The 57,671-nt window shown below is 42.7% G+C and carries 44 protein-coding genes and 1 riboswitch (1 of these 45 running past the window's edge); of the genes, 1 reads left to right on the forward strand and 43 read right to left on the reverse strand.

What is annotated here, in order from left to right; genetic code table 11:
- The 25 genes from T344_RS0111840 to pheA form a co-directional block, all read right to left on the reverse strand.
- On the reverse strand, window positions 1-233 hold a 233-nt coding region (locus T344_RS0111840; RefSeq protein WP_027628895.1), incomplete at its 3' end, for a helix-turn-helix domain-containing protein.
- 140 nt (window positions 234-373) lie between these two features.
- Window positions 374-784 carry a MerR family transcriptional regulator gene (locus T344_RS0111845; protein ID WP_027628896.1) on the reverse strand — a complete coding sequence of 137 codons (411 nt, stop codon included), beginning with the start codon at window positions 782-784 and terminating at the stop codon, window positions 374-376.
- A 42-nt stretch (window positions 785-826) separates the two neighbouring features.
- Window positions 827-1,369 carry a ComF family protein gene (locus tag T344_RS0111850; protein WP_242842069.1) on the reverse strand — a complete coding sequence of 181 codons (543 nt, stop codon included), beginning with the start codon at window positions 1,367-1,369 and terminating at the stop codon, window positions 827-829.
- 254 nt (window positions 1,370-1,623) lie between these two features.
- Complete coding sequence (recD2, locus tag T344_RS0111855; RefSeq protein WP_027628898.1) at window positions 1,624-4,038, reverse strand: SF1B family DNA helicase RecD2; 2,415 nt, start codon at window positions 4,036-4,038, stop codon at window positions 1,624-1,626.
- Window positions 4,039-4,250: 212 nt separating this feature from the next.
- Complete coding sequence (locus T344_RS0111860) at window positions 4,251-4,598, reverse strand: glycosyltransferase family protein (RefSeq protein WP_027628899.1); 348 nt, start codon at window positions 4,596-4,598, stop codon at window positions 4,251-4,253.
- Window positions 4,599-4,655: 57 nt separating this feature from the next.
- The gene (locus T344_RS0111865; protein WP_027628900.1) at window positions 4,656-5,954 is read right to left on the reverse strand and encodes a hemolysin family protein; all 1,299 of its coding nucleotides are present in this window, start codon (window positions 5,952-5,954) and stop codon (window positions 4,656-4,658) included.
- Window positions 5,955-6,500: 546 nt separating this feature from the next.
- Window positions 6,501-7,691, reverse strand: a complete 1,191-nt coding sequence (gene metK / locus T344_RS0111870) for a methionine adenosyltransferase (protein ID WP_027628901.1) — start codon at window positions 7,689-7,691, stop codon at window positions 6,501-6,503.
- A 115-nt stretch (window positions 7,692-7,806) separates the two neighbouring features.
- A riboswitch (SAM riboswitch) is annotated at window positions 7,807-7,911 on the reverse strand.
- A 57-nt stretch (window positions 7,912-7,968) separates the two neighbouring features.
- Window positions 7,969-8,358: a thioesterase family protein gene (locus T344_RS0111875; RefSeq protein WP_027628902.1), complete on the reverse strand. Its 390-nt coding sequence runs from the start codon at window positions 8,356-8,358 to the stop codon at window positions 7,969-7,971.
- Window positions 8,359-8,517: 159 nt separating this feature from the next.
- Window positions 8,518-9,906: a family 4 glycosyl hydrolase gene (locus T344_RS0111880; RefSeq protein ID WP_027628903.1), complete on the reverse strand. Its 1,389-nt coding sequence runs from the start codon at window positions 9,904-9,906 to the stop codon at window positions 8,518-8,520.
- A 53-nt stretch (window positions 9,907-9,959) separates the two neighbouring features.
- On the reverse strand, window positions 9,960-11,486 hold the full coding sequence (locus tag T344_RS0111885; protein ID WP_027628904.1) for an endo-1,4-beta-xylanase: 1,527 nt from the start codon (window positions 11,484-11,486) through the stop codon (window positions 9,960-9,962).
- 265 nt (window positions 11,487-11,751) lie between these two features.
- Window positions 11,752-13,836 carry a glycosyl hydrolase family 95 catalytic domain-containing protein gene (locus tag T344_RS0111890; protein WP_051571790.1) on the reverse strand — a complete coding sequence of 695 codons (2,085 nt, stop codon included), beginning with the start codon at window positions 13,834-13,836 and terminating at the stop codon, window positions 11,752-11,754.
- A 353-nt stretch (window positions 13,837-14,189) separates the two neighbouring features.
- Window positions 14,190-15,896 (reverse strand): extracellular solute-binding protein, encoded by a 1,707-nt coding sequence (locus T344_RS0111895; protein ID WP_027628906.1) that lies wholly within the window; start codon window positions 15,894-15,896, stop codon window positions 14,190-14,192.
- Between the two features lie 140 nt (window positions 15,897-16,036).
- Window positions 16,037-17,524, reverse strand: a complete 1,488-nt coding sequence (locus T344_RS0111900) for a glycoside hydrolase family 43 protein (protein ID WP_027628907.1) — start codon at window positions 17,522-17,524, stop codon at window positions 16,037-16,039.
- 21 nt (window positions 17,525-17,545) lie between these two features.
- Complete coding sequence (locus T344_RS0111905) at window positions 17,546-18,430, reverse strand: carbohydrate ABC transporter permease (protein ID WP_027628908.1); 885 nt, start codon at window positions 18,428-18,430, stop codon at window positions 17,546-17,548.
- A gap of 16 nt (window positions 18,431-18,446) precedes the next feature.
- Window positions 18,447-19,346, reverse strand: coding sequence for an ABC transporter permease (locus T344_RS0111910; RefSeq protein WP_004625205.1), 900 nt, complete (start codon window positions 19,344-19,346; stop codon window positions 18,447-18,449).
- Window positions 19,347-19,464: 118 nt separating this feature from the next.
- The gene (locus tag T344_RS0111915; protein WP_027628909.1) at window positions 19,465-21,135 is read right to left on the reverse strand and encodes a response regulator transcription factor; all 1,671 of its coding nucleotides are present in this window, start codon (window positions 21,133-21,135) and stop codon (window positions 19,465-19,467) included.
- Window positions 21,128-22,858: a sensor histidine kinase gene (locus T344_RS0111920; protein WP_027628910.1), complete on the reverse strand. Its 1,731-nt coding sequence runs from the start codon at window positions 22,856-22,858 to the stop codon at window positions 21,128-21,130. Before T344_RS0111920 ends, T344_RS0111915 begins: the two co-directional genes overlap by 8 nt.
- A 235-nt stretch (window positions 22,859-23,093) precedes the next feature.
- A complete protein-coding gene (gene ftsH / locus T344_RS0111925; RefSeq protein WP_027628911.1) occupies window positions 23,094-24,959 on the reverse strand; it encodes an ATP-dependent zinc metalloprotease FtsH in 1,866 nt (621 codons plus the stop codon).
- A gap of 219 nt (window positions 24,960-25,178) precedes the next feature.
- Window positions 25,179-25,718 carry a hypoxanthine phosphoribosyltransferase gene (gene hpt, locus T344_RS0111930; RefSeq protein ID WP_004625174.1) on the reverse strand — a complete coding sequence of 180 codons (540 nt, stop codon included), beginning with the start codon at window positions 25,716-25,718 and terminating at the stop codon, window positions 25,179-25,181.
- A 121-nt stretch (window positions 25,719-25,839) separates the two neighbouring features.
- Window positions 25,840-27,273 carry a tRNA lysidine(34) synthetase TilS gene (tilS, locus tag T344_RS0111935; protein WP_027628912.1) on the reverse strand — a complete coding sequence of 478 codons (1,434 nt, stop codon included), beginning with the start codon at window positions 27,271-27,273 and terminating at the stop codon, window positions 25,840-25,842.
- 78 nt (window positions 27,274-27,351) lie between these two features.
- Window positions 27,352-28,692, reverse strand: a complete 1,341-nt coding sequence (dnaB, locus tag T344_RS0111940; protein WP_027628913.1) for a replicative DNA helicase — start codon at window positions 28,690-28,692, stop codon at window positions 27,352-27,354.
- Window positions 28,693-28,720: 28 nt separating this feature from the next.
- Window positions 28,721-29,167 (reverse strand): 50S ribosomal protein L9, encoded by a 447-nt coding sequence (gene rplI, locus T344_RS0111945; protein WP_027628914.1) that lies wholly within the window; start codon window positions 29,165-29,167, stop codon window positions 28,721-28,723.
- A gap of 27 nt (window positions 29,168-29,194) precedes the next feature.
- On the reverse strand, window positions 29,195-31,198 hold the full coding sequence (locus T344_RS0111950) for a DHH family phosphoesterase (protein ID WP_027628915.1): 2,004 nt from the start codon (window positions 31,196-31,198) through the stop codon (window positions 29,195-29,197).
- Window positions 31,199-31,228: 30 nt separating this feature from the next.
- A complete protein-coding gene (locus T344_RS0111955; RefSeq protein ID WP_027628916.1) occupies window positions 31,229-31,573 on the reverse strand; it encodes a MazG-like family protein in 345 nt (114 codons plus the stop codon).
- A gap of 223 nt (window positions 31,574-31,796) precedes the next feature.
- On the reverse strand, window positions 31,797-32,684 hold the full coding sequence (gene pheA, locus T344_RS0111960) for a prephenate dehydratase (protein WP_479692230.1): 888 nt from the start codon (window positions 32,682-32,684) through the stop codon (window positions 31,797-31,799).
- A gap of 220 nt (window positions 32,685-32,904) precedes the next feature.
- On the opposite strand from pheA, the gene T344_RS0111965 reads away from it, so the two are divergent.
- Entirely contained in the window at window positions 32,905-33,579 is a 675-nt protein-coding gene (locus T344_RS0111965; RefSeq protein ID WP_004625216.1) for a DUF2461 domain-containing protein, read from the forward strand.
- A 340-nt stretch (window positions 33,580-33,919) separates the two neighbouring features.
- Here T344_RS0111965 and T344_RS0111970 read toward each other — a convergent pair whose 3' ends face one another.
- The 18 genes from T344_RS0111970 to T344_RS0112060 form a co-directional block, all read right to left on the reverse strand.
- Window positions 33,920-36,559, reverse strand: coding sequence for a GH36-type glycosyl hydrolase domain-containing protein (locus tag T344_RS0111970; RefSeq protein ID WP_027628918.1), 2,640 nt, complete (start codon window positions 36,557-36,559; stop codon window positions 33,920-33,922).
- Window positions 36,560-36,597: 38 nt separating this feature from the next.
- Window positions 36,598-38,010, reverse strand: a complete 1,413-nt coding sequence (locus T344_RS0111975; protein WP_027628919.1) for a phosphoglucomutase/phosphomannomutase family protein — start codon at window positions 38,008-38,010, stop codon at window positions 36,598-36,600.
- Window positions 38,011-38,194: 184 nt separating this feature from the next.
- A complete protein-coding gene (locus T344_RS0111980; RefSeq protein WP_027628920.1) occupies window positions 38,195-39,841 on the reverse strand; it encodes a type 2 periplasmic-binding domain-containing protein in 1,647 nt (548 codons plus the stop codon).
- Window positions 39,842-39,941: 100 nt separating this feature from the next.
- Window positions 39,942-40,883, reverse strand: coding sequence for a carbohydrate ABC transporter permease (locus T344_RS0111985; RefSeq protein WP_027628921.1), 942 nt, complete (start codon window positions 40,881-40,883; stop codon window positions 39,942-39,944).
- A gap of 39 nt (window positions 40,884-40,922) precedes the next feature.
- A complete protein-coding gene (locus tag T344_RS0111990) occupies window positions 40,923-41,864 on the reverse strand; it encodes an ABC transporter permease (RefSeq protein WP_004625170.1) in 942 nt (313 codons plus the stop codon).
- A gap of 210 nt (window positions 41,865-42,074) precedes the next feature.
- Window positions 42,075-42,932 carry a glycoside hydrolase family 16 protein gene (locus T344_RS28095; protein WP_051571792.1) on the reverse strand — a complete coding sequence of 286 codons (858 nt, stop codon included), beginning with the start codon at window positions 42,930-42,932 and terminating at the stop codon, window positions 42,075-42,077.
- Window positions 42,933-43,248: 316 nt separating this feature from the next.
- Complete coding sequence (locus T344_RS29730; RefSeq protein ID WP_051571793.1) at window positions 43,249-45,714, reverse strand: discoidin domain-containing protein; 2,466 nt, start codon at window positions 45,712-45,714, stop codon at window positions 43,249-43,251.
- Window positions 45,715-46,502: 788 nt separating this feature from the next.
- On the reverse strand, window positions 46,503-47,915 hold the full coding sequence (locus T344_RS0112010) for a response regulator (RefSeq protein ID WP_027628923.1): 1,413 nt from the start codon (window positions 47,913-47,915) through the stop codon (window positions 46,503-46,505).
- A 27-nt stretch (window positions 47,916-47,942) separates the two neighbouring features.
- Window positions 47,943-49,742 (reverse strand): sensor histidine kinase, encoded by a 1,800-nt coding sequence (locus T344_RS0112015; RefSeq protein ID WP_027628924.1) that lies wholly within the window; start codon window positions 49,740-49,742, stop codon window positions 47,943-47,945.
- Between the two features lie 242 nt (window positions 49,743-49,984).
- Complete coding sequence (locus T344_RS0112020; RefSeq protein ID WP_051571794.1) at window positions 49,985-50,938, reverse strand: phosphotriesterase family protein; 954 nt, start codon at window positions 50,936-50,938, stop codon at window positions 49,985-49,987.
- A 4-nt stretch (window positions 50,939-50,942) separates the two neighbouring features.
- Entirely contained in the window at window positions 50,943-51,587 is a 645-nt protein-coding gene (locus T344_RS0112025) for a bifunctional 2-keto-4-hydroxyglutarate aldolase/2-keto-3-deoxy-6-phosphogluconate aldolase (protein ID WP_027628926.1), read from the reverse strand.
- A gap of 73 nt (window positions 51,588-51,660) precedes the next feature.
- A complete protein-coding gene (locus T344_RS0112030) occupies window positions 51,661-52,635 on the reverse strand; it encodes a phosphoglycerate dehydrogenase (RefSeq protein ID WP_027628927.1) in 975 nt (324 codons plus the stop codon).
- A gap of 26 nt (window positions 52,636-52,661) precedes the next feature.
- Entirely contained in the window at window positions 52,662-53,246 is a 585-nt protein-coding gene (locus tag T344_RS0112035; RefSeq protein ID WP_027628928.1) for a glucose-6-phosphate isomerase, read from the reverse strand.
- A 10-nt stretch (window positions 53,247-53,256) separates the two neighbouring features.
- Complete coding sequence (locus T344_RS0112040; RefSeq protein WP_027628929.1) at window positions 53,257-54,195, reverse strand: shikimate dehydrogenase family protein; 939 nt, start codon at window positions 54,193-54,195, stop codon at window positions 53,257-53,259.
- A gap of 50 nt (window positions 54,196-54,245) precedes the next feature.
- Entirely contained in the window at window positions 54,246-55,208 is a 963-nt protein-coding gene (locus tag T344_RS0112045; RefSeq protein ID WP_027628930.1) for a glycoside hydrolase family 88 protein, read from the reverse strand.
- A 102-nt stretch (window positions 55,209-55,310) separates the two neighbouring features.
- Window positions 55,311-56,276 carry a sugar phosphate isomerase/epimerase family protein gene (locus T344_RS0112050; protein ID WP_027628931.1) on the reverse strand — a complete coding sequence of 322 codons (966 nt, stop codon included), beginning with the start codon at window positions 56,274-56,276 and terminating at the stop codon, window positions 55,311-55,313.
- A gap of 25 nt (window positions 56,277-56,301) precedes the next feature.
- The gene (locus tag T344_RS0112055; RefSeq protein WP_027628932.1) at window positions 56,302-57,123 is read right to left on the reverse strand and encodes a carbohydrate ABC transporter permease; all 822 of its coding nucleotides are present in this window, start codon (window positions 57,121-57,123) and stop codon (window positions 56,302-56,304) included.
- Window positions 57,123-57,671, reverse strand: the 3' portion of a protein-coding gene (locus T344_RS0112060; protein ID WP_200859459.1) for a carbohydrate ABC transporter permease. It continues 132 nt past the right edge of the window; only the last 549 of its 681 coding nucleotides appear in the window; its start codon lies beyond the right edge, outside the window; the stop codon is at window positions 57,123-57,125. The genes T344_RS0112055 and T344_RS0112060 overlap by 1 nt, the downstream gene beginning before the upstream one ends.

Consider the following 57,671-nt stretch of genomic DNA (forward strand, 5'->3'; position numbering starts at 1 on the left):
TTCAGATAATCATTGACAGCTGACTGTTTTAATACGGAAGAATATCTACTTGCTTGACTACTTGTTCTTAATCCTTCAAATCCAAAAGCATTGTATAGACGGATCCAACCCTTTAGTGCGCCTTGACTCATTTCGTATATACGACATAATTCTCGAAATCCATAAGTGTTGTTAAGATATTCAATAATAATTTTCTCTTTTTCAGCGTAGGAATATTTGTGTTTAAATGCCATAAAATATACTCCCTCCTAAGTGACAAGTTTTTATTATTTTAATTGTCTACCTAGAAGGGAGCATATCACTACTAATAATCAGTAGTTTTGCGACACTCCCGCATTATTCATAAATTTATAGCCCGGCTTTCGCCAATTAACTAAAAGTTTTTATTCAGGTATCTCATACCCACACCCGGCTTCTTTATTTCCTTTTCATCCTTATCAGATTTTACATATGATCCGGAAATATCATTGTGGAGCTGATTCTGGCATTCATTGCAGAATCTGCCGGTTTTGATGGATTTACCGCATCTCTCACACTCGAGAATAATATTTGCCCCATCGGTAATTTCCAAACGTCCCTCTCTCAGGAACATCTTTATTTTTTCCACACTTACATCGCAGTCCAGAGCAACCTGAGACAGTGTGGCTCCAGGAAATTCATACAGATAATCCTTTATCTTTTTAAAGACTTCTTCATCGGCATTTTTACAATCCAGGCAAATAGGTGGTCCTCCAATATAGTTGTACATTCGCCCGCAACGCCTGCAGTTTCTTAAATCCGGCATATGCTCTCCCCCTAACACTAAATGTTATATACAGGTAAAATGTCAGTAATCCATTCTTGTCGTAGCTATAACTCCTGCAATGACCCTGTTTGCACCCGCATCTTTTAAAGCCTTGCTGCACTGGTTGACAGTATTTCCAGTAGTGATAATATCGTCCACCAGCAAAATATCTTTGCCGGCGACCTTCCCTGGAAAAACCACCCTGAAAACTCCCTCCAGGTTTGCCAGCCGTTCTGCCTTGCTTAACAAGCTTTGGTTCCGGGTCTCCATGGTTTTAATAAGTACGTTGTTTTCAAACCTTATACCCAACTGACCGGCTGCATACCCGGCTATCAAAGCAGCCTGATTGTATCCTCTCTGTTTCTGCCTGCTTTTATGCATGGGTACAGGAATGACAATATCGATATTCCCCAACTGTTCGGTGTTCTGAACCTTTAATGCAATCAGCTTGCCAAATGCCCGGTAGTATGAAGGTTTACCGGCAAACTTGTATCTCCTCAGGGAATCTTTCAAAGAATCACAGTATTTACCTACACATATCATCCCATCACAATAGGTTTCATGGTCTTCAGGCAAGTTCAGCAAATTGACCCCGTTATTAAAATAGTCCATATCCAGGGCACAAGGCTCACATATACAGATAGGACTTCCCGGTGATAATATACTGTTGCAGATGCTGCACCTTGGAGGAAATAAAATCTCTAGCAGGCTTATAAGTACCCTCCTCCTATATACGGAACGCTGTTATTCTTAATTTCATTTTACATCAGTTTGTTATGTTATGCAATATTACATTATTCCCATATTTATACTATGATGTACCTGTTTTTGACATAAATCTATATTCTTAGCAGTTCACATAACATTGAATTTCTTTCGTTTATTTTTACATTGGATACCATTACTTTTACAGCTTTTTTCTGTCCTATTATGCAGGCCATCTTTTTTGCTCTGGTTACGGCAGTATAGCCCAGATTGCGGTTAAGCATTATATAATTTCTCATATGACAAAGAATAATGGCAGCTTCGCACTGGGAACCCTGCATCTTGTGAACTGTAAGACTATAGGCAAGGTCTATCTCCTCCAGTTCATTTATCTGATAAATTATAATAAAGTCATCATATTGAACTGCAACTCTTTTTTCAGACGCAATTGTACTGTTTATGTCGTCATCCCCGGAAGCATCGCCGGCCTCACTAATTTGAGATATCTCCATGATCCTTCCGATATCCCCGTTAAAGACGCCGCAATTTTCTTCAGCAACATACCTTCCGGTAAGCGGATCTTTGTGATAATGAGGGGACTCATAGTTATTGCTCAGGTGGATAACCTTATCACCTTCCCTGAAGGTGCTGTTGCCCCTCTTAATTTCGGCCTTGTCTGCGGCTGCCGGATTTATAAGCTCCTGAATGGCCTTGTTCATTTCGTAGGTTCCAATTTCCGAGGTCTTTTGGGGGCAAATCACCTGCACGTCGTCAATGGTATAGTTATACCCGGTCATCAGCCTGGTCAGCGCCTCGAGAGTCTTTTTTATAACCCTGTTTTTATCCTCTTCCTCTATAATGAAGAAATCTTTGTTCTCATTTATGATTTCAGGCATTTCGCCGTTAATTATCCTGTTTGCATTGGATATGATGCCCGAACCGTCAGCCTGGCGCTTTATGACATTCAGCTTTACAGTCCTGATGATTCCGCTCTTGATCATATCGTCCAGTACATTTCCCGCGCCAACCGACGGGAGCTGCTGTGTATCCCCAATCATAACCACAGCAGTGCCGGGCGAAATAGCCGTAAACAGTGCGTGTGCAAGGTCTATGCTCAACATCGAGCTTTCATCCACTACAATCAAATCATAGGGAAGTTCGTTCCCCTGCCTGTAAAAAAATCCCTTGTTCTCATATGAAAACTGCAGCAGGCGGTGAAGGGTCATAGCTTCAAAACCCGTAATCTCTGTGAGCCGTTTTGCGGCTTTTCCCGTGGGTGCCGCCAGCATGAAGCTCATTTCCGCCTGATTTTCAAAATATCTCTGCAGGACATATATCATACACTCAACCGTTGTAGTTTTACCGCTTCCCGCCGAACCGGTCAGTATGAGCAGATTTGTATCAAAAACCGCCTTGACTGCTTCCTTCTGCATACTTTCGAGTTCAAAACCACGGATGGCTTCAAATTCCTCAATCAGCTTGTCTACATGACACATCCGTACGTCGGGCTGGCAGCGCACTATCTCCTTGATGGCAACGGCAGTTTCGTACTCCATTTTATACATTTCCTTTGTATACACAGCTTCGAAGCTTTCCTGGTTTTCCGAATAGGTTAAATTTACGAAGTTGCCGGTCTTAACCATTCTGACATAAGCTTCTTCCAGCTCGGCTGCCGATATGGTATCTGTTTCGTCGCTTAATGCCTTTGCCGTCATTTCCAGCAGCCTGTCCTTGAAAAGATAGCAGTGTCCGTCGGCTTCCGCAGTTTCAAGTACACTTTTAAGCGCGGACTCAAGTCTGAATATGGAGTGCGGGTCAATACCCAGCTTTTTTGCAATTTCATCACAGCTCTTGAAGCCAAAACCCTTGATATTTGCGAACATATATGGATTCTGTTCGGCAATGGCAATGGATGTGCCCTTGAAGGTGTTATATATTTTCATGGCTTTTGCAGAAGATACTCCAAACTTCTGAAAGAAAATCATGACATTTTGATACTCCATGTTTTCCATATAGGAATCATGGATGACTCTGGCTTTATCGGGTGAGATTCCTCTTATCCTTGTCAGGGACAAAGGCTCGTTTTTTATTATCTCAAGGGTTTTGCTGCCAAAGCCCTCAACATAGCCCGAACCGGATTTATACCCCGATACTATATTCCTTGCTGTCTTTTCGCCCACACCCTTGATTATTCCGCAGGACAAAAAGGAAATTATCCCTTCATCGGTAGCAGGCTCAATAAATTCCACAGTGTCGGCCTTAAGCTGCTTTTCTCCTCTGTAGGCAGCCACCGTACCCGTTACTTTGCTGGGCAGTACGGCACAGTGTTCATTGACTTCGTAATAGCCCGTCACACTTATCTGGTCGGCAGCCTCGTGTTCAAAACCGTCTTCATCTATTATTCTCTCAATGTCAAAGGTATAGATTTTGTACCCGTTTTCCGAATTTTCATATATTTTATAATCAAATCTTCCGATGATGCTTAAGTTCGTACCTACAGCATAACTGTCAAAAGAAAATCTTTGCTGCTGAAACTGCCCAATTGCCATAACATCTCCATCTGTGTGCCAACAGCCAAACCATGTGCACACTGTAAAATTATAATATTTACCCAATGGTCTGTGACCGACCTTACTTTTCACTATAAATAATATCGTATTTTGTCCGCACCATCAAGAATTAGAGCATATAAGAAAAAAAATCCCTCCGGCTGCGGTTTATACACCCCGGAGGAATTCCACATTTTTATGTAGGCCCATATTTATGAAGTTTTGTTTTTATAGAATATGCAATCCCTGTCCTCAAAGGAGCATACCTCCAGAAGCGGGAACTGATTTTCAAGCTTTCTCAATAACTTCAAGGTTTCGTCCTTTGAGTTCATATCGACCACTATAAAATTGCCGTTTATGGCTATATTCCGTACAAACTTGCTTTCCATTGCATCTCTGACCATTCTTTCAATGTTCTGCTCCTGGTCGTTAACCAGGAGAACCAGATTCGCTTTTTCTACAAAGTATTTTTTCCTGCCCATCAATTTAAAGATGTCCAAAAACAGACTAATAAGTCCAAATATGGCCAGAAGTGAAAGTATTGCGTAGTCTATACCCATATTTATCACTCCCTAAAATTTGTCGTACCATATTTTATGAAGTGTAACGGGTATGTGTTACAGGGCCCGGCAGACTTTTACCTTTGATACCTTCTTTTCCTCCACCTCTTCCACTTTAAATACAAACTCATTGAACTCTATGGTGGGTTCGTCTCCTTTTTCAGGAATCCTGCCTATCTGCCCAATAATAAATCCGCTCAGAGTTTCATAGTCATCAACCGGCAGAGTTGCTCCAAGAATCTCCTGCGCTTCATCCAGGCTGATTGAACCTTTTATTATAAATGTGTTGTCGTCGATTTTTTCCAATTCTTTTTCTTCATCATCATCTTCATCAAAAATATTGCCTACTATCTCTTCAATTAAATCTTCAAGTGTAACAATTCCGGCGGTGCCGCCATACTCGTCAATAATTATTGCCATATGTGTCTTGTTTTGCTGAAGCTCCTTGAAAAGCTCATCAGTTCTTTTGGATTCGGGCACAAAATAAGGCTGCCTTATCAATTCTTTCAAGCTGAAGTTTGACATATCATCATTTGTAACAAATTTGAAAGCATATTTTGAATGCATTACTCCTACTATATTATCTATGTTATCCTCATACACCGGTATCCTGGAGTACTTTTCGTTATTTATAAAATCAATAACTTCACGCAGACTTGCATCTATGGGAAGTGCCGCTATATCCGTCCTGTGCGTCATTATATCCGAAACGGTCTTATTATTGAATTCGAAGATGTTGTTAATCATCTCTTTTTCGCTTACATGTATGGCTCCTTTTTCCTCTCCAACATCAACCATCATCCTGATTTCTTCTTCAGTAACCTGATCCTCTTCGGCATTGGGATCAACACCGAACAGCCTCACAAAAAAGTTGGTGGAGACAGTCAGCATTTTTACAAACGGTGCAGTTAAAACCGAAAGAATTTGCAGCGGACCGGCTACAAATCTGGCGATAGGCTCAGCTTTTTTCATGGCCAGCCTTTTTGGTACAAGCTCACCCAGAACCAGTGTAAAATATGACAATATCATGGTTATTACCAGCATTGATGCCGTTTTAAGCCAAACTTCAGGTACCGGTACCCCAACTGATACCAGGAACCTAACCAGCGGTTCGGCAAAAGTCTCTGAAGCAAATGCACTGGCTAAAAACCCTGCCAGGGTGATTCCTATCTGAATGGTAGCTAAAAATTTGCTTGGCTCGGACAAGAGATTCTGTAGAATTATTGCTTTTTTGTCCCCATCTTCAGCCTGCAAACGGATCTTATTATCATTTAATGATATCAATGCAATTTCTGAAGCTGCAAAAAAAGCATTCATAATTACAAGTATTACTAACACAAAAATTTCGGTAAACAATTATTCCATCCTCCATCTGAATAAACTTAATAAAAAATTATTTTCCAGGTAATAAAAAAAGACACACCAATCCAGGGCAAGGACTGTCAGAGTCTTCTAAAATAGCTCTTTTTATTAATAATTCCCTTATTAAGCAATATCCAGCGGAACGCCGTACTATGATTGCACGTACCCTCAGGATTATCGTCCATACTATTATTAACCCCCCTGTTACATTTTTATAAATAATTTACAATATTTTTATCAAAGTGTCAAATCATACAAAGTAAAATTCCGCTGAATCTGCTCAAAATGCTGAAATCTACATCGCTCATCCGCTCCCGTTCTTTATTTTAGTATTTATCTCACCTTCCGTTGTTTTTAAAAATCAGCCATTATATTATTTTTCATTAATATTATATGCCGCACCCGGTCATAATATTTTAGAATTAATGAACAGGAAAGAGAAAATATGCACATAAACAGAGAGTGTTTCTCTGCCTTATGGCTGATAATACACCCTCTAGGAAATTTTTTAAGTTTATACCGAACTTTTTCTGAATTATTTTATAGTCCGGCTTCTTTTTTCAGTATTTCGGCAATATCTGTTTTCTCCCAGGTAAAGTCTGCGTCATTTCTTCCGAAATGTCCGTATGCAGCAGTCTTTTTGAAGATGGGTCTTCTTAAGTCGAGAGTTTTTATTATTCCTGCCGGCCTGAGATCAAAGTGCCTGTTGATTAGCTCTGAAATCTTTTCCTCCGGAATGGCAGCCGTACCAAAGGTATCAACTAAAACTGATACAGGCTTTGCAACTCCGATGGCATATGCGAGCTGAACTTCACATTTTCTTGCAATGCCTGCGGCAACTATATTTTTGGCGACATACCTTGCCGCATATGCTGCAGAACGGTCAACCTTGGTGGGATCCTTTCCCGAGAATGCTCCGCCGCCGTGTCTTGCGTAACCGCCGTAGGTATCAACTATAATCTTCCTTCCGGTCAATCCAGAGTCGCCCTGGGGTCCACCCACCACAAACCTGCCTGTGGGATTGATAAAGTACCTGGTATTGGCATCAAGCAGATTGGCAGGAATAACAGGCTTTATTACAAACTCCATCATGTCTCTTTCTATGATTTCATGGCTTACATCCGGACCATGCTGGGTTGAAATAACTATTGTATCCACTCTTACAGGCCTGTCTCCGTCATATTCAACAGTTACCTGGGACTTTCCGTCAGGTCTGAGGTAATCCAGTGCCCCATCCTTCCGAACCTCACTGAGTTTTTTGGAAAGCTTGTGTGCCAGTATTATTGGCATTGGCATCAATTCAGGTGTTTCATCACACGCAAAGCCGAACATCATTCCCTGGTCACCCGCTCCAATTGCCTGGATCTGAGCTTCGCTCATCTCTCCTGTCTTGGCTTCCAGAGCCTTGTCAACTCCCATAGCTATATCTGCCGACTGTTCATCAATTGAAGTAAGCACTGCACAGGTTTCACTGTCAAAACCATATTTTGCTCTATCGTAGCCTATTTCTCTGATGGTATTTCTTACAACCTTTGGGATATCAACATAACACTGAGTTGAAATTTCACCCATAACCATTACCATGCCGGTTGTTACTGCTGTCTCACAAGCCACTCTGGCCTGAGGATCCAGTTCATAAATTGCATCCAATACCGCATCTGAAATCTGGTCGCAAATTTTATCCGGATGCCCTTCTGTTACTGATTCCGATGTAAATAGTCTCTTTGACATCTTTTGATACCTCCATTTTATAATATTTAACATGAGGTCAGTTTTTATCCATTTCAAGGCAATAAAAAAACCTCTTTCGAGGTTTGTCATTTATCTTATAATATATAATGATCACCCCTCATCTTTCAGGCAGCATGCCTGCAGGAATTGGCACCGTACATGTTTAAATGTGGTTGCCGGGTTTCATAGGGCCGATTCCCTCCACCTCTCTTGATAAGGATAAAAATATTGACTTTGAATCTATTAAATCATAAATTTGAAAAGCCGTCAACAGCTTTTACAAAATTTTCCCATTGGTTTTTGCCATAAAACGATCTATATTGATGATAAATCTCTCATGCCTGCCTTCTCCGATTTTTTCCTTTTCATCAAAGGCTTCAACTGTGAAAACCAGACGCTTTCCATCAACTTCTGTCAGCACAGCCTTTGCTGTTACCTTCGTCCCCATGGGTGTGGCTGCAGAGTGTTTAACATTTATCATTGTTCCCACCGAAGTGCTGCCCGCCGGCATGAGTTCCTTGAGAGCATTGGTGGCTGCTTTTTCCATAAGTGCTATCATGGAGGGTGTCGCAAAAACCTCCAGCTCCCCGCTGCCCATTGTCTTTGCAGTATTACTGCCGTCTACAGGAACCGATGCTTCACCTGTTAATCCCATTGTAAATTCCATAGTATTCTTCTCCTTCAATAATTCCATTTTAAAAATATAATAAGCACAGCCAACAGTAAAATAATTAACTGTTGAACTATGCTTTATTATACTCGCAGGTTCACCATATTAAAAGGAATAAATTCCTCTTTGGTGCTATTGACCAAACTTTTCTCAATACTATTTTTCAAATTCCCAGCCCGGCAGGTATGCCCGGGTATTTGCAAGCATTCTTTCAAACAATATCCCGGCATCCTTAATGCCGACATTCACCAGGGGATCATTTGCAAAGGCTTTAAAAGCCAGGGCTTTATCTTTGGAAAAGGCAGCTTTTATAACAGTTTCCTGATTTATAACATGCCTTATAACAAGGCTGTACACCTCATCGGGCAGCTGTCCCGCACTTACCGGCCTTATGCTGTTTTGTGAAAATACGGCGTTGGTTTCCACTACCGCCCCTGCAGGCAGGCCCTGTATTTGTCCCATATTGGGGAGGTTTACGTTTGTTATCAGATCGCCCAAACCTACCAGGGCTTTAATTTGTTTTATTCCTTCTTCACCGGAGTGCTGCAGTTCCATTTGCTCTTCACCGCTCAGCAGCCGGCGGCTTTTTTCCATTTTGTCCTTTAGATCCTTAACTCTCCAGCTTACGGGAGTCAAACCAAAACCCCATTCCCTGGCTGTGCCGGGATCCTTCAGATACCATGGAGGGCAGAATTCGGCCAGATGTCTGTCTCCTGCGGCGGCAACAAGTCCATATCTCCTGAAGAGATCAAATTTTACTTTGTTAACACTGTTGAAATACCCGTTGCGTACGGCATCCGCTTCCACATCGATGGCAAAACCTTCTTCGGCATATTTTTCTGTAAATTGCCTGTACAGCGGCAGCAGATCCTCACCCTGATACGCCGCACTATTGAGCCATGTAAAGTGGTTGATGCCTATGACATTTACCTTTATTTCCTCTCTGCCGATGCCCTCTATCCCTCTCATGTCCTTCAGCATTGCCGCCATAAGCTTTTGTGTTGAAAATACTTCATGACAGCAGCCAAAAGCTTTTATTGCCGGGAATACCTTATAGAGGGTTTTTGTACAGAGGGTCATGGGGTTGGTATAGTTAATGACCCAGGCCTCTGGAGAATGTGCTTTTATGGCTTCTGCAATCTCTACGAACATTGGAATTGTTCTCAAAGCTCTTACAAGCCCTCCCGGTCCCACAGTATCGCCAACCGACTGATATATTCCGTACTCTTCCGGCAAATGGACATCTGAAGCCATCTCTTCAAAAGAACCGGGAAGGATGGATATTATTACGAAATCCGCACCGGTGAGTGCCTCTTTCAGAGTTTCCATGGCTTTATACTGCCATTTTCCGGGTACATCTGCACGGGATGAAAGCATGTTTCCTATTTTTTCATTTGCTTTTGCTGCGTCCATATCAATATCGTACAGCCTTACCGTACCTGAAATCTCCTCATCCACGGCAAGATCCTTCATCAGGTTCCATGCCCAGCCTCTTGAACCTCCGCCGATATAGGCAATGTTTAGATTATTCTTATCGTACTTCATTTTTAACTCCTCCATACTCTTTAAGACTTTGATATTTAATTCAGGCAGTATCATCAGTGCCCGATTTTCAGATTTTCCGGCCTGCCTCTCAGCCTGTGCCTCAGCGACTTGAGTCTGAAATACATCTCTCTGGGCACCTGGTCTTCAAAAAGGAACGGGCTGGTTTTCATAAAGCCAGGGTCCATTGAATCCCACCAGGTCAGGGCCTTGATTTCGGGCCGGGCTGCTGCGATGGTATAAAACTGTTCCATCCAATCGGCCTGAACATGTTCATTCCAGGCCGAATGCCAGCCGCCTTTTGTCAGTCCGATCTGTGACTGGGGATCAACTGTGCTGATGTCGTCAGTCTGTCCTCTTGTGTTCCCGCCTGGAACACCCATTTCGGTTATGTGGATGGGCTTTCCGAAGCCTGCATATACGTCAAGCAGACGATTTACGGCAACCATGTCCCTTGCCGGGAAGTAAAGCTGTATTCCTACCACATCAAAATCAATGCCTTTTTCTATTGCGCGTCTGAAAAATTTCATGGGGGAAACGGACTGATCAAAAACAGGTCCGTAGCAGACAAATTTCCCTGCTACATATTCTGCAAAGGGCAGACAAACATTTATAATTGAAGTTGCACCGGGATCGGTTTCACGTACCGTCTCACAGCAGATACGTGTAAGCTCCATAAGCTGCTCCTGAGTAAAATTGAAGCAGTTTGCCCAGTCATGGGGTTCATTCATGGAATCCCAGACTTTTATGCGGCCTTTGTAACGGCCCGCTGTCTTTTTGATTGTATCCCTTGCAAACTCTGAGAGCTCTTCATAACTTTTTGTGAACATCCATGCAGGATTTGTTTCCTTGTGTCCAAACCACAGGGGATGTCCTTTTGGTGTTATCCCATTGGCTTCACACCAATCCACCAATTCATCCCTTCTTTCAAAATCCAGGCATCCCTCCTCGGGAGCCAGCTGGTAAGAGTAGAAAGGTATCGTTGCGAAATTGAAAAGCTCCTTGAAATATTCCCCATGCCGGTCGTTTCCTGCATGCTTGAATATGTTGCAGCCAAGCATCAGCTCAGGTTTCGGCTTCTCGGCCAGTTTTGCAAGGGCAGCTTCATAACACATTGCCTCTGCCGCCATAACCGCATGCGACAGGGCCTTTAAACGGCAGTAACCGGCATCTACACCTTTGCCGGCCAGTGAGTAATATTCCTTTGCCGCATCGAAATGTCCTCTTGCATATGGTGTGGGGATAATCCCCTTGGAAAAGTTTTCAGCCTCCCAGAGATAGGTTCCGATTGCTTCAGCAACAAAATTAAAAATTCTTTCGTCTGCAAAATCCGAGTTTTTATATCCTTCCCCGTGATTATGGGCCATTACCCAAATGTTGCCATAGAGGGGCAGGTTCACACGTCCATGGAGCATAAAGGTCGGGCTTTCTACCTGGAGTTCGACAGTGCCGTCGGACATAACAGTGCTTTTGCGGATATCAGGTTCAAAATACATATCGCTTGCGTAAAGAGTATTTAATATGTATTCCGGCATTGGTTGACCATTTGTATCCGTCATTTTTACTTTAACAAGCCTGCTCATAATTTTATCACACCTTTCCTTTTTAATTTATATGTTGCATAAACTAATGAATTCTGTATCAACTTGACCACATAGTGCACATTTATTTGGTGTGTCACCTATTTTGTAAGATTCATTTATCAGCCCAAAAAAATCATAACCTTCATTTATACACAATGAACCGGCACAACTGTTCAGCTCAAGTACACATACTAACGTTGACATCAAATGCTGAAAAGACGGAAAATAACCGCCCAAGACATCCGGGATTATTATTTTGTCATTCCTAAATATATTTCAGCAAGCCCTCTGCCTCAACACACCAGCTGCCATCGTCCGGGAAGCCCGGCAGAGGTTTTCCTCCGTCACCCTCCCAGCCTGCTGCCATTATGGCCACAGCCAGCAGCAGACTGCCGTTGCCTGGCAGATAGAGAGGCAGGTCCTCCCGGTCTGCCTGGGAGTTATGGCCGTTTAAAGCATAGGTGTTCTTAGGTTTATCCGCCAGCAGTAAATCCACCGCAAGTGATGTAAGGCCAAGTCTGGCACAGCACATGGCCATCATTGCAAAATCCCAGCCCCACATGGAATCAAAATCCCAGCATTCAAGAACCCGTCTTAAAGTGTTCTCCATTATCCCCCTGTCCACCGTCTCTCCAGGGAGGACTCCCAGTGCTGCAAGCATGGAGGGGTGGTCATGGTTAAAGGGTGCTTTGGTGAAGGTCTCGGGACAGTTTTCATGGGCCAGATACACGCCGTCCTTTGCAGGAAGCGCAGACAACTTTGCTGCTGCATCAAGATACCGGGAGTTTGGTTTCTCTCCCAGACGCAGCTGCCATTCCACAGCCGTCTTAAGCCCCCAGCGGAAATATTCCAGCTCGTAGGCCGGGTTCATGGTGTCTTCGGGTGCATGTGTCTCCTGTGCAGGTATGAGAGGAGGGCCCATAACATATCTGCCGGTTTCGTTATCATAATGCAGGAAGGAAACCATAAAATCGGCACTCTCCATTACAAGGCTGCGATACTTTTTCAATGTTTCCATCTCCGGCCGGGCCCTGTAGCACAGCTCCGAAAGCATTATCGGATGGGGCTGCTGCCACACCAGAAGTACTCCTATGCTGGATGGAGCATTAAGCCCGCTGGGGTCACTCATTTTTGTCCATCTGGCACCTTCATATCCCTGATTTTCAGCATCCTTCCCCGCCTGGGGCAGTATCTTCAGATACCAGTCAAGACTCCGTTCCAGCAGCTGGGGTCTTCCCCAAAGTGTAAACTGTGCCGCATGCCAGTAGTGCATTTCCAGATGAAATTTCCCGTACCAGCTGTTGCAGGTTAGTCCTGTCTCAGCTGGCGGAGTGGTTCCGCTGCATTGAACAGCCGTCAGATATTGCGAAAGAACTATTCTCCTTTCCAGTTCGGCAGCTCTGCTGTCGGAAGAGTTGACCAGTTGTACTGCTCCTCCGCTGCTCCAGAATTTTTCCCAGTGAGTTGAGGAGCGGCTTTTGGTTTCATGAAAATCCCCTGGCATATTTGCAGGCATTTGGGCAGAAAAGCTTGCTGTAAAGCAAATTTCGCCTGTATTCTCCGCCGGCGAAAGAGTGAATTGGTGGCAGCCTGTTTGCTCTATTCCTGCATGTGAACTAAATACAATGTCAACATAATACTCATCCCTGTCCAGAGTTCTCTTGATAATAACCCTGCCGGAACTGGAATGCACGATTTCGCTTTTATGTGCCTCTTCCCGCTCCCAATCCGATGCCTTTTTTTCAGGACTTCCATATGGGAAGGCAAATACAACCTCCAGCCTTCCCGACCGGGCCAGATTTGAACCCACACATGCGCTTACGGCATCAATTTCGGGGTCTGCACAGGTCTCCACCCTGACGCTTTCATTAAATACCATAAAGTCGGATTGCAGTATGCCCTGCCACAAGTCCAGTTTCTGCCTTGCATTCTTTATGTCTGACAGGACTGCCGTCCTGTTGTTTTCTTTTAGGTTCAGCTTAATATTACACAGGTTCAGACGGTGAGGATTTTCCCTCAGATTTTTAAACAGCTGCTCCTGACCTGTGTCATCTGCGGCATAGCCCACCAGCCTGCCATGGCTTTCATATTGTTTAAGCCGCAGTTTTGAATAATCCCTTTCAACCGGGAAGGAATGCCAGCCCCACTGTGCCATTGTACACAGGGGAAAATATTCGTATTGTTCATAAAAGGTTTGAAGTCCTGTAATATCGGCGGTAAAGGCAAATTCGCCATTCCCCACAGTTAATGGAGCTTTTGTATCCGGCGCTTCCAGTACCGGGCTGTTACGAGTAACCAATGCATATCTGTTTATCTTTTCTGAGTTATATTTGGAATCGGTCTTTTGCATAACGTCCCCTTTTACCCTTTCAAGAAATTTGCTTCGCAAATCCGCTTCGCGCCTACTCAAGTAATCTGCCTATGCTACGCAAATTATCTTGTTCGCTATGGGGGACTACTCCCCCCTTCGACGGAGCTTACGCTCCTGAGCACCCCCTCCAAACCGGGAAGGGGATTCCCCTTTCCAAACCCCGAGTATAGAAATTTAATGTTTGAATTCTCTGGTGTACACATTCAAACCCAGTATTATAAGTGCCTCATTACTGTTCCAAAAGTTATAAATTCCTATACTCTTAAAAAGAATGCGGCTGAATCAGCCGCATCCTCCATGTTATACATTTAATTAATCATAAGTACATCATATTATTTTGCCTGTGCATACCATTCGTTAACTTCTTTTGTAATTTGGTCTCCGCCGAGTTTCTTCCAATCTGAAACAAATTTATCAAAGGAATCAATGGAGGCACCCATTATAATCTTTGTAAATACTTCATCTTCCATAGCTTCAAGTGTTGCCTGCTTCTCAACCATCGTAGGTGTCGGAGAACCGTAGAACAGATTTGTCAGCAGGTTGTTGCTGTCAACATATTTGCCTATGACATCACTGCTGGAAGGTGTACCGAATATTCTTTCATCACCCCAGAATTGTCTGTCTCCAGCCTGGGATTTCTGAATTTTTTCATAGTAACCCATTTCCTCAGAATTTAATTTTGAAGTGTCCTTACTCTGGATAGCTTCTATTACGTTATTGTGAGCGTTAAGGTTTTTAAGAGCCGGTTCAACTGATATCAACTGATATTGCCATACGGCTATACCATCCGGAGTTACACCAAACTTGTCGTTTCTTTCCTTTAATTCCGGGGAATTACCTGGTTGGTATCCTACACAAGTATCTTCAAGGATTTTCATAATTGCTTCGGGATTTTTGCAGTTCTTACTGACCGCAAAGTATCTTGAAACAGGCATTGAGGTAACAGGTGTTGCAGGCTTGTCGTCTATCGACACCAGTTCTATTGCCTGCCAGTCGGCATTGGGATCATTGATTGCGTTATCCTTGAGGAAGGCGCCGGGTGAGGATAATCCGCCGTAGGTAATACCAACCTTACCGGCTGATACTGTTTCTGTGACCTTAGCCCTGTCCTTGACACCGAATTCCTTGTCCAGAAGACCGCTCTTGTACATGTTCTGCATCTCCTGCAATGCTGTCTTGACCTGTGGCTGGATTGAACCATATGCCGCATTTCCCGATTCATCCTTTATCCATCTTCTGGGATAAGCATGATAACCTGCAAACAGGCCGGCTGCAGATCCATGTTTATTATTTGTATCAAGGAAGTTCTTAACAAGTGCAAGACCAATGGTATCGTTCTTACCGTTTTTGTCAGGATCGTTCTTTGCAAACGCCTCTGCTACAGTGTACAATTCCTGTAAGGTCTTGGGCATTTCGAGACCAAGATTTTTCAGCCAATCAGCTCTTATATAGAGAATCTGCAGATTGTCCACTGATGATGCGGTGCTTGGTATCGCCATAAGTTTACCGTTTATTTTAGCAGAATCAAAGCTTGCCTTGTCCTGCTCCAATATACCTTTTACAAAATCTGATGTATTGCTCTTATATAAATCTGTCAAATCATAGAGCATGTCGTTTTCAGCCAGCTCAATCAACTGTTTGTTTCTAAGCCACATAATATCGGGTAGGTCTCCCGAAGCAACAGATATATTCAATTTCTGGTCAAACTGTTCTTCCGGAACAGTCCAAACATACTTAAGATTAATACCGTAGTCTTCTTTATAATGTTTCATCCAGACATTGTTGTCGATAGTATCACCAGGTGCAAATTCAATACCGTTGTTAAGGTATCTCCATGCTGTCAAATCAATTTCGGGTGTGTATTTAGCCAAAAGATCCGCAGGTTTTTGATCAACTGCTGCTGTTGAGGAAGCGGCTGAAGAACCGCTTGAGGTTGCTTCACTGGTCTTGCCGTCATTACTGCCGCAAGCTGCCATTGAAACTGTCATCATAGCTGCCAATGAAAGAGCTGCCAGTCGGGTTAAAGAAAATCTTTTCATAAGTTCCCTCCGATTTTATTTGTTTACTGAGGCCTCAACTTTATTATAGGACCCCTAAGTTCTTCAAACAATATTCATATTTTTACTTTCAATTCATCTCTTTACTTTGATTAGAATTTTAAAACAAAAATTGATAACTCTTACTTAAATACATCATAGTGGAAGTAGTCAAAATCGGCTCTGCCGGCCGCAGCTTCAGTGTTGTAGCTGAACAGGCCAACTCTTGCGCCCTTCCAGAAGCCCTCTTTCAACACACAATACCCGCCCAGCCGATAGAAATCATGTCCATTTAAACTGAAATAGAATTCCGTTTTACCATCCAGGTCCGCTATTGTTTTAAACCAGACTTCCCCGGCTTTAATCTCAGGTCCATAATAGACGGTACCCCCGGTTACAGCTTTTATCCGGCAGGAATTGGCACCAGCCGCAGCTCCGACCCAGTTTTCCTCTTTCCCCCCCAGATAGCATAAGCCTGCCGTTTGTCCGGCTTGCATATGCCTGGTGTCCATCTTTACAGTTATAGCCCCGTATTTCCCCATCAGCTTTTGTGTCAGTGTATTTCTGGCCTGATAAATATTGTCCGCTTTCATAGCAGTCAAAGACAGGCAGCCGGGTCTCAGAGCCAGGGACCACTTCTCCCGGACCGGATTGTGATTCCACTGCCACTGGAGCCCAAGTTCGGGAGCATCAAACTCATCAGAGGCCTGTGGCAATGTCACCGGATAGAATTTACCTACATTTGGTTTGTTATATATACTGACCGGCTCACCTTCATTCCCCATCAAAGGCCAGTCATCCACCCATGTCACCGGCTGCAGATGGCACACACGGCCTAACGGACCTGCGCTCTGGAAATGCATGAACCAGCTTTCCCCCGACTCCAATTCCACCAGACCGCCCTGATGAGGCCCGTTAACAGCTGTATTGCCGGTCTGCAAAACGACCTTCCTCTCATAGGGTCCATATATGTTCCCGGATCTCAGCACAGTCTGCCAGCCTTTTTCAACTCCGCCTTCGGGAATAACAAGGTAATAATAGTTATTACGTTTGTATATTTTAGTTCCTTCCGCTATTTTTCCAACGTAGACAATAACCCCTTCATCCAGAAGCTGTGTTCCGTCAGTACTCATCCTGTGGATTATGATGGGCCCCGCCCCTACCGTACTGTGTCCAAGATAGGCATTGCCGTCATCGTCCCAGAAAGGACACGGGTCTTCCCAGCCGGAAACTCTCTTTACCTCATGCAGGGGAGTCCACGGGCCCTGGGGTTGTTCCGCACTGCTCATATACAAACCTTCATCGGGTGTGCAAAAGTATACATAAAAACATCCGTCATTATATCTGAGAGCAGGCGCCCAGCTTCCCTTGCCATAACCATCCATCTCATCATATCTGCTGTGAATATTCAACCTGTCATATACCCGTCCGACGATTGTCCAGTTCACCAGATCCTTTGAATGCAGCACCGGTATTCCCATGTAGTGAAAATCCGAGCAGACCATGTAAAAATCGCTGCCCACCCGGATTATATCGGGGTCTGAATAGTCGGCATTGAGAACCGGATTTTTATATAAATTATTTCCAATATCTCCCCATACATTATTGTGAAACTCTCCCGAAAAAGTCATATTAGCCTCCTAAACATACTTTTAACCTTTAACGCTTCCCATTACAAGACCTTTCATAAAGTACTTCTGCAGGAACGGATATACCGCAAGTACCGGAACTGCCGCCAGGAACACCTGTGCTGCATTGAAGGTTCGGTTGGATACATTCCGCATTGTTGCAATTTCATCACTGGCACTCATCATAGTGTCGGCATTTATTATGATTGATCTCAAATAGCTCTGGAGCGGCCACTTGGATGTTGAGTTCATATAGATGAGACCGTCAAACCATCCGTTCCAGTGCCCAACCAATACAAACAGTGACAAAGTAGCTATGGAAGGCAGTGAAAGCGGCAATACAATCTTAAAAAGAGTCCTCCAGTAGTCACAGCCATCTATAAATGCTGCTTCTTCAATTTCCTTCGGCAATCCCCTGAAGAAATTCATCAGCAGGATAACATTAAATACCGGTACTGCATTAGGTATGATCAGAGCCCATATGGAGTCCATCAGGCCGGTATACCTTACAACCATATAAGTTGGTATGAGACCGCCGCTGAAAAGCATTGTTACAATAAAGAACCAGGCATATATGTTTCTTGCGGAAAACTCCGATTTTTCCTTGGCTAAGGGGTAGGCAATAAATATGGTCAAAACCATATTCACAATGTAACCCAGACCCACTCTCTTAAGAGAAACCAAAAAGGCTGCCAGGAATTCCTGCTTTTTAAGAGCAAAGGCGTAAGAATCCAGTGTGAAATCAACCGGCCAAAGCTTTACATAACCTGCCGCTGCCGCTGATTTGGAACTGAATGATATTGCCAGGACATTAATTAACGGCAATAGACATCCGAAAGCTACCAGACTAAGAAATACATAGTTAAATATACTAAATGCTCTAGAGCCCAAAGTTGAATAATTCTTCATTTTACCCCATCCTCCCCTAGAATATTCTATATCCGGCATACTTATTGGCCAGTTTATTAGAAATTAAAATAAGTACAAATGATATTACCGATTTAAAGAGACCTACAGCTGTCGCCACACTGTACTGTGCATCAACAAGACCTATTCTGTACACCAGGGTATCAAGAATATCTCCGGTGCTGTAAACCTGCGGGCTATAGAGGTTGAATACCTGGTCGAAACCTGCATTTAATATGTTTCCAAGTGCAAGCACAGTCATAAGTGTAACTATTGGAAGTATTCCCGGTATGGTAACATGCAGGGTTTGTTTCCAGCGTCCCGCACCATCCACATATGCGGCTTCATACAGGGCCATGTCAATACTTGTAAGAGCTGCAAGGTAAACAATGGTATCATATCCGAAACTCTTCCAGGTATTTGTTAAAACCAGTGTATACGGGAACCATTTTGCGTCCCCCAGGAAGAAGATGGGATCTATTCCAAACAGGCCGAGCAGTTGGTTTACAATACCGCTTGAAGGAGAAAGTACGTCAATAAGTATCCCTCCAAGTATTACCCATGATAGAAAATAGGGAAAATAGATAATTGTCTGCAGGGTTCGCTTGTACCGTTCCCTTCTCATTTCATTGAGAAGCAATGCAAACACTACAGGAACTATAAGACCGACAATGATTTTCATCAGTGATATGAATACAGTATTAAATATTACCGATCTGATATTCGGTAAATTCAGCATGTATTGGAAATTATCAAGTCCCACCCATTTTGATTTAAAAAATCCCCTGGCAGGGACAAACTTCTGGAAAGCCATGATAATTCCCAGCATGGGAATATAGTGATAAATTAATGTTATGATGACCCCTGGTATAACCATGATATGCAGAGGTAGTTGCCTCAGCTTTTTTGCGCTGATCATAATTGCCTCCTCCTTTTATGTAGAGCTTATGTTATTTAATAGAGCAGTATCTACATTAAATTATAAGGGCGGCAATATCACCGAACAATATTCATATCTTTACTTTCAAATCATCTCTTTACTTGATGAGTTTTGAGTCTCTGTACTCCTGAGGAGTCATTGAAGTAACTTTTTTAAAGAAGCGTGCAAAATTTGTAGCACTCAAGTAACCAACCGCTTCGGAAATTTCATGAATCTTGAAATCAGGGCTCTCCAGCAGTTTCTTTGCTTTTCTTATCCTGCAGTCGCTGATATAGTCCGACAGGTTTGTTCCTGTTACCTGCTTAAACAAGCGGGAGAGATAGGACGGATTGAAATATACTATTTCAGCAAGCCTTATAAGGGATACTTCATCCTGCAGGTGAAGATTGTCATTAATATGCTTCTGAACAATACCGATAACATCCTGTGCTCTTTTTTCCTCTTCACCTTCCTGTATCTCAAACAAAATGCCCCCGAGCTGTTTCAGATACTCAACGGCATATTTCCAGGATTCATGGTATTCCAGGTTCATCAGCTGGTATATACTTATTTTGAAGGCAATCTTTTCGGTGAGATTCCACTTGTTGATATAGGACAGAATAACCAATGCTATGGCAAAATATTGTTCAACGGCCACTATATCATGCATGCTCTGTGCTTTTAAGAGCTTCTCTGTCAGTTTGCCAAGACATGCAAGAAAATCCTCCTTTGTCCCGTTTTCAAGTATTTCAGCCAGGTCATCGGTTCTGTACCGGTTTGGCAGACCGCCTTTTCCCATTACAGAGGAATTCTGAAAATCCTTCTCAAGCAAAGTAGTATCAGAAAGAAGGCGGCCTTCACCCTTGCCTATCTTATAGTTTAGGAGCATCTTTAAAGTAAAATACCTGTCCCGCAGCTCCTTCCAGCCCACATGGGTATCATCGAGAACAAAGGATATGGATTTGCCTGTGGAGTTCCAAAAGGATTCCTGCATTAATTCCGCAACACCCTTTACAAAAGTGAGCATATCATTCCAGACTTCCTCTCCGGACTGTCCGTCTTCATCTGCCGCAGGCTGTATAAACCATATAAGAGTGGAATTGTCATGATTCAGATATGCAAAACGTGTTTTTGAAGACAGGTATTTTTCTGCAATATACTTTATGTTCAAAAACCATTCGGATTTTACCGAGTAGGGAGTCCCCTTCGGAATATCGTCAATCCTTCCGGCCAGCATTACCACCTGTTTCTTCACAGACAGGGGAATTTCCAGCTCGTCAAACTGCTGCTGTCTGATTTCCGACAGGCTCAATTCGTTATTGAGTATTCCCCTCAAATATATTGTCTGCAAAAGGCTCTTTGTGGTTACAATCTGTTCCTGGGCCTGCTTTACCAGGGCGGATTTCTTCAAGTCCTCCTCAATTTTCCCGGCTGTATTTATGACGGTTTCAATTATTTTATTATAACCTTCGGTTTTAAGTATATAGCTCACACCATCGTTTTGAATGGCAGTATAAACGTATTCAAACTCACTGTGGCCGGTCAGAAATATCACCTTGCATTCAGGCCATTTGCTGCGGATGGTTTCCAAAAGCTGCAGGCCTGTTATCTCCGGCATGCAGATATCGGTGAGCACTATGTCAATTCTTGTGCGGTTGAGTAAGTTCAGGGCTTCCTGGCCTGAATATGCCTTGTATACATCCAGCTCAACCTCCCTGATGTTGCCCAGAACCTCACAAAGACCATCTGCGATTATTGCTTCGTCATCTACTATCAGCAGTCTATACATTCTGATCCTCCTTTTCAATAAAGATTGTAATTGTAGCCCTTAGTCCTCCAAGTGCGCCTTTTTCCAGCTGCAAACCGCTGGAGGGACCAAACTTGAGCTTCAACCTCTGATGAATATTTTGCAGTGCGGTAACCTCCGCACTTTCGGAATTTTCCTCCAGGGAATTTCTCATGGAGATGAGTATTTGTTCATCCAGATTGTTTCCGTTATCTTCAACAATTATTTTGTATTGGTTTTCATTATTCTCAAAGCTGATTACCAGAAGCCCCTGCCCGTTGGACATTGTCAGGCCGTGCTCAAAAGCATTTTCAATGACAGGCTGCAAAATAAGTCTTGGTACAACCAGGTCCTTGAATTCATCGGGAAGCTGGTCAAACCTGACTTTTATCTGATTTGAAAAGCGCATGGCCTGAATTTCCGAGTAAACCCTCGCATGATTGATCTCCTTTTCAATAGGAACTTCATCGGCGGCATTTCTCGTAATAAATTGAAAATACTGACCCAGCTGCTCAGTAAATACCTCCAGATTGTCATAATCACCTACCCGGGCCATGGTGTTTAAAATAAAAAAGCTGTTATACAGGAAGTGGGGCCTGATTTGAGATTGAAGCTGCTTCATTTCAGCCCTCTGAACCAATATTTTTTGCTTGTAGACCTGGTCCACAAGAGCTTTAAGATTTTCAATCATCACATTGAAACGGTGATAAATATATCTGAATTCATCATCGTGCCTGTGCTCAATATTTATCTCAAAATCTCCCTTTTCAACCTTTTTAAAGGATGCGGCCAGCTTGCTGATAGGCTTATGGATGAAGTTATACATGTAGATTGAAAAAAGTACTATAATAACCACAGCCGACACCGTCAGCAGCAGAAACCAGCTGCTGTACTTTTTCAGGGCATAAAATACCGAATCCTCCGGAAGGTATTTGCACAGTGTGGAATCAAATACGCTGGAATTCAAGGATACCGCCAGATACCTGTTATTATTTACAACGATTTCCTCCGCGTTATTTTTTCTGGTTATTTTGTTAAACACCTGCTGGTTTAAATCATTATTATCAGCTGCAATTATTGACTTGTTTGAGTTTTTTACAAACATAACTCCTGCGGCAGGATTTTGTACCATTGACTGCAAAGCTTCAATCACTCTGCTCTTTGATATCTCTATGACAATAATAAAAAGCTTTTCCCGCTTATTGGTCATATAGGCGTAGGGATATGAAACCGTCATATATTTGATAACATTCTTATCAAGCTCGGCTTCAGGGTGGGAATCCATATATTTCATTTTCTCGAACAAATCACTGTCAAATTCCGATACCGATGTGGAGGACACAGTCCGCTGCAGTGCAGGGATCATAACATACATATCTCCTATATATTTACTGCTGCTCTTAACGGCATACAACCTTTGCTGAACCCGGAGTATTCTCTCCATCTGTTCGATCCCGTCCATTGATTCCGGGATGGCAGCCAGCCTGTTCAGGTCTTTGTCATTGACCAGTTCAACCTCCAGATTCCCCACTCTGTTTATATCATTCTCAAGACTGTCTTTGTAAAAGGAAAGCTGCGAAACCATGGAATTTGAAATCTCGTTTCTCAAGGTGCTGATACCCAGATCGTATATAATTATACTGAGAATATATATGGGCATAAGAATTAAAATAAATGATATGATCAGCCTCTTCAGAACGGATTTCCGCCACAATTCCTTTTTCATATTCAACCTCCACCCCAATATTAAGCTTTGTTTTCACATTTCCACATTATAACGAGGCAATAGATGTCCATTAGGACACCATTGCCTCGTTGAAACGCATAGATGTAAGAAAATTTTTCTGCAACCGAAAAATTTTCTGCTGAATTTACGCGTTATAATCTAAAAAAAGTTTCTTTAAACAAAAAGGCTTGCCCTTTTGTTGAGCAAACCCTTCTGCTGTTAAATAAAATATTAATTAACCTTCCAATTGAGGTGCAGGAGCTGCCCCTTCCAGAACCGAACCTTCGAATATTGACTCGAATTCCGCACCTTCAACCTTCTCCTTGTCAAGAAGAATCTCTGCAAGCCTGTTCAGCTTGTCGATATTATCCGTCAGGAGTTTAAGGGTCCTTTCGTACGCATTGTCGATGATACTCTTCACTTCATTATCAATGATTGCAGCTATTTCATCGCTGTAATCCCTGGAATGGGCCAGGTCTCTTCCTATAAACACTTCGTCATTTTCATTCCCGAAAATCATATTTCCCAGTTTTTCACTCATACCGTACTTGGTAACCATGTTCTTTGCAATCTGGTTTACCTTCTTCAAATCGCTGGAAGCTCCGGTACTGACTTCATTAAGTATGATCTGTTCGGCAGCTCTGCCTCCCAGGGCAATTATGATTTCCTCTATCAGCTGGGACTTGGTGTGGTAGCTCTTATCCTCCTGAGGTCTGCTTGCAGTATAACCGCCGGCCATACCCGCAGGAATAATGGATACTCTGTCAACCTTCTGGCTGGTAGATACAAGCTTTATGGCAATAGCATGGCCTGCCTCATGGAAAGCCGTAACCTTTTTGTCTCTTTCACTCATAACACGGCTCTTCTTTTCAGGGCCCATCATGACCTTGAAGGCGGCTTCCTTTATCTCTTCATTTCCAATTTTCTTCTTATTTGCTCTGGCAGAAAGCAGAGCTGCTTCATTCAGCAGATTTTCCAGATCGGCACCTGTAAAGCCGGGTGTTATTCTTGCCAGATCGTCAAGTTTTACATCCTCGGACAAAGGTTTTCCTCTTGAATGAACCTTTAATATCTGCTCTCTTCCCCTTATATCGGGAAGTCCTACTACAACCCTTCTGTCGAAACGTCCGGGTCTCAGCAGGGCCGGGTCCAGAATGTCAGGTCTGTTGGTGGCCGCCAGGATAATTACTCCTTCATTAATACCGAAACCATCCATTTCAACAAGCAGCTGGTTAAGAGTCTGTTCTCTTTCATCATGTCCGCCGCCCAGACCGGCTCCTCTGTGTCGGCCCACAGCGTCAATTTCATCAATGAACACTATGCAGGGTGCGTTTTTCTTTGCCTGCTCAAAAAGATCACGGACACGGGAAGCACCCACACCCACAAACATTTCGACGAAGTCTGAACCGCTTATGCTGAAGAAAGGCACTCCCGCTTCACCGGATACGGCCTTTGCAAGCAAGGTTTTACCTGTACCGGGAGGTCCCACCAAAAGTACACCCTTTGGTATTCTGGCACCCAACTCAACAAACTTTTTCGGAGCTTTAAGAAATTCAACTATTTCAGCCAGTTCTTCCTTTTCTTCATCGGCTCCTGCCACATTATCAAAAGTAATCTTCTTTTTATCATCAACAGTCATTTTTGCACGGCTTTTACCGAAGGACATCACCCTGTTTCCGCCTCCGCCGCCCTGGGACTGCTGTATGAAGAAGAACCAGATTAAAATAACTATAACGATAAATCCGATAGTCGGAAGAATGGATACCCACCACGGTGGCTGCGGCGGAGTTGTAACACTGTATTTTTCTATTTTCTTTTCAACGTATGCATCCGTGAACCTTTCAGATGCCGAAGTAACATCAGGCGGAACGGTTACCACATATTTGGTCACCTTGCTTTTTTCATCCAAAGGTTTCCTAAGTTCTACCGTAGCTGTGTCAGTTTGCAGCCCAATACTTTTTACATTTCCCGCATCCATCTGGGTCAATAACATAGAATAATCCATTTTTGGAGGATTATCAGATGCAGTATAGAATGTAATTATTACTAAAATTATTATAAAAATAATAATATAAAAACTGATACCCTTAAAATATTTCAAATATCTCCCTCCTTATGCTAACCAAGGTATCAAACCTAGTCCATAGGCTGATTCAACCAACCCCACCTACGTTTGTCATATATAATTTAATACCAATCTGCCACTTCGTTCAAACATTATAATCATTGTATATTAGCTTTTTTCCTGTTTTGTACAGTATTATTATATTAGCATATACACATATAAAACACAACAAAGTCAATTGCCTGTCAATATTTTTTATTTTTTTGAGTATACATCCTTTTTTAGGATACACACTTCCGGAAGATTTCTGTATTTTCCGGCGTAATCCAGACCGTAACCTATAACAAATTCATCAGGTATTTCAATTCCCTTATATTCAACATGCACTTCCGCCTTCCTCCTGGACGGCTTATCCAGCGCAGCGCAGATTTTAACACTGAGGGGACCCCTTGTTTTAAGCAATTCCACAAGATGATTCAATGTGAGTCCTGTATCAATAATATCCTCAACTATTAACACATGTTTTCCCGATATATTTGTATCAACATCCTTGATAATTTTTACAACTCCTGATGATTTTGACGAATCTCCATAGCTGGAAACCGATATGAAATCCAGATCTACAGGTATGGTTATTTTTCTTGCAAGATCTGCAAGGAATATAAAACCACCCTTTAATACTCCGATTATGACCAGTTCTTTCCCTTCATAATCCTTTGAAATACGGCTGCCCAACTCTTCTACCTGTCTATCGAGCTCCTCCTTCGAAATTAAAACTCGCTCAATTACATCCATTGCCACTTATCCCCCTTGTTAAGTTTTAGCATCAATAATATAATAATCTATTCTATAATTAAGTTATTAATCCACGGTCTGCTTTTCATTTACGTCGTTGACCTTTTCCATAAAAGCCTGATCAATCCAGTTGTTCATAAGAAATCATCAATACAGATTTAGTATTATCAGTTACTTTATAATTATCACTTGTTTTATTTCCTATAATCCAAATAATCTCCTTATTTATTGCAATTAATGGAAAACCGTCACGCCGGTTTTTAGGAATTTTTATATCAATAAAGTATTCTTTCAGTTTTTTTGTGCCATTTGCCTTAAGCGGCTTGAAAATATCACCATCTCGTCTGTTTCTTACCACCGGTTGAAAATCCTTGTTTATGTCAAGTTTATTTTTTATCTTTTCAAAATCGAAAAATTCTTTGTAAATTCCCTTTTGCCGGCCGATAAAAGCTTTGCACTGTTCTGTATTATTGAAATTCAGTATTTCGCTGTTAATCCTGCTATTTAATATGTTAATTTCAGTATGGCCGGGCAGTTTTAAGCAGTACTCAAATTTTTCGGTCTTTTCATCCTCCTGCTTTTGTATGGTTATGGAGTTATAGGATTTCACAGCCCTGCAGCCCAGCGGCAAATCCAAACCGGCGCCTGTACGTCCGTCCGACACAAGCTGCAGCAGCTTTTCCACATGTACATACTCAAGCCCTGTTGCAACACCGCTGGCATCAATAAATGCCTGCCTTAAAACCCGGCTGCCCACAGCCCGGTGTAATGGGGCCAGTACTCTCAAATCCAGCTCTATGAAAGACTCCCTTTTAACCAGCACCGCTTTTTCATAGTATAATTCAGAATTATATCGTAAAAAATCCTCGTCTGCCACTATAATTTTTGATAAACGCAATAAATTCTCGGTAATGTCGGTTCCCACGGCCCTATTTATCTCCGGCAGGACATTTAAGCGTATGCGGTTTCTGAAATAATCGGTGTGGAGATTTGAGCTGTCGGTGATTGCTTTAAGGCCGTTACTCCCGACATATTCCTCGATCTGCGCCCTGTCGGCGTCCAGCAGAGGCCTGATTATGTTATCCCTTTTGTACTCAATCCCTTTAAGGCCCTCAGGACCTGTTCCCCGGAATATTCTCATAAGCAGAGTTTCGGCCTGATCATTCCTGGAATGGGCTACAGCTATTTTATTCGCCGATTTTTCAGCGGCTATCCGTTTAAAGGTTTCGTACCTGGCATTTCTGCCTGCCTCCTCCAGGGATATTTTCTCATTCCGGGCCTTTTGGGCAACGTCGGTTCTGACTGCGGTCGCATCAAGGCCCAGCCGGGCGCAAAAAGCCAGAACAAAGTCCTCGTCACGCATAGCCTCCTTGCCCCGCAGCATGTGATTAATATGAACAGGATAAAGTTTCAGAGAGAACTCCTCTGCTATGGAATACAGAATATGGAGAAGGCATACTGAGTCATACCCTCCGGATATGCCCACCACGATACCATCTCCATATTTAATAAGATCATTCTTTTTAATTGTATCTAAAACCTGTTGTTTCAGCATATAAATCCTCTTGTTAAGGAATGTGCAATAGATTTTTTTCAATCCGGCTAAAAACCGGCCTTTATTGCCAAGCACTGACTACTGCCTGAATTTCTCCAGATTGGCAAACTTGGTATACTGTCCAAGCCATACCAGCTCCACAGTACCGGTCGAACCGCTTCTGTGTTTTGCAAGAATAATCTCTGCAATGTTTTTCTTTTCGGTGTCGGGATTATAATAGTCATCCCTGTATAAAAACATAACGATATCGGCATCCTGCTCTATTGCTCCCGATTCTCTCAAATCACTGAGAATGGGTCTGTGATCCGTTCTGGTTTCAGCAGCACGGCTCAGCTGTGACAGACATATGACCGGGACATTTATTTCCTTTGCAAGGATCTTCAGAGAACGGGATATTTCGGATATTTCCTGCTGCCTGTTCTCACTCCTCGATCTGCTCCCCTGCATAAGCTGCAGATAGTCTATGACTACCAGCCCCAAATTATGCTCAAGCTTCATTCTCCTGCATTTTGCCCTGATTTCTGTTATTGAAATACCCGGCGTATCATCAATGAATATCGGTGCTTCGGACAGAGGTCCCAAAGCTCTGGCAACCTTCTGCCAGTCATTGTCCTCAAGCTGCCCCGTCTTCATCTTATTACTGTCCACCATGGCTTCACTGCAGAGCATTCTGTTTACCAGCTGCTCCTTGGACATTTCCAGGCTGAATAATGCAACGGGAATCCCGCTGTGAACTGCTGCATTTTGAGCCAGATTCAAGGCAAAGGCGGTCTTTCCCATGGCAGGTCTTGCCGCTATCAGAACCAGGTCCGAATTATGTAAACCCGAGGTCTTAAAATCCAGATCCACAAAGCCTGTGGGAATCCCGGTTATGTGCCCCTTGTTATTATATAATTCCTCAAGCTTGTTAAAAGTATCAACAAGCACATCCTTAATGGGAACAAACCCCTGAGAGCTTCTTTTCTGAAGAATATCAAATATGTTCTGTTCGGCCTTGTCCAGTATGAAGGAGACTTCTTCAGATGCATTGAACCCAAGTTCCACTATATCTGAGGATGCCTTTATAAGCTTTCTCAAAAGAGACTTCTCTTCAACAATCTTCGCATAATGTTTGACATTTGCCGTTGTGGGCACTTCTGTTGCAATGTTTGTCAGGTATTCCAGCCCGCCTACCAGGTCCAGCTTGCCATGAAGCCTCAGACGTTCGGAAACGGTTATGAGATCTATGGGCTGAGCCTTGTCAAACAGTTCTATAATTACATCGTATATTTCCTTGTGGTCTGGTCTGTAGAAATCCTCCGGCTTAAGAACTTCCATTACGACAGGAATTACTTCCTTGTCTATCAGCATTGATCCTATAACTGATTGTTCAGCCTCTACGCTTTGAGGAGGAATTCTGCCAAGAGCTCCTAAATCCATGTCATTTCCCCATTCTTCCTTTGCGTTTTTACAGGCTTTCTATCTTTACAGTAAATTTTGAGCTTATTTCAGGATAAAGCTTGACTTCAACCTCAAAAGTGCCAACGGATTTTATTGCATCAGGCATGACCAGCTTCTTCTTATCGATATCAAGTTTATGCTGGGTCTTCAGGGTTTCGGCAACATCCTTGCTGGTGATTGATCCGAATAATTTTCCGTTTTCACCGGCCTTGACCTTTATGGTTGCTGTAATGTTCTTTATCTTATTAGCCAGCTCTTTAGCCTGGGCTATTTCCTTTTCTTTTTTATGGGCTTCGGCTTCCTTTCTGGTCTTCATGATATTCATATTTGCAGCAGTTGCTTCCACTGCAAGTCCCTTGGGAAACAGGAAGTTTCTCGCATATCCGTCACTGGCTTCCACCATCTGTTCCTTCTTGCCCAATCCCTTAACATCTTCTTTTAAAATTACTTTCATATTTAACCTCCAAAAATCGGTTGACAGCTATTCTTTGTTCAAACTGTCAATGTATTCATAAATTGCGGTTTTCAGACTTTCCTTGGCCTCCTGGATCGACACATTTTCGATCTGGGCTCCTGCAACGGTCATGTGCCCGCCTCCGCCCAGCTTTTCAAGGATCATCTGAACATTGATCTCACCAAGTGATCTTCCGCTGATGACTACCTCTCCCTCATGATAACTGAGAACAAAGGCGGCAACAAGTCCCGAAAGGCTCAAAAGCTGATCTGCCGCCTGTGCTGCAATCAACTGTGCGTTTTTTATATTTGTCGGACAAGTTGAGATCGCAATATTATCATACACTACTTCGGCATCTTTTACTATATTTGATATTGTAATATACGTTTTCAAATCGTTTTGGAACAGCTGCTTGACCGAGACGGTATCCACTCCCTGCCTTCTCAGGTAAGATGCTGCTTCAAAAGTTCTGACCCCGGTTTTGAATATAAAGTTTTTGGTGTCTACCACTATTCCCGCATACAGAGCTTCTGTTTCAATATTGGTAAGCCTGATTTTCTCTTCGAGATACTGCAGCAGCTCGGTAACCAGCTCGCAGGTTGAGGATGCGTAGGTCTCCTGGTAGGAAAGCACTGCGTCCTGTATAAAGTCGGCCCCCCGTCTGTGGTGGTCTATTATGACTATCTGATCGGTCATCCTGAGAAGCTCGGGTGTTTCGGTAAAGCTCGGCCTGTGGGTATCAACCACTATCAGCAGGGTTTTCTTTGTTATAATATCCAGGGCTTCGTTTCTGCCCACAAAAACATTGCTGTATTCAGGCTCCTTTGCAAGCTTGTTTAATATTGAATCAATATTTGCATTTGAATGATTCAGCACAATATTTACGCGTTTGTCGCGGCTTTTTACTATTCTGTATATGCCCAATGCAGCACCAAGGCTGTCAATATCCGCATTTTCATGTCCCATTATCAGTACTGACGGCGCCTGATCAATCAAACCTCTCAACGCATAAGCGATGACTCTCGCCTTGACCCTTGTCCGCTTCTCAAGCTCCCTGTTGCGGCCGCCGAAGAATCTGAAATTGTCTCCGTCCTTTATTACGACGTGGTCACCGCCCCTGCCCAGCGCAATATCTATTCCGGCATAAGCATTCTGAAGATTTTCAACAATTGTGGGAGCATTTATGCCCATACCTATACTCAAAGTCACAGGTATTTTGTTCCCCAGATTGATCTCTTTTACAGTCTCAAGGATTTCAAATTTCTTCTCTTCCAATTCTTTTAAATACTTGAAGGCATGGATGCACAGATATTTATCTCTTTCAAACTTCTTCAGTATACCTCCGGTATGACTTATCCAGCTGGTAATCTTCTTTTCTATCTCAGCCAGCATCTGAGGCCTCTTTGAGTCCTCAAGACTCTGCATCAGATCATCGTAATTGTCAATAACAATAACGCCCACCGTATTTTTGTTGTCCTCGAACTTTTGCTTTTCATTTACAAGCTCGGTATTATCTACAAAGTAGAGCATCACAATAACGCTCTCCTTGTCGTTGTTGTCATCAACCTTCACAAGATTGCCCAATACGGAATAGTAGCGGTTGTTTATGGTGACATCCCTGGAAATATTTATACTGTCTCCCTCTGTAAGCTGGGGTCTTATTTCATTAATAAGGTTTGAAACCGTCTTCTGGAGAAGGTTATCATCTTCAAAAATGCCCCTGAAGGAGGAATTGTACCAGACAGTTGTCCCGTCAAGTTCAGCCAGCACCAGAGGCATGGGAAAGTTGAGCAGGGTATCCTTTGTGGCACAGTCGATGTTAAATGTGAGTGTTTCTATGTATTTAGTTATTTCTCTGTTCCTGATATGGTTTGATTTATAATTGTAAATAACGAGAAAAATAAATAAAACAAATCCAGGAATAGCTACCAATGGATTTAATATTGTAATTATCACAATCAAAAATAAAATTACCCAAAGATAGAAACCTGCCTTTGGAATAAAAATACGTGATAGTTTTTTGTTATCCATTTAAAAATCTCCTCTTGCCCAGCACACGACTCAGGCCCCCTGTTTTCTTCCTCTTGAGCTGTTCAAATGCCTTGAAAGCTCCGAGAGATCCCCATAATATTTTTCTACATCATGGTTTTCAACAAGGCCAAGTCTTATCTTATTTTCTATCTTAGTTTCAATTGCTCTATAATTAATTCCAAATCTTTTTCCAAGAAGATAACAAATTAAAATTATATTGGCAAGTGTATCTGAAATGGTGTCCGAAACCTCTTCCCTGACTCCGTTTACCAGCGCCTTGAACAAGTTGGCCACATCCGTCAGAAGCTCACTTTTCAGCCAGTCAATAATTTTAATATTTCTCGTAATATCCAGTTGATTATCAAATGAAGCCATATTAACCTCCCAAGCCATATTTATGGCTTTGAGCCGCATAGCGGCCACAAAATGTTATGTAAGTAATTATCCTTTAAGTTTTGCATTAATAACAGGTACTACTTTCGCATTTTATTATTTAACCGTTCCTAAATTATACCACTTATAAGGTTATTTGACTTCATTTCCCGGCTATAACGCACAGGTTCAACAGAAATTTTTTCCTCTGTATAAAAAATTCATGTTATATTTTACCCGCAAATGCTGGATAAGAACCAAGAAATTTATAAAAGGAGGTTTTCCTCTTCACCATAGTCAGAGCATCATGTACATCCGGATCTTCAATATGCCCGTCTATATCAATAAAAAATATGTATTGCCCCAGCGCACTCTTTGAGGGTCTGGATTCAATCCTTGTCATGTTTATATCCCACAGGCTGAATATGTCCAACACCCTGTAAAGGCTTCCCGGCTTGTTATCGGTTGAAAACACAATAGAGGTTTTATCTGCACCTGTCTTTGCTTTTAAGGACCTGGCTATTATAACAAACCTGGTGTGGTTGTTTTCATTGTCCTGGATATTTGTTTTCAGAACCTCAAGTCCATAGATTTTTGCTGCAATTTTCGAAGTAATGGCCGCACAGGTGCCATCCCCGTCAACCACCTTCTGAGCCGCTTTTGAAGTACTGTTTTCCTCCAGTTGGACAACTCCCGGAAAATTTGTGTTCAGATAGTTTCTGCACTGACCCAGGGGCTGCGGGTGTGACATTAAAACCTTTATGTCTTCCGCCTTTGTACCTTGCTTTGCCACAAGATTAAGGTTTACAGGTATGATAAATTCGTCAACGATGAACATGTCCTCTTCTTTTGCAAGCACATCCAGAGTGACATTTACAGCACCTTCGAGGGAATTTTCTATAGGGACTATTGCCTCGTCAACCTCTCCGTCCTTAAGTGCACAAAGGACATCTTTTATGGAATGGTATTCCTTTAATTCATATGCTTTATTTTGTCCCGACCTGTATCCTTCAACAGCTTCGTGGGAGAAAGTCCCCCTTGGCCCTAAAAAACCTATGCTTTTATTCATGTATTGAAAATATCCATCCTTTACTTCAATTCCTTCAATCCCCACTGTAATATATCACCTTATACACAAACAGGCAAGGAAAAGAGGTAAAAATATCATATCACTCTTTGCCGGTTTTTCCAACAGGGATGGGGTAAATTCCAATAAGTTTGAAAAGCAGGTTCCTTTACTTGCTATTGATTTATGATAAAATTTCTGTCAAAATATATAGATAAAGAACAGACGTTTGCTTTATTACCATATTACATATAACAGGAGGATAGTTATGAGTTTTAACGGTATTACCGGAGATGCCCTCAGGTTTTTATTTGAAAATAGAATGAACAACAGCAAGGAATGGTATGATGCCCATAAGGCCGATTATAAAGAGTATGTTCACAATCCTTTTACCGAACTGATAAACGAGCTTGCCCCCACCATGCTGGAGATAGACAGTCAGCTTATAACCGTCCCCTCCAAGCTTATATCCAGAGTCCGCAGGGACACCCGCTTTACCAAGGATAAAACCCTTTACAGGGATAATGTCTGGCTGGTTTTTCTAAGGGATAAGTCTCTGATGTCCACTGCCCCCTGTTTCTGGTTTGGAATAGATCAGAAGGGTTCCAGCTACGGAATAGGCTATTACGGCGCAGAACCTGCTTCAATGGCCAATATGCGCGATATGATAGTCAACAGACATCCGGCTTTTATCATGGCACAAAAATACTATGAAGCACAGGATAAATTCATAATAGGCGGGGAAATGTACAAACGGACCAAATTTCCCGATCAGCCAGAAAATATCAGAACCTGGCTGGACAGAAAAAATATATATTTTGAAAGTGTGCAAAACAACTTTGAGCTGGCCTTTTCAAAGGAGCTTCCCGAGGTATTGAAAAAAGGCTTCAAGGAGCTGAAGCCCATCTATGATTTTTTATGTGTTGTTGAATCGAGAATATAAATCCGAACCGGAGACTTTTTATATTGCGGCAAAATGTAATACATGAATATCTTTTTTAGTGCGCGGAGTACAACTTCAATAAGTGCGAAGCTCAATTAAAAGTACAGCCTGAAATTGTAGGCGAAACACAAGTGTTTTAGCTGGCAAATCGGCAGGAAGCCGATTTGAGCAGCACCCCGAGGCAGGATGTCGAGTGTGCTGCGACAGCAAAAACATTTGTGGTGAGCTGTATAAATTTCAGGTATGTACTTTGTGAGCAAGTCATTTATTGATGCTTGTACGGGAGCACTATTACAATACTTTTAATATGTATTGCATTTGTTTGTAACAGCTCTTTAACCTAGTCTTCCACCAGTATATCCAGTACTGAAGTTTTCAGGTCCCCGTCGGATATCCACAACCTGTCAAGCTTCATGGCTTCACTGTATATACCTTCTCTTTTTGTGTCATTCACAAAATAGGTTCTGGACCCCTTGCCGGAGTTTTTATATTGTACCTTCAACCTGCAGCCTTTTATTCTAATATCAAAGGTAAACCCTTTAAAAGGAAACCCTTCTGCCGGCTGCAGCCATATTCCGTCAAAATCCGGCTCAATCCCCATTACAAAACGTATGAGTGTCTTAAGTATGACATTGGAACTCCCCGTCTGCCAGTCCAGCATTGACTCTCCGTCTATCCCTTTTTCTTCATTAAATCCGTATGAGTTTGGCATTACGTACGGTGAACAGGATATGGTCCGGTGTGTGAAAGGAAATAACTTGATCAGCTGCTCCCAGGCTTCTTTTGGCCGGCCCAGCTGAAACAGCGCCATTACCGCAAATGCCGACGCATGCACATAAACCGCCCCGTTCTCCGCAGTTCCGGCCGGCAGTCTGGGTATTCTTCCAACCCCTGGCGTATTGGGGCTGAAGGCATGATCAAAGGTTTTAAAACCGTATTTAGTGTCCAATGCCCGGAACGAATCCAAAATGGTATCTTCCATGTATCTGTCTGTTGAATTAAGACCGCTCAGCACCCAGAAGGCATTGGAGGTCAGTCCGGTCCTTGAAACATGGTCGGGATCATCAAAGCTGCCTACAAAATATGATCTCCTGTCTCCCCAACCGTGGACTATTCTTTTTTGTTGGCAGTCATTGCTTATGACTGCATATTTTTGCAGGTTGAAACGCAGTTCCTCTGCCGCTGCTTTATAGTACCGTATTTCTTCCGCGTATTTAGCGGCATTGAAATGCAACAGCAGTTGGGCCATCTCATTCAGGTTCTGATATACCTGTAGTGAAGCCATTACCGATACACCAGTGCCATATTCCTTATTAGGATCAATACTCACACCCAATCCGTCAAGGGCATCATTCCAGTCCCCGTACAACACTTTTATACAGCCTGTCTGATCTGTATCGCGGTTTGAAAGCAAAAATTTCATTATTTTAAAGAGATGCTCCAGGACACTGTCTCTGCACTTACTCTTCCTTACCAGGCTTTTTTTCTCGTCAACTATTTCATAGTAGCCGCGTACCTCGGAAAGAATTTCTCTATCGCCGGTAACCCGTATGTATGTATTCATTGCCGATATGACCCATACACCCTGATCGATAAACAGCCTCAAGTCCATAACAGGAGGGGTTTCAGGGCTCGTGGGGAGTGTGTACTGTCTGGGACAGCGTCCATCCTCCAGCACAAATTCCATGGCCTCCAGCATCTTTCTGCGGACCTTGTCCGGCTGCCAGTAAACCAACCCTTCCAGTGCCTGAAATATATCCCTTATTCCAATCAATGAGCCGGCAGAGAGCTGTACATATCCCTTTATCAGCGAACAAAACTCCACCTGGGTTTTTAAATGTTCAAAAAAAGAATTAAATATTCCCTCCCGGAGTAAAACCGTATTTGACCTATCCACCTTCAAAGTCAGGTCCTTTCCGTCCGTGACCGACTGTTCGCGGAGCTCACTTTCTCTTAAATCAATCCCGGCAGGTGTGAACTGTCCTGACAGCAGGTAACCGGCCTCATCTTCACTCCTGCAATGAATCCTGTAGCCCAGTACCGCATCATATCTTATGCATTCGTTTCCTTGAAGCCGCAAATGAATAATATCAGCCGCCGCTCCGGCCTCAGTAAAAGCACAAATATGCTTTTTATGCAGAAAGCTGCCTGCCTCAAGAGCTGCCGGAGCATGGAGGCTGCCCCTGGAACCTCCTACATATTCATATCTGGAGGCTGACTCCTCATGCCTTATCAGCGCACTGTCCCCTGAAATACTTATGAATCTGCGGATTACACCTATATTTGAGACTGAGGTGGTTCTGCTGATATCTTCATTTACCTTTATTTTAAAGGAGCCCAGGTCATTATTCCGGCTGCTGGCTTCAATATAGCTCACTTCCCTGAACCAGCGGCTCTCCCCGTCCTCACCCAAGCTGTGGTTCAGGAAGGGGTTTATAAAACTCGATATATAAAGCTCCTTTTTTTCTGCTTCCAGATTTTCAATATATAAGGTAAAGTATAATTTCCTGTCCCTATCCGGAAAGACTCTCAGGGTAAATCTCATACCGTGGGTTTCAGTGATGTAATATACACTGCTCCTGGAGAAAACCGTAAACTGTTCAAATTCACCCTTTCCAGGTGTAAGGCAGCGGGCTGCGGGCACAGATAAAAGAGAGACGGGTTTATATGTTCCATTACCTATTGGGAAGCCCGCAAAGAAAGCAACTTTGGGCTCCTGACCCTCATTTGCTCTCAGGAATACCGAAAACAGCCCTTCATTGCAATGCATGTAACCCGAAGTATAGGCCCAGAAATTAAAGCCATCCCTGCCATAGGGATAACGGCAGTCTCCGTCGTCCCTGGGAAGTGATAAAATGTCATTGTCGTCCAGGATATATGTGTTTCCGGGAAGGGAATGATTTTCCTTCAATATTTTATTATTTTTCAGCTCCCTGTTCCATTTTGATAATTCCTGTATCTTCTCCTTGAAAGTCCCCATATGGCCCTCACATTATTAATATTTTCTAAGGTTATATTCTAAAGTTTCAGGAATTCCTTCATCTTTCTGCTGACACCGTCAGCATCTTCCAGGGTATTCATCTCGCAGAAAACCCTGAGCAAAGGTTCGGTTCCAGAGAACCTAACTATTATCCAGCCGCCGCTTTCAAAATAAATTTTAACCCCGTCACTATAGCTGATATTTTTTATTTTTATATTAAAATCAGGAATTCTTTTTTCCTTATATAAAACCCTGATAAGTCTTTCTCTGTCCTTATCCATATATCTGAAATCCGCTTCGGCAAAATAAAAATTACCGAATTGCCCGTGTATCTCGTTCAGAAGGTCTGAAAGCTTCATGCCTGTGATACTTAGCAGTTCAATAAGGAGGCTTGCCGCAAAAATCCCGTCCTTGCCCTTGATATGTCCGCGGATGGTTAAGCCGCCGCTGCTTTCACCCCCAAGCAAAGCCGATTTTTCCTCCATCATGGAGCTGATATTCTTGAAGCCTACGGGCACCTCATAACATTCCTCTCCAAAGGCTTTGGCTATCTTATCCAGCAAATGTGTCGTGGCGACATTTCTGACCACACCGCCCTTCCAGCCTTTATACTTCAGCAGATAATAATACAGCATGGCCAGAATACTGTTGGGGTGAATAAAATTTCCCTTCTCATCGATTATACCCAGCCTGTCGGCATCCCCGTCCGTTCCGATGCCTATGTCATAACCCTTTTCAACCACCATGTCCCTGAGCCTCTGCAGGGTGTGCGAGCTTGGTGAGGGCAGCCTTCCTCCAAAAAGTGTATCGTGCCTGTCATTGATAATATCCACCTCGCAGCGGGCTGTGACAAGAATGGTCTGAAGCGAGGTTTTTGACACCCCGAACATGGGGTCCAGAAGAACCTTTAACTTTCTTTCCTTTATAGCCTGAGTATCGATCATGGAAATGATGGTATCTATATAATCGTTCATCGGATCGATTATTTTTATCAAGCCCTTTTTAATCCCGTCCTCAAAGGCCATGAATTTTATATTTTCCTTTGCGGTTTTTCCGATGTATTCTTCTATTTTCCCGGTTACTGCTTCCGTTGCATCGCGCCCTCCCCGGGTAAAAATTTTTATACCGTTGTAATCGGCAGGGTTATGGCTGGCTGTGACAGCGGCTCCATAGCAGGTATTGAAGTTTTTTACCGCGTACATTACCAGCGGAGTGGGTGCAACCCTGTCTATAAAGAAAACAGTTATACCGTTTGCTGCAAGTATTTCGGAAAACCAACCGGCAGCCTTATCAGACAGAAACCTTCTGTCGTATCCGATAACAAATCCCAAATGGCTTATTTTTTCATCCTGCATCATATCTGCTATGGCCTGGGCAAGTATCACCAGATTCTCCCTGGTAAATTCTTCTCCGATTATTGCCCTCCAGCCGCCTGTGCCGAATTTTATCATATTGACCTCCATGTGAGTTCCAAAGCTTTTCATTTATATTATTAATGCACCATATTTAACGGGGCTGCTGCAAAACCATGGACATCTGCAGTATACGACCGTGTCATTTCACAACAGTAACCTGCCGATATTTGTTTGCAGCAACCCCTGATAAATCGGTTTATTTTATTTAACTTATCTTAGTTTAGTTCAGGCCCATTTCCCTGGCTTTTGCATTGACTTCATCAATCATCTTGCTCAGGCCCTTGGCTTCATATTCCTTCAGAACATCGGCCCACATCTTTTCCACAGGTTCTTTTCCTGCCATGATCTTCAGCATGAATTCATGATCAAGTATCGAGAACTTATCCTTTGTGGGAGTTGAAATATCTGTAAGCTTTACTTCATAATCGGGCTGCTTTGTGACCTCTCTTGAATGCTCAAGGTCTTTTATGGCAGATTCACGTATTGCCGAATCTATAGTTGAATTGTTGGGATCATACAGGTATGCGTTGTCGAATTCAACCAGAGCCTGGAGATTTGCCGATGATGGCTGTTTTTTGTCAAGCTCCTCCTGGCTTGTGATTTTGGTGATCTTGTCTCCGTCTTTCTTGTAATCCACATCCTTGACTCCATATCTGTAGAATTCCTTTGTTTCGGGCTGAAGCATGTAATCATACAGCATCATGATCCTATCCATTTTTTTGTCGTCCATTTTATTGCTGAAATAGCTCTCAGACCAATAAGTCTTAAAGGTACAGTGATATTTGTTTCCGTCTGTGGCCGGGAAGTAATCCGCTTTCTTTACGGCGTCAAAAAGAGGTACATCGGGATGGAGCTTTTTCCATCTTTCATTGACCTGATTGTTGACATTGCCGTAACCAACCAGCAGTAACGCCGCAGATGTTCCGGATACAAACTTGTCATAGGATTGGGTGCCCTTCATATTTGCAATATCCCTGTCTATCATCCTCTGGTCATACATGGTTCTCATGTTTTGGAGGGAAGGAAGTGCCAAATCTGTTGTAAGAACAGCCGGGACATATTTGCCGTCTTTCTTTATCCATTTAAAGTCACTGCCGCTGCCGTCACTGGTTGCCGCAGGATCACTGAACAGCCAGAAGAATCCGCTGATCTGCTTTACATTGTTGGCGGTCAAACCGCTGATTTTCTTTCCTTCAGGGTCCTTGTCAACAATGGCCTTGAGCATTGCGTTGAATTCATCCCAGGTTTCAGGTTCCTTGGTTATGCCTGCTTTTTGAGCCAGATCCCAGCGGTATAAAACTATTCTGTCGTGTGCGCAATAGTCCAGGGAATCGTACAAACTCCTCGGAACTGTGTATATTTTTCCGTCAGGCTGCTTGAGGGCCTGGATATCCGGCTTGTTCATATACTCCTTGAGAGTCGGATATTTTGATAAATCTTCAGGCAGCGGTTTAATGACCCCCTGATTTATCCAGTTCCTGTAATAGGTGGTCCCTACAGCGTCAATAGACATTATGTCGGGCATATCACCGGATGCCGACCACATCTGAGCCTTTTGAGTATAGTCGTCCCAGGTGATCTGGCGGGGTTTCAGTGTAATATTGAGCTTTTTATACATTGCCTGTAAAAATTGGTCATTGTCGGCATTTGCCAGGGCTTCATCTATACCCCAGAGCGCTACCGAAATATCCATCTTTTCACTTACATCCGGTGCGGCATTTGTGCTCTCGGAACTTGCAGATGATCCGGCGGCAGCAGATGTCTTACTGTCTCCGGTATTCTCCGATGTTCCTCCGCATGCGGTGACACCTGAAACAAGTAAAGCCGACATTAACATAATTGCCAAACTGCGTTTTAACTTACCCATTTAATTTGTTCCCCCTTTGATTTATATTTAGAAATCATTAAATAACAAGGTTATTCAACAACTTCCTGGAATCATTTCCAACAAACAAATCCTGATTTAACTACTCTTTTATGGACCCGACCATTATTCCCCTCACAAAGTGTTTCTGCAGGAACGGGTACACACACATTATGGGAATTGCGGATATTACGATGGATGCCATCTGAGTGGCCTGTATCCCCACCCCGGCCTTGCTTTCTACAACAGCCGCCGCCGAGGAGCTCAGCTGGACATTCATATTTATCAAAAGCTCTCTCAGATATATCTGTAAAGGCACTTTCGCCGAATCACTGATAAAAATCAGGGAATTATACCACTCATTCCACCTGTCAACTGCATAAAACAGTGCAAACGTGGCAATAAAAGGCTTTGATATGGGTAAAATTATCTTCCAGAGTATATACAGGTCATTTGCTCCGTCCACTTTTGCCGACTCCTCAATGCTGTCGGGAAGAGTGTTGAAGTAATTTTTCATAATTATCAGATACATTGTGGTTATTCCCGTAGGTATGACCATTACCAGAATATTATTTACCAGGTTCAGGGACTGAATTACCAGATAATATGGAATCAAGCCTCCTGAGAAAAACATTGTAAACAGTATTGCCGACAGTATGAAGTTTCTTCCCGGCATGGCTTTCTTCGACAGTGCATATGCCCCCAATACCGAAAGGAACATATTCAATACCACCCCTGTAATTGTCACAAAAACCGACACACCGAATGCCCTGTAAAAGTTCACCTCGGCAAAAAGATTTTTATAGGTTGTGAGATCAAAGGAATAGGGAAGCAGATATACCGGATGCCTGGCCATACCCTCCACACTAGCGAAGGACAGAATTATGACATTATAAAAGGGAAACATGGCTACAAGTGCAAGTAATGTCAGTACAGCCGTTATGACTATATTTATGGTAACATCCCCTTTATTGAATTTCTGCCCGGCACTCTTTGAATTTTTCCCGAACAAACCATCATCCGTATAAGTCTTAGTATTATTCATAGTCTCTCTCCGATTTATATTTTAATGAACCTGTGAAATTTAGAACAGGCCTTGTTCACCCGATTTTTTAACAAGTGTATTTGCCAGGTAGATCATTGCTACATTGATAGCCGACTTCAGGAAGCCCACTGCGGTCATATATCCGAAATCAGCACCGATTGTAAAGGTTGTACGGTAAACAAATGTGTCAATCGTATCTGCTACCCCATAGACGGGAGAGCTGTATAGATTGAATATCTGATCGAAGCTTGAGCCCAGGTTCAGCATCTGACCTATGGTCAATATAAACAATATTGCAACGGTGGGACGTATTCCGGGCCAGGTAACATATCTGATCTGGTGCCACCTGCTGGCACCGTCGATTTTGGCTGCTTCATAAAGTTCCGGCGATATTCCTGCCAGCGCTGCAATATATATGATGGAGTCCCAGCCTATTTCCTTCCATATGTGAGATATGTATATGACGGGTCTGAATACTGACGGATCTGACAAGAACGGAACTGTACCGCCTCCCAGGTTTGAAATCACCTGATTCACAACACCGCTTTGACCCAGAATATTTGTCATGATTCCCGCAAGTACGATCCAGGATATGAAGTGCGGAAATGTCAGTATGGTTTGAAAGACCTTTTTTGCACGTCGAAATATCAGTTCATTGAGTAAAATAGCCAGAATTATAGGTGTGGGAAAATGAAAAAGCAGCTTTCCGAAGCTGATGATGATAGTGTTTTTAAAAGCACTCCAAAAACCTGTATCACTCATTAAATCAATAAAATTCTGAAAACCGATCCATGGACTGCCCAATATACCCTTACCGTAATGAAAGGTTTTAAAGGCCAGGGTTATACCGTACATCGGTGCATATGCAAAGATAGCATACCATGCGACTACAGGAAGCAGCATCAGGTAAAAATATTTATAAAAGAGAATTGATTTTAAAATTGATGTTTTGTGCGCCGGCAACCCTTTCTTTGAAGACATGTAATTCCTCCCCGAACTACTTGATTTTTTTTCATACTGTTGTCACAGAAATTATAACGCAATGGACATTTACCGCCTCGTTATATTTTTATTTTAACAACAGGTATCCATGTAAACCATAAACACAGCTTAGTTAAAGTATGTATTATAATTAGATAATTCAGCTGTTAAGAGTGAAAATGCCGCATTTTTTTCTAATTTCAGTCCATGTCACGTATTTCCATTAACCGAATCAAAACGCTTTATTCCACGGGTCCTATAGGCATTGATACAATCTGCAATCTCCTCTGAAGTCATTATTTGATTTGCCGAATGAAACACCCAGTCAACATCCATGGTGTAGGTTCTTTTGCCGCCTTCCGGCAATAAAGCGCCCTCTTCGTTTAAAAACCAGAGGTTGAATGAAATATTCATTAAGGCTCTGGGATAAAACCTTTCTCCATGAACTGCCCTCAGCACACCGTCTATATAGTACTTTACCTCACCTGCGGCTGCCACGCACACCAAAACATGCCAGCCTTCATGGCTTTCACCTATTGCATTATTTATGTTATCCATTTTAAAATCGGGGAAATCCTCATATGTATGCCACGAGGTAAGCCACATCGTAGCCCCTTCTCTGCCCCAGCCGCCATTGGCCAGATACTCAAAATCACATTCGCTGTACAGGGGATCATTTGCATATCTGAGGGGCGATATTGTAAAGAATGTCTCGTTAATCTTATCTCCGTTTTCTCCGGCCTGAGGCTTATCGGAGAATCTTACCCTTGCGGCGTAAGTTCCCTCAAAGTATTTTGTTTCGTGAAGTATCTCGGCATGGCTGCAGCCTGAAGCAGTACCGTCGGTGGAAGCACTGAGTCTCATGATTTTATTTTTGCTGTTTTCCAGATCACTTATAAAACTGATATTATCTCTGGACCAACTGCAGCCCACAGGTCCAGGACCGGCAATGCCCTCCTTTACGGACCACTTGAAACCGGCAAGGTTTTTGTCTTCCGGGCCGGTATAGTCAAAATCATCAAACAATATTTGTATATCTTCCGTCTGTTCCATTTTCCCTTGTGCCATAGCAACCTATCCTTTTTAATATAACTCGTTTTGTACTGTAAAAGTGCCTGCCGGAATAAGTCTAGCATTTGCATAATTGAATTCATATTTAATAAACTTATAAATTATATACATTATTCTTAGATCAAAAGTGTTGAACCTGCTTCCGCAAGAACCCCTGTATAGACGCAAACCGGCAAACCCGTATATATACAAACAGGGAGGCGGTTCCATCCCGCCTCCCTGTTTGCATATATATATTTCTAATTTCAGTCCATACATAAGGTTATTTCTCACCACAGCCGCTTCAAATATGGCCTGGCAGCGGCTGTATTTTCTAATACACTTCTACTTCAACAAAGTGGTTATATGGATTTACATTGTTTCCATTGACATACAGTCTTACATAACGGGCATTTACAGTGTTGAAGTTAATGGTTTTTCCGCTGCTGCTCTCGGAATATTCACTGTCTGTTCCCGCACCGAAGCCGGCACTGTTGTCGTTATCGTTATTGAAAACCGTGGTGACTCCAGTTTTGAAGTCCGGATCATTGGATACCTTGACTATGACATCATGGTACTGCCTTCCGTCACCGTAATAGTGCCACTGCTTTATGGTATTTATGTTATAGCTCCGGCCCAGATCGATCTGTATCCACTGCAGACCTTCCCCGACACCGGCCAGATTGTAGGTGGCCTTGTCGGCATCGGTAATTACCGAGCTGTTTGCTATATATGTGCTTGAGGTCACACCCTTTCCCAGTGCCAGGTTATCGGTGTTGCCTCCGGTATTCTGAGTTACTGTAACTGTTACTGTGCTGCTCTGCAGGGTATTTCCGCCTGTATCGGCCACCTCAGCCCTATAGGTATAATTTCCCTGTGCTTTTCCTGCAGCTGGAAAACTGAAGGTCTGTACAGTGGAGGAATTCACTGCAAGAGGCTTGTCCAAAACCGTGCTTGTAGTATTACCCGCTGTTTCAAACAGCTTCACTCCTGCTGCACTGTTGTATGCCGGAACACTGACCGTTATGTTATAATTGCCGGTATTGTTCGTACTGTCGGCTGAAACGGCCGGAGCTCTTAAAACAGGAGCCGAGGTCACTGTTACTGTAAGATTGGTGCTTTGTGCGGTGTTTCCCTCCGGATTGGACAATTCAGCCCTGTAGGTATAGGTTCCGGCAGGTTTATTTGCCGCCGTATAAGTGAAGGTTTGCACTGCCGGCGAATTTGGCGTAATTGTTTTGCTCAGTACTGCATTCGGGGTACCGCCTGCTGTTTCATACAGTTTGAGGTTGGTTGCACTGTTATTTGCAGGAGCGGTAACAGTTACTGTATAATTGCCGGTATTATTTGCATTGTCCACACCAATGGATGCAGGTAACAAAGTACTTCCGGAGGACTGGGTTACCTGAACAGTTGTGGTAGTGCTCTGGGTGGTTCCCGATGAATTGGACAGGTCGGCTCTATAGCTGTATATTCCATCCCCCTTGCCGTTTACATTATATGTAAAGGTCTGCTCCTGGGAAGAGTTTGGTGAAACTGCCTGTGTTAGCACCCTGCTGCTGCCTTCATAAATATTTATGGAGGTTGCGGCACTGTTTGGAAGCACCTTTGCAGTTATGGCATAACTGCCGGAATTTACCGGGTTATCCGCTGAAAGTATGGCAGCCTTTGGCCCGTTATTGGCAGCCGAATTCTTAACGGTATCTTTTCTGGATACGGAATTATTCCTGTAGTAATTGACATTTGCTTCTGTTTGTGCGGGAGTCATAAGCTTGTCCTTGGCATAGTACACCCAGTCAACATCCTGGATATAGGCTCTCTGACTGCTGCCTCCAGCCCATACTCCATCTATGAACCATTCATTAAAGGACAGGAACATTGGTGTGGTGGGAACATATTTGCCGCTGTGTGAGGCAACCAGAGATCCGTTGATATAATATTTGACCTCCGAGCTGGAGCATTGTATTGAACAGATATACCAGCCGTTGAAGCTCTGGCTTGTAGCCTGGGTTACTCTGTCACTGCCGGTATCCCAGGTTGTATTCCACATGGTGCTGGTATCTTTTCCCCAGCCTCCGTTAGGCAGGTATTCAAAGTCCATCTCTCCATAATCGGTACTGTTTGCAAGTGTGTAGGGCGATATTGTATAGAAGGTCTGGACCACCTGGTCTCCGTCAGCGCCGTATGCCGGAGCATCGGAAAACTTTACCCTGGCCGAATAGGTTCCGTATAAAAACTGCCGGGGGGCCAAAAGTTCAGCCTGTACGGTATTATTTCCCTGACCGTTGGTAGTGGCTGTAAGTCTGAGAAGTTTGTCGGACGATTTCTCCGGATTGGGCACAAAGGATACATTGTTTCTGGACCATACACAGCCTCCGGGGCCGGGACCTCCTGTCCTGTCACTGACCTCATATCCGAAATCGATTAGTGACTGGTCGGAACTGGTTGAATACATATTAAAATCATCAAAAAATACCGCCGGTGAATCGTATCCGCCCGGATTCTCAGCAGGTGCAGGCGGAATGGGCGGTGCCGGAATTATGCACGTCCATGCGTTTCCCAGAACATCCATGGGTTCTTCGTTTACAGTATACCATTTAGCCTGCCAGGTGGCACGATTGTGGGTGACAATACTGTTTGCGGGATATGCTGTGGTTGCATTCCACTCGGGGTAAGCTGCCGCACCGGCAGTGTCAGCATTACCTGCCAATGGTATTACCGTAGTAATCAAGCACACAATCATTATAAGAGTAAATACCTTTTTAAAACTTGCCCGATGCCTTGAATTAAAAATTCTCATACTACTATCCTCCATTCTCCAAACAATAATTTAACACTAGCATTAAAGTGCCTGTTCTCCTTTTACTTTTATACTACCTCAACCAGTCCGGTTTTTATATGAACCAGAATTAGATATTGTATTTAAAAAAATGCAAAAAAAATAAGAAGTTTGTAAAAACTTCTTTGAGTTCTGGTTTTAATCCATAAACAACTAATTACAATCCATATAATTACTTTTATGTATTATTAAGTTAACACATTCAAGCTGATTTAACGCGTTGTGCAAGTTAATTTAATTTTTGCTTTACCTGTGTAATTTTTTTATATCAACTGGTAACTTCCGTACTAACTTCATGCAATAAGGACGCACCCAAAACAGTTACGAAAATTGTATCGCCTCATTTAAAACGGTTTTGCCGTCGCTCAAACTCGACATCCTGTCTTGATTTGAAGCTCAAAGCAACGTCCTGTTGCTTTGCCGGCAAAACCGCTTTATCTTCGTCGACAATTTACCGCAACTGTTTTTAACCGTGCATCTTATTTCATGAAGTTGTACTCGCGTACCAGTTGATTCTGATTAAATCAATCTGTAAAAGCAAAAACAAAATTTCAATTAGCATAACAGGTTAATTTAATCTTCTCTCCCTTTTATAAAGTTGTTTCTATCTTGAAATACAGCTTCAAACCAGGCTCTCCATTGATGGATACCCACCTCTCGCACATTTTTGAAGCGATCTTCAAGTATTGCAATATTATTACAACTGTAAGCAGATAAGTTAAAACCGGCACAACACACATAGTTTTATGCTATTCTTTGTGCCTGAATTGTCCGGGCGTTACTCCGGTGGTTTTCTTAAAAACTCTGATAAAGTAAAAATAGTCCGAATATCCGCATTTTGCAGCTATTTCGCCCTGGGAGTATTCCGTCTTCTGCAGAAGTTCCTTTGCATAATTCATTCTCATTTTAGTAATATAATCGGTGAAGGTCATTCCCAGCTCTTTTCTGAAAAGCTGACTTATATAGTTTGGATTGATGACAAAATCCTGGGCCAGACTTCTGATGGATATATCCTTGAAAAAGTTTTGATTTATGTAATTGATGATCTTCTTAAAATACTCATTGCGTACTTCATCTGTAAGAACATTAATGTTAGTTCCCATAAATCCCGTAATTTTTTCTTTTATATATTCAACCATGGTATACATATCTATAAATAAATAACATAAATCATCAAAGTTATAGACATATTCCTCATAACAGTCCTCGCCCAGATTTCTGATGCTGAATTTAACATAGCCGTTGAAAATATTCATGGCATGCTTTATTGACAGCCTGCCGTCAACAGCGTTTCTGTAAAAATTGTCCAGATGCCTGACCAGCTCGCTTAAATCCATCTTCGTAAAAGCATTTTCATATTTTGCCATTAAAGTCTCAATATCAATATTATTACCGTTAATTCCGTTAGTAATTTTTCTGGTACCGGTGGTGAAAAACTGATATGCCAGTGTAAAGGCCTCGTCTATGTATTTCCTCATGCTAAATGCGGAGTACGTTCCTTCGTATATTCCCACACCCTTGACCCCTTCCGGAATTGCTTCAATACTATGGGCTATGCTGCTGAAGTCCTCGTATTTTCCAATATAAATTGTTTTATTGCTTCCCGTCTTTATAGCGGTATATTGCTTATTTTCAATGGTGAGCTCCTTACCTATGGAAGCAACAATAACAATCTTGTCACCTTCGGCTATTCCATTGGATGTGAAGTATGAGTCCAACTGGTGCCGGGCTTCGGAGGTTTCCTCCTCCAGCAGCGGAATTATGTCGGGCTTTTCTTTTCTTCCGCCATTGATAAGTATTTTGGCGGCCTTCCTGAGAACTTTGGTGATCTCTTCATCATCAAAGGGTTTCAGGCAATAGCCCACGGCCCCGTAGTCAAGAGCTTTTCTGGCATATGCAAATTCCGCATATCCGCTTATAACAACAAACAGAATATCCTTGTGTATTGCCTGGACGTTTTTGATAAGCTCAAGTCCGCTCATGCCCGGCATCCGAATGTCGGTAAAAACAAGGTCCGGTTTTATCCGGCAAATCTTCTCGTAGGCCTCAACACCGTCCCTGGCACTGCCCGCAACTTCAAAGCCGCAGCTGTTCCAATCAGTGCCCATAAGCAGGCTTTTAACAATAAACTCCTCATCATCAACAATCAAAACCTTATACATACACCCTCCGTCTCCTCTATCACACATTTAAACCCCTATCCCCGGAATGGTAATTGTGACTCTTGTGCCCTCACCTTTCCTGCTTTCAATATTCAATCCAAATTGGATTCCGTATGTAAGCTTCAACCTGTTATTTACATTATATATGCCTATGCTGTCACCCATGGTTCTGTCCTGTTTTTGTTCAGACAAAATATGAGGAGATTCGGCCAGTTTGGCTTTTATTCTGTCAAGCTTTGCCTGATCTATTCCCAGTCCGTTGTCCTCCACCCATATGAGAAGCTTGCCGTCTTCAAACTTACTTCCCACCCATAGAATACCCTTGTCTCTTTTTGGTTCAATCCCATGGTAGATGGCATTTTCCACCAGGGGCTGCAAAATCATTTTGAGAATATCTGCATCCAGTGTCCTCTCCTCAAAATCAAAGTTGGCTTCAAGTCTGCTGCCGAATCTTATTATATGTATCTGAATGTAAGCACGGATAATGTTGATTTCATCGTTCAGCTTCACAATATTTGACCCGTTTGCACTATACCGGAATATAAGCGCCAGCGCCTTTGACATCTCATACAGTTTGTCCACACCCTCTTCAAGAGATATGCCCTTCATAACCTCCAGCGTGTTATACAGGAAATGGGGATTTATCTGGCTTCTCAAATATGCAAGCTCGGCCTTGTCCTTCTGCAGTTCCACCTCGTAGAGCTTTGAGCTGGTTTCAAACAGACGCCTGGTCAGGTTATTTATTTCATTCATCATACTGTTAAACTCATATTCCAGAATGTTTATTTCCGAGCTTCCCTCAAGTTTTACCTTCTTCCTCAGATCCTTTATACTTCCTGATTTAATATTGTTCATAAAGAATATGAGCTTCTGAATGGGCTTTGTAATATTATTTATTGTGAAAAAGAATAAAAGACATATTATAATTATGGACATGGAAAAAATTTTAAGTATTCTGGCCCTTGTTTGATCAATCTCCGAAAACAACTGTTTTTCCTGAACAAAGCTTACTATTTTGCCCTCGATTTCAGGAATATTACTCATATTAACAATGTATTTGTACCCGTTTATTTCAATAATCTGCTGGGAGGAACTGTTTTTCTGGTTGAACAGCAAATCCTTGATCCCCTGGTTGTTGTTAATGCCCAGCGGGTCTTTAGGTGCATACAGCATCCCGTTTTTATCCATCAGGTAATATTTGATTTCGGTATTGTTTGATATTTTGTTTATTTCATTAAAAATGGAATTTAGATCAACCATTATTGAGGCAAAGCCAAGCTTTTTGGCAAAAGATTCGGAATCGTAGGAGGAGTAAAAGTACATCCCGAACATGAAGAACATTTTACTGTCCTTATTGAATATATTCAGCTTTTCAAAGCCGGTATTATAGATTTTCCCATCGTCGGGAACCGACTTCATAAGATCCCGTACAACATCATAATTGCCGTTCATTGTAAAGTATTTTCCGTTCTCACCGATTATGGCAATATCAAATATGTCCTTCTTGATATTTACCATGTTACCTGCCATAACCGTCAGGGCCTGTCCTGCAGTGTAGGAATCCATCAGGGAATTGCTTGAATATATTTTTTGTGTATTTGTATCATATCCGATATTCTGCAGGATGCTTCTCAATTCCTGTGTGTATCTTGCAACACTATACTGGATGGTTGAAGTCATTTCGGCGGTATAATTCTTATTTTTTCTTACCATTATATCCGAAATGCTATAGTAAGACTGGGACAATATGGCTATCAATACAATCAGAGTCAGCACTCCGTTAATTATAAGCTGCGTGGTAATGGGTAATTTTTTAAAAAACCTCATATTCCCTCCCAATGGGTAACTCAGTATTTATAACTTATAACCTTTGCGCGTTTCAACGAGGCAAAGATGGAGGACATCTATTGCCTCGTTATGTTTAGTATATCATATCAGTTTAACAGAGTTTATTACAATGAATATGTCAGCATAATTTTTCTTAACATTTATTGGGAGGGCATAAAAATATTGCTGCCTGTCAATGGGACAGCAATAAAAAACTTTATAGCCGGAGTGTGTTATCAATATCAGGCGACCCTAATTGACAGAGCCTTTGCAGGATTCTCGCAGGTCAATTTATTTATCTCCTGTCTTGATATGCCTGCATTAAGCATCTTAAATATAAAATCATTGAGAATGTAGTCCAGTCCAATCATTCCGCCGTAGCTTGACAGGCGCTGGTTTGTGGTATCGAGACCAATCAGGATCTGTGAAGCGTATCCGGTACCAATAAGTTTCAGGAGCAATTCTATTTCTTTTTCATCACTGTGGTACTTAGGTCTTCCGATGGTGTCATACTCCAGAAAAACCCCGGCCTGAACCATCTCAATATGAAAGGAGGGATCATAAAATGCACGGTCCAGGTGGCATAATATAATACCTGATGCAGGAACCTTTAAATCGGTAAGGAACCGTACCACGCTTAATGCATCATTTCTGTTCTCCATATGGCACATGACAGGTGCCCCCGTCAGCAGCGAAACTTCTGCTGCCGAGGAAAACAGTTTTTTGTGTTTATCGTCTACACCGTTCCCCTCAGCTGCCGTCTTAATAATTCCGGCCTTTGCCCCCGTCCTTAACAAGGGAGCTCCGGAGTCGCCGTCAGCAAACATTCCGATTTGCATTTCGTCCAGGAACAGCTGTGTCAATTGGTTCTGACTTATTTTATAAATCCAATGGTCAGCTTCATAGAACACAAGTTTATGAAATCCGGTAGATGCAATAATATTAACTCCCGAAGCTTGTGATGCCCTCATGAGATAATCGGCCATCCTTCCGCAGCCCACAGGCTGGGCATCCACAATGCCTCTCCCGCCCGACTCTTTGTACAGGAGCAGTTCCCGGGTCGACTTATCCAGGTCATCCATATATAATGCCCGGTTGATATCATAGGATTTGCCCCTTCGTATAAACAAATGCTCATGACACTGGCAATAACCCAACTCATGCTGGTTTATACTGCCTGATACTGTTTGGATCATAAAATCATTCCCTCGCCAGTTTGATTCTTTTAATAAATTCTTCAGCAGTCCGGGTTATTGCATCAAAATCACCTGTCCTGGCACCTGCTGTCAGACTGCCTCCTGCTCCCACAGCCACGGCTCCGGCCTTGATCCATTCTGCAACATTTTCAGCACTGACTCCCCCTGTAGGCATAAGCTGTGCATGGGGCAAAGGTCCCTTGATTGCTTTTATGATCTTAGGTCCGAACAATTCTCCGGGGAATATCTTCACAATTTCGGCACCTGCCTCCATACATTGCACCGTCTCCTTTATTGTCATTGCTCCCGGAATGTAAGCTATATTATATCTCCCGCATAATTTCGCTGTTTCGGAATCGAAGCAGGGACTTACAATATATTGTGCTCCAGACAATATGGCTATTCTGGCAGTTTCCGAATCCAGCACTGTTCCTGCGCCGATAAGTACTTTTGCAGCATCATAGCTGGCTGTCAACTCTTTAATTATACTTTCAGCACCCGGTACGGTAAAAGTTATTTCAATTGAAGTAACACCGCCCTTGACACAGGCTTCAATTATTTTTGAAGCCTCCCCGGCACTTTCTGCTCTTATGACGGCAACCAATCCGGCCTCTTTAATACTTTTGATAATTTCACTTTTTGTTTTCATAATACCCTCCACATGTTACTGGAATCTTTCAAGCCGCCAGCATGCAATTTACTCGAAACGGCTTGAAAGTTAACTATTTTTGTATATAACACCCGTTTACAATAAAACGGCAGTCGTCCTTCCCTGACAGGATATCTATCACGTTCTGCGCCGACATCAGAGCCATCTTTTCAACTGCCTCACCGGTATGTGCTCCGGCATGGGGTGTTGCTATTACATTATTAAATTCAAACAGAGGGGATATTCCCGGAGGTTCCTTATCGAATGCATCCAGGCCCATCCCTCCGATTTTTCCCGATTTCAACCCGTCATATGCTGCCTGCTCATTTATGAGGCCGCCTCTTGAAGTATTAATAATAATTACTCCGTCCTTCATCCGGCTAATGGCATTTTCATTTATGATATTAAGAGTGTTTTCTGTAATTGGAAGATGTAAAGATATGAAATCAGACTGGCTTATTACTTCTTGCAAAGTACATTTCCTGATATTGTGTTCATTTGCAAAATTCTCATCAAAATAGGGATCATAGGCAAGGATATTCATTGAAAACCCCCTGGCGCGCAGTGCCACTGCTTTTCCTATGGCTCCGAGCCCAAGAATCCCCATTGTCTTTTTGAATATTTCCTTGCCGGAGGTTCTGGGCCATTTTTCAGTTTTAACCTGGGAATCCAGAAAGGTTATTTTCCTGGCAACAGCTATCATCAGCCCTATTGCCATATCTGCAACCGATTCCGAGTTGGCGCCCGGTGTGTTTGTAACAAGGATACCTCTTTCTCCGGCCGCCCTGATATCAACTCTTTCAAAACCGACTCCGTATCTGGAAATTACCTTTAAACTATCCGGAGCTTTTTTTATCACATTTTCAGTTATATAATCAAGACCCGCAATATACCCGTCAACACCATCCAGCAGCGGAATCAGTTCTTCTTCGGTCAGCGGATGGCCATAGGGATTGAATACGACCTCATCGGCAAAATCCTCTATCAGCCTGACAGCTTCAGAATTTTTATTGTTTCCTAATGAAGTCGGTGTAACCAAAATCTTCATAAACTCACCCTTTTCATATTCAATTTTTAATCCCATTTTGGATTATCACGGACTACAGGTACGCCGTTCTCTTCAACGACTATCTTTCTGTAGCCTTTTGTCTCGATGGTTTTATAATCATGTCCGGCGTCTGCTCTGAAGGTAAAGAAGGTAATAAAGGGTTCTTTTCCCGTATTGATACTTCTATGTGCATATCTCTGCGGAACGTAAACGACTTTTCCGGGGGTAAGTTCCTCCAGTTTCCAGTCCCCCTCCGGATTTTCCAGAAGCATATATCCCTTCCCGCTTAAACAATAATACACTTCGGCTGTTTCAAGAATACTGTGAAAATGTCCTTTTGTCATGTAATATTCGTTGCCTACCTTTCCGGGGTAGGTAATGCTTGTGCCAAAAGCCAGATCTCCTGAATTTTCCGGAGCTCCCAGCTCATAAAATTCATATATTACGGGATCATCTTTCTCCAAAACAGCTTTACATGCCCCGGTATCCGAGAACATATTTTTCATCTGGGACAGCTTTCTTTTGGTAGAGTTTTTAGTGCCGGACAGCCCGTTAATCAAATCAAAATCAACAGTAAACGCCTGATCCCAGTTTGTCTCAATGTCATCCATATATATCACCTCACCTTAAACTGTTTGCAAGTTTTTCCAGTCTTTCGAGTTTTTCACCTTTTATATCAACATGGAATACTTCTGATATAACCTGAGTCCAGCCATGTATAAAATAGATCCATCCGTCCTCAATAAATAAATTGCGCTTTTCCTTTTGTTCCCCGGCCTGAACCATAAATTTCAGGTCACCGCGGTAATTGAGTTCCCATACAAGGCTGTTTTCAGGAAACAGGCATCCGTCGGTAAGAGGTGACCCTGGCCTGTCCTTGCCCAGCCCTGTCGCATTTATTATTAAAGAATATGGCTTCATATTTTTCATTACTTCATCGTTATCCTTTGCTTCGGGGCATAAATAGTACTCCAGCTTTACGCCAGGGTGCATGCCGTCCAGCTTGGCTTTTGCAGAATCCAGCCTTTCCCGGCTTCTGTTGGTAATAATTATTTTGGAGGGAATATTATCCCCGTGTTCCTTTTTCATGAGATATGAACTTATGGCCAGGGCACTTCCGCCTGCTCCCATTATCAATACCTCGCCGCCATGCTCCTTCCAGAAGTTTTCTGGAATAAAGTTCTCCATGGCCAAACCGCTGGAAATAGGGTCCTTTGCATAACCTTCCAGCCTTCCGTCCTTTTTGGAGATGGAGGACAATTCTTCGAACATTTCGGCGTATGTATCAAGATATTCGAAGCTTCTTCTGGCGGCATTATATAAATCTAATTTATGGGTGGTGACCAAAGCTCCAAGAGACAGTTTGTCGTTTTTGATAAACTCTACGGTATCACGGTATTTTTGCGGATCGGCATGAATTTCAATATCTATTCCCTTTATAACCGCATCCTTTAAACCAAGTTCCTCCGCCCATAGAGGAAAGACTTTCATAATAGATGATTTTGTTGTTGTAACGCCTATAAAATACATTGTAGGCTGCGTTGCGCTGGTAAATTCCATATAAACCGCCTTCCTGTCTATAAATTTTATATATAAATTGTGGTTATATATCAACGAGATTTGTAAAATTCCTGTGCCGCTGCCTCCATTAGCAGGAAGAAGGACTGCCCTTCGGCTGCTATCCCCGGTCTGTCAAAAAAAGGTGCACCACACACCCCCTGAACAAATCCGAGGTCGTCCACTTTGGCATGCGCAGCATTTCTCATGGTTTCTGCAAAGGTCAGGTACACATCGCCGAGCCAGCCGGCCTTCATTCCCCTGTAAATGGTATAAGCCGCCATCTGGGCCAGGTTGGTTTCTATAAAGGAATCCTTGTTGTTCAGGACATCATGAAAAAGTCCGTCTGTTCTCATATGGCCCAAACAGGAGTCCAGTACCGTTTTAACAAAGTTTATCAGTTCATGCTTTTCGGCGTTAAATTCCTCAGGAAGCGTGGCAATAACTCTTGTGATCCCGGCCAGGGCCCATCCGTTTCCCACTCCCCAGCAGTCTCCTCTGGCAAAATCGTTTTTGCTCTCATCCCATATATGTGAAAACAACTTTTTTTCAGGATTAAAAAGAAGAGAGATATAGCCTTTAATTTGTTTCAGGGCCTCCTGATGATAGCCTGCGGCAGACAGGAAAGGAGGAGACATATAAAAGGAATCGACCCACATCTGTGGTTTTTCTATGACATGATATATTATTCCGTCCCTGTTCCTTGGAGCCTTTTCCAACAACCAGTTTAAAAGTTTTTGTACTGCAGAGCCCAGTTCAGGGTCTTTGGTCACTTCCGAGGCATAGAGCACAGCTTCACCGATTCCGGCAGGATCGGTTACAGCCGATATATTTCCGATTGCTGCAAGCCTGCCGTCGGCAAGCTGGTTCAGCACTGCTGCTTTTGACATCTGAATCACCAGCTCTTTTTCTCCCATTTCCAAAAATGCCTGTGCTGCTACTCCCTGCTCCCAGGAATATCTTTGCATACTCAAAAGAGCCTGTTTTACTTTCCGGATTACACTATCATTTTCCATATTAACCTCCCAACCATATTATGGCTTTGAGCCGCATAGCGGCCACAAAACTGTAATAAAATCCTTTCACTCCCTCATCCGTTATGTAGCGGATAAAGGAGGTTAATTGGCCGCGAGCATTGCTCTGGCAATTATCTTTTGACTTTCCAGGGAATCCGAATTTTTTTGTGCCTCCAGCAATGCTTTCATATTTATTTTATCTGCTATATTCTCAAAAATTTTCAAAGTGTTGAAACAATGACTGCAGGCTTTTATGGGATCTACCTTCCTCGCGTCGAATTCCTGGGATATCCACCCGTCATATTTCAACTTTTTGAGATAATAAATAAATTCGAGAGTTTCTATGTGATGCACCGATGCAAAAATCATATCCTCATCGGTATTTCCATAATTATCATTGATATGAACTCCGAAGAGCTTACCGGCATTCATTGACTTAACCACTGCCTCTCCCGGATTTTCCCCGGCCAGAAGCGCATGTCCGAAATCAAGATTGACACCGACATTTTCAGCTTTGATAAGCTTTGAAAACATCAAAACCGTACTGGTACTATCCAGTAATATGTGGCTTCTGGGTTCTCTTGCCTTATACTCAATGGCTATTTTGTAATTTTTATCGTAATCGGCAACGGCTTTAATGCCATCCTTTTCATATTGCCATATATCCTCATAATTATCCTGGAACGGATAATCAAAGCCGTCCTGTCCGGGCCATAAACACATTTGACCGGCTCCCAGCTCCTTACCAAGGTCCACTGCAGTTCTGGAGTAATCAACGGCTCTTTTGCGGGCCGCCGGATCTCCGGAGGTAAAGGCACCTTTTTGAAAGTCCTCTCCATCCCAGACATTGGGATTTACCGACATTACCTGAATATTCTTATCGCTGCAAAACCGCTTTACATCTTTGTAATTCTTTTCATTAATATGTGTGGGATAAACCAGTTCGACTCCGTTCAAACCTTCAATTTCAGAAGCCTTCTCAAGCTTTTGCAGAGCGGCGTCCTTTGAAGTGTCGTAATTATATGCGGAGTCCATTACCCATAAGCCTATTGATAATTTATTAAACAAATTTACTCCTCCTCCAGGTTTATTTTTATCCCTTGACTGCCGCTGCTGAAAGACCGCTTATCAAGCTCTTTGAGAAGGCAGAGAACAGCAGCAGTATGGGAAGTGTTGTCAGGGACAGGCCCAGCACCTGCGCCGCGGTGTCATTTCTAAAGGTTGTGGAAAGCTGGCGGATTCCAAGCGGAATTGTATACAGACTTTCATTGCTTATTACAACCAATGGAGTCAATAAATTATTCCATGACCATAGAAAAGCCAGGAGGGCAAGTGTCATGCACGCGGCTCTCATAAACGGCAGTGCTATTTTCACAAACAATGTAAATTCATTACAGCCGTCTATCCTGGCACTTTCCATTACTTCATCCGGAATGGCCGAGCTTGCGAACTGTGTCATCCAGAATACGCCGAAGGCGCTGGCAGCCGGCGGTATGATCAACGGGAGAAGAGAATTTCTCCAGCCTACGGCCTGCATTTCTATAACAAAAGCCACAAGTCCCAGCTGCATGGGAATCATCATTGTAACCATTACAGATGAGAATAATGTTTTCTTGAACAGGAATTTATATTTTGCAAAGGCAAATCCGGCCATGGCACAGACAATAACCGTTAATATTGCAGAGCCTCCTGCAACCATGATTGAATTTTTATAGAAAGCCAGAATATCTATGGAAAAAAGTGTTTTTATATTTTCACCAAGATAATTTCCCGGAATAAACTTCATTCCTGTAAAGAGGTCGTTTGTATAGTAAGTTCCCATTATTAACATTGTATAAAAAGGTAATATGGCCACAACCGAGATCAATAATATCAATACAAAACCAATTATATTAAGACCTTTTTTCTTTGACATCAGTCCTCACCTCTCTTCATAATATGGTTGGCAATAACGGTTAAAAATCCAATGAATACGAACAGTCCATATGCTATTGTAGATCCGTATCCAAAATTCATAACTGTGCCGAAGGCGGTGTCATACATCAACCAAACGCCGGTGAGACTGGCATTTTCCGGTCCTCCCACCAAAGGCTGTCCCTGCGAGGTAAACATCATGAAGGGTTCCTCAAATATCTGGAAGCATCCTATCATTGTGGTAAGAACTACAAATATAAAAACCGGTTTAAGCAGAGGTACCGTAATTTTGAAAAACTTCTGTACTGGATTTGCACCATCTATATCTCCGGCCTCATAAAGCTCAGGACTAATGTTTGTTATTCCTGCCAGGAACAGAATCGAAGTATACCCGTAATATCTCCATATTGTAATCAAACTGATCATTATTCTTGACGGCCAGGGTTCTCCAAGCCAGTTAATATTCTCTTTAATCAATCCTAAGCCTGACAGCACTGCGTTAATATTTCCGAACTGGTAATCAAACAGAATACCGAATATTAAACCAAG

Source organism: Ruminiclostridium cellobioparum DSM 1351 = ATCC 15832, from assembly GCF_000621505.1.
GTDB lineage: Bacteria > Bacillota > Clostridia > Acetivibrionales > DSM-1351 > Ruminiclostridium > Ruminiclostridium cellobioparum.

Coding starts and splice junctions, on each gene's coding strand:
- T344_RS0112015 (WP_027628924.1), bottom strand. CDS start 49,742: ATGAGGTTTTTTAAAAAATTACCCATTACCACGCAGCTTATAATTAAC.
- T344_RS0111965 (WP_004625216.1), top strand. CDS start 32,905: ATGAGTTTTAACGGTATTACCGGAGATGCCCTCAGGTTTTTATTTGAA.
- T344_RS0111895 (WP_027628906.1), bottom strand. CDS start 15,896: ATGAAAAGATTTTCTTTAACCCGACTGGCAGCTCTTTCATTGGCAGCT.
- hpt (WP_004625174.1), bottom strand. CDS start 25,718: ATGGATGTAATTGAGCGAGTTTTAATTTCGAAGGAGGAGCTCGATAGA.
- T344_RS0111970 (WP_027628918.1), bottom strand. CDS start 36,559: ATGGGGACTTTCAAGGAGAAGATACAGGAATTATCAAAATGGAACAGG.
- T344_RS0112055 (WP_027628932.1), bottom strand. CDS start 57,123: ATGTCAAAGAAAAAAGGTCTTAATATAATTGGTTTTGTATTGATATTA.
- T344_RS0111860 (WP_027628899.1), bottom strand. CDS start 4,598: ATGGGTATAGACTACGCAATACTTTCACTTCTGGCCATATTTGGACTT.
- T344_RS0112040 (WP_027628929.1), bottom strand. CDS start 54,195: ATGGAATTTACCAGCGCAACGCAGCCTACAATGTATTTTATAGGCGTT.
- T344_RS0111845 (WP_027628896.1), bottom strand. CDS start 784: ATGCCGGATTTAAGAAACTGCAGGCGTTGCGGGCGAATGTACAACTAT.
- T344_RS0111880 (WP_027628903.1), bottom strand. CDS start 9,906: ATGAAGTACGATAAGAATAATCTAAACATTGCCTATATCGGCGGAGGT.
- T344_RS0112035 (WP_027628928.1), bottom strand. CDS start 53,246: ATGGATGACATTGAGACAAACTGGGATCAGGCGTTTACTGTTGATTTT.
- T344_RS0112025 (WP_027628926.1), bottom strand. CDS start 51,587: ATGAAAACAAAAAGTGAAATTATCAAAAGTATTAAAGAGGCCGGATTG.
- T344_RS0111955 (WP_027628916.1), bottom strand. CDS start 31,573: ATGGCTTCATTTGATAATCAACTGGATATTACGAGAAATATTAAAATT.
- T344_RS0111910 (WP_004625205.1), bottom strand. CDS start 19,346: ATGATCAGCGCAAAAAAGCTGAGGCAACTACCTCTGCATATCATGGTT.
- T344_RS0112045 (WP_027628930.1), bottom strand. CDS start 55,208: ATGGAAAATGATAGTGTAATCCGGAAAGTAAAACAGGCTCTTTTGAGT.
- T344_RS0111905 (WP_027628908.1), bottom strand. CDS start 18,430: ATGAAGAATTATTCAACTTTGGGCTCTAGAGCATTTAGTATATTTAAC.
- dnaB (WP_027628913.1), bottom strand. CDS start 28,692: ATGGATTTAGGAGCTCTTGGCAGAATTCCTCCTCAAAGCGTAGAGGCT.
- T344_RS29730 (WP_051571793.1), bottom strand. CDS start 45,714: ATGAGAATTTTTAATTCAAGGCATCGGGCAAGTTTTAAAAAGGTATTT.
- metK (WP_027628901.1), bottom strand. CDS start 7,691: ATGTCAAAGAGACTATTTACATCGGAATCAGTAACAGAAGGGCATCCG.
- T344_RS0111990 (WP_004625170.1), bottom strand. CDS start 41,864: ATGTCTTCAAAGAAAGGGTTGCCGGCGCACAAAACATCAATTTTAAAA.
- T344_RS0111915 (WP_027628909.1), bottom strand. CDS start 21,135: ATGTATAGACTGCTGATAGTAGATGACGAAGCAATAATCGCAGATGGT.
- recD2 (WP_027628898.1), bottom strand. CDS start 4,038: ATGGCAATTGGGCAGTTTCAGCAGCAAAGATTTTCTTTTGACAGTTAT.
- T344_RS0112030 (WP_027628927.1), bottom strand. CDS start 52,635: ATGAAGATTTTGGTTACACCGACTTCATTAGGAAACAATAAAAATTCT.
- rplI (WP_027628914.1), bottom strand. CDS start 29,167: ATGAAAGTAATTTTAAAAGAAGATGTTAAGGGATTGGGCAAGAAGGAA.
- tilS (WP_027628912.1), bottom strand. CDS start 27,273: ATGCTGAAACAACAGGTTTTAGATACAATTAAAAAGAATGATCTTATT.
- T344_RS0112020 (WP_051571794.1), bottom strand. CDS start 50,938: ATGATCCAAACAGTATCAGGCAGTATAAACCAGCATGAGTTGGGTTAT.
- T344_RS0111980 (WP_027628920.1), bottom strand. CDS start 39,841: ATGGGTAAGTTAAAACGCAGTTTGGCAATTATGTTAATGTCGGCTTTA.
- T344_RS28095 (WP_051571792.1), bottom strand. CDS start 42,932: ATGGCACAAGGGAAAATGGAACAGACGGAAGATATACAAATATTGTTT.
- T344_RS0111885 (WP_027628904.1), bottom strand. CDS start 11,486: ATGAGCAGGCTTGTTAAAGTAAAAATGACGGATACAAATGGTCAACCA.
- T344_RS0111950 (WP_027628915.1), bottom strand. CDS start 31,198: ATGGATAACAAAAAACTATCACGTATTTTTATTCCAAAGGCAGGTTTC.
- T344_RS0111900 (WP_027628907.1), bottom strand. CDS start 17,524: ATGACTTTTTCGGGAGAGTTTCACAATAATGTATGGGGAGATATTGGA.
- T344_RS0111975 (WP_027628919.1), bottom strand. CDS start 38,010: ATGATAAAATTCGGCACAGGCGGCTGGAGGGCAATAATCGGAGAAGAA.
- T344_RS0111875 (WP_027628902.1), bottom strand. CDS start 8,358: ATGGAATTTACAATGGGATTAACAGGTGAAGCATCGGTTCCTGTAGAC.
- T344_RS0111985 (WP_027628921.1), bottom strand. CDS start 40,883: ATGAATAATACTAAGACTTATACGGATGATGGTTTGTTCGGGAAAAAT.
- T344_RS0112010 (WP_027628923.1), bottom strand. CDS start 47,915: ATGTATAAGGTTTTGATTGTTGATGATGAGGAGTTTATTGTTAAAAGC.
- T344_RS0111920 (WP_027628910.1), bottom strand. CDS start 22,858: ATGAAAAAGGAATTGTGGCGGAAATCCGTTCTGAAGAGGCTGATCATA.
- T344_RS0111890 (WP_051571790.1), bottom strand. CDS start 13,836: ATGCAAAAGACCGATTCCAAATATAACTCAGAAAAGATAAACAGATAT.